Source organism: Sphingobacterium allocomposti, assembly GCF_008124885.1.
Classification (GTDB): domain Bacteria; phylum Bacteroidota; class Bacteroidia; order Sphingobacteriales; family Sphingobacteriaceae; genus Sphingobacterium; species Sphingobacterium allocomposti.
In genome coordinates this window covers 1-57,671 of the sequence record NZ_VNHX01000010.1, presented here as the reverse complement: position 1 = coordinate 57,671, position 57,671 = coordinate 1, and the positions used below count along the sequence as shown (strand labels likewise).

Genomic DNA, 57,671 nt, shown 5'->3' with positions numbered 1-57,671 from the left:
GTTGGCGACGTTTTCTAAGCAGATTCGGGCTGCTAAGCGAGCTTTATGACAGCGATATTCTGGAAGGGATTTTATACGATTATTTTGGCGACACCAGACTTAGCGAACTGATAAAACCGTGTATTATAACAGCGTACAATATCGAACTGCGAAAGAATCACCTTTTCCGCCAACAGAAGGCCATATCGCACGGCGAGTCCCGCGATTTTTATATACGTGATGTCTGCCGTGCCACCTCTGCCGCTCCCACTTATTTTTCCGTGGCAGAAATTTTCTCATTAGCGGGTACGCGCTACCCGCTCATAGACGGAGGCGTGTTTGCACATAATCCGTCGCTGTCCGCCTTGTTAGAGGTTATTAAAAGCTACAACACCTACAAGATAAACGACATCTGGATACTATCCCTTGGAACGGGGCTGTCGAAAATATCTTATAATTACGAGGATTTCAAAAAGAAAAGGGCCATTTCCATTGGTCCCGCATTGGTTGATATCATGAGTAGTAGCTCGGCAGAAAGCACCGACTACTTTTTGAAACAGCTGTTCCGATCGGTGAATCGGCCTGAAAACTATATTAGAATTGAGCCAGGCAACCTATCGTCGATTGATCCTGCAATGGATGCGGCCTCTACAGCGAACATTCAGAAGATAGTTTCTTTAGGAGACAAGCTGGTCAGTGAGAACGAGGAGCTCCTTAACCAAATCGTGTCTGAGGTAATCCAGGACAAGAAAGATAACAAAGAAAGGTCGGTATGGAATTTTTTGAAAAATTGAAGATAGAGAAAATGGTTTCACCGCATAAACCTTACTTTTACGACTCTAAATTTCGGATATGGCATTAAACTACGTTTGGATATCTTTTTTTATTATCGCTTTTCTGGTCGCGGTCGTGAAGCTTGTTGTTTTCGGAGATACGGAAATCTTTTCCCTGCTGATTAACGGTATCTTTGACAGCGCAAAAACGGGTGCAGAGCTGTCTCTGGGGCTTGTAGGGATCATGACGTTTTGGCTCGGCATTATGAAGGTGGGCGAGCAGGCTGGCATGATTTCTTTATTTGCGAAAGGCGTGCATCCATTCTTCAGCAAGCTATTTCCCGGCATTCCGAAAAAGCATCCGGCAAGCGGTTCTATTATCATGAATTTTTCCGCGAACATGCTGGGGTTGGATAACGCGGCGACCCCTGTTGGATTGAAAGCTATGCAGGAGCTACAAGAACTAAATCCGGACAAAGACACTGCTTCTAATGCCCAGATTATGTTCCTCGTACTGAATACGGCAGGGATTACGTTAATTCCTACTTCGGTTATAGCCCTGCGGTTAGCCAGCGGCGCAGCCAATCCGGCTGATATCTTTATACCAGCATTAATCGGTACTTTTATTTCCTTCGTATCGGGGATGGTTGCGGTTGCGCTTTATCAGAAGATCAATCTTTTCAAGCTCCCTGTCCTGATTTTTCTGGGATTTTTTATTGGCTTAATGTGTGTCCTTTATTTCGGCCTACATGGACTTCCTCCCGAGCAGATAGAGAAAATAACAGGTCTAATCGGCGGATTGCTGATATTTTCGATCATTATTCTTTTTATTGTTTTTGGAGCCATTAAACGGATTAATGTGTACGATGCTTTCATTGAAGGCGCCAAAGAAGGTTTCGGCACCGCCGTCATGATCATCCCCTTCCTGATTGCTATCCTGGTGGCCATCTCCGCGTTCAGAACCACCGGATGCATGGATTACATCGTTGATGGTATCGCATATCTGTTTTCCTACTTGGGAATGGATACTCGTTTTGTGCCGGCTCTGCCTGTAGGACTAATGAAGACACTGAGCGGCGGCGGCGCCCGTGGCCTTATGGTGGATGTAATGCAGACGTATGGCGTAGACTCCTTCCAGGGACGTTTGGCCAGCGTCATCCAGGGATCCTCTGAGACCACCTTTTATGTGCTGGCTGTATATTTTGGTTCTGTTGGCATTAAAAACACACGCTATGCGTTGACATGCGGATTGATAGCAGACTTTGTTGGCCTAGTCGCCGCCATAGTATTAACCTATATATTTTTTGGATAACGTTAATTAAAAGCTTATGAAGAAGACTATTGCATTAATTGCGCACGACGGAAAAAAAGCCGACATGGTGGCCTTTGTGAAGGACCATATCGAGTATTTCAGGAATGCAACGATAGTTGCTACAGGTACGACCGGTTCATATATACGGCAGACGGGACTGGATGTAGAACTTAAGTTAAGTGGCCCAATGGGGGGCGACGCACAGATCGCCGCGCTGGCAGCCGAAGGTAAAGTCGACGGCATTATCTTTTTTAGAGACCCTTTAGGAAAACATGCCCATGAGCCCGACATACAGATGCTTATGCGGATTTCCGATTTGTACAACGTGCCGCTGGCTACCAATCCCGCGACAGGCAGTTTAATTATTGAGGGCCTATTTGACTGATCTGCATGGCTAGAGATATCAGCGTCAAGATCGGCAAAGACCGTTACAAAACCGAAATACACGTGGACCAGCACGTGGTGCTATCCGACGAACCTGAAGACGTCGGGGGGACAGACCTCGGCCCCTCGCCTACGGAACTACTGATGTCGTCTTTAGGCACGTGCAAGGCTATTACAGTACGTATGTATGCCGACCGCAAACAATGGGCATTAGATGGCGTCGACATACATGTGTCTATCGGCGCGCAGGAAGGCGAATTGCAGAAAACTACTTTTATTAAATGCCACGTCCGGCTGTATGGCGACCTGGACGAAATGCAGAAGAAACGCCTTTTTCAAATCGCCGAAAAGTGTCCGGTTCATAAGATATTAAGCAATCCCATTGTCATAGAAAGCAACTTAATATAAAAAGTTCAGCGTATTTTTCGTCGAAGGTAGTATATTTGCCCACATTCAAAACCAAAGGGTATGTCGTCAAACACATATAGTGGAGTTCAAACGCCTTTTCAGCTCTTCGACAGAAACGAGTGGAAAGATTTAAATGGACATTTTTCGTATCATCTCACACACGACGATGTCGAAAAGTTACATGCGTTAAACGAACCGCTCACTATCTCAGAAATTGAGGAGATATACTTTCCGCTGGCCCACCTTCTTAATATTTTTATTCAGCGGACAAAAGATGCCCATAGTGTTGTCAATGGTTTTTTGAAGAAGAACACCCAGCAGCTGCCTTTCATTATCGGGATAGCAGGCTCCGTAGCTGTGGGTAAGAGCACAACGGCCCGCGTGCTACAAAAGGTACTGTCTATGCTTCCGGATAAGCCGAAAGTGGATTTGGTCACGACGGATGGCTTTTTGTATCCGAACAGCGTCTTAATAGAAAGGAATATACTGAACCGAAAAGGCTTCCCGGAAAGCTACGACACTAAGCTATTGCTTAAGTTCCTTGCCGCGATGAAGTCCGGAATCGAGGAATTTGAGGTTCCGATGTATTCGCATATGGAATACGATATTCTCAAAGATAGACGACAGTTGGTGAAAAAGCCGGATATACTTATTGTGGAAGGGATCAACGTGTTGCAGGTAAACTCGTCACGGGGTAACAACGTCTTCGTATCCGACTACTTTGACTACTCCATTTATGTAGACGCCGACGAAGCGGACATCATGGATTGGTATGTAGATCGATTTGAGTCGCTACGTGCGACGTCCTTTCAAAACAGTCATTCGTATTTCCACCGGTATGCCAACATGAATAAAGAAGAGAGCATTGCCATGGCTACCAATATCTGGAACGAAATAAACCGCCCCAATCTTCACGAGAACATTCTGCCAACCCGTTACCGCGCAGATTTAATACTGGAGAAAGGCTCCCATCACTTTGTCAAACAAGTTAAAGTACGCAAGATATAACTTTCTGCGCGCTAAATTTCCTTGGACGTACGTTCAAACTTCAGTACCTCCCGAAGCACCTCATTTTCGAGTTGCCGATGTAGCCTGCTGCTGCTACTGGTTGCATGCATCTCCATCTTATATTTCACGTAGTCCTTTCCTATTTCCACTACTTTCAGATGTAGGTCGTCTTCGCCCGTTAAATACGGGTGGTTGAGCAACGTCTTCTGGATAGTTTCTTCGAGCTTATCTATTTCGACCGCTGTATGCAACGGAAGCTCAAACTTTACCGAGAAGAGGCTGGAACGGTGTGCAGAAAAATTGACCATGGGCGAAGTGAACACCGTATTGTTCGGGACCATAACCATATCGTCCTCTTCGTCCTGGATAATCAGTGCAGAAAGTGTAATATCCACTATCCGTCCCCGGTACTCCCCCACTTTCACCCGGTCCCCAACCGATAGCTGGTCGGAAAACATGATAAATAGCCCTGAAATCATGTTAGTGATATACTCTCTAAATATAACGGCTATCGCCATGGCGACGATCGTTAGGCTTGTAATAAAGTTTAATGGATCTATCCCTAACGCGAGCATTATCGCGATAATTCCAACACTTGTATTTAATACTGCTGTCAACCTGTTGATTCCCAGTACGAAATTTCCACGGACATCACGGTTTTCATGACGCTTATTATACCACGTGATAACCACATACCGGGCAATTGAAAACAGTATACTCGATGTGAGGAATAGATTCAATCCGTTAGACAGGTTATTGATCACCCGACGGGACGAATACAGATCTTCGAAATAAAAGAAGGATGCATTCAAAATCATCCAAGCTACAAGCTTCAGCACAAATTGCCATGTGTTTCTGTGGTTTTTCCTTTCCGCCATGTAATCAAAAACCTAAGTATTATCTTTTAATTTTTCCTCCAAACCTAACTAAAATGCGCTGCATTAAGCAACGGAATCTAAAATTCGCCATGTGTGCGATCAAACTTAGACAAATTGCCTTTTAGTTGCAAAATAATCGCGTTTTATATAAAGCGATTTACCGATCTCCCGCTGTCGTCAAGAACTTGTTTACAGAAGGAAATATACAAAAATACATTAGACAATCTGTTTTTTCGTAAAGGGCCGGCAGATGTTGCGATGGTCATGTTGAGCCCGTGACTCCCGTTTTTCCTTTTTTCTCATTTTACAGCATACATTCGTTTTAGACTATTTTTTTGCGGACATCCTGCCAGAATAAACGCGTAACAATTTGATTTTAAACAATTTAACAAAGTAATATCCCCCATTCGTTTTGAAATAGCTAAAAATAAGTTAACTTAGCAGGCTGAATGTACTAGATACATAGATAGATTATGCAGACAACATTTGATTTTGAAAAGCCTATTGCAGATTTGCAGACCCAAATAGAAAAGGTGTTACAAGTTCAGGAAAAAACCAAAGTGGATATGAGCGCGACAATCAATGAACTGGAGACCAAACTTGAACAGACCAAAACCGATATTTATACGAATATGACAGGTTGGCAAAAGGTACAGATGTCCCGTCATCCAGACAGGCCGCAAACTTTTGATTATATCCAAATGATCTGTGAAGAATTTATTGAACTCCACGGAGACAGAACTGTTCGCGACGATAAAGCCATAGTAGGCGGATTGGCATCAATAGATGGGCAATCTGTCATGATTATCGGGCATCAGAAAGGGAAAAACACAAAAGAACGACAGTTCAGAAATTTCGGGATGGCCAACCCTGAGGGTTATCGCAAAGCGCTTCGTCTGATGAAGATGGCCGAGAAGTTTAATAAGCCGGTCATCACACTTATTGATACGATGGGCGCTTATCCGGGGCTGGAGGCAGAAGAGCGTGGGCAAGGAGAAGCTATCGCCCGGAACTTACTGGAGATGTCGGTATTAAAGGTGCCGGTTATTTGTATTGTCATTGGTGAAGGTGCCTCGGGAGGAGCGCTGGGTATAGGTGTAGGCGACCGCGTATACATGTTGCAAAACACTTGGTATTCTGTTATTTCGCCCGAGTCATGCTCGTCGATTTTATATAGAAGTTGGGATCAAAAAGAAAAGGCCGCAGATTCGTTGAAGCTCACCGCTGAAGATATGCTGAAAAACGGTTTAATCGATGGTATTATCGAGGAGCCTATCGGTGGTGCCCATCAGGACCCGACAACAACTGCAGAGAGCGTAAAAAGGCGGATTCTTGCCGACCTGACCGAACTAAAGCTCAAGGATGCCGAGACGTTAATTAGCGAGCGTATCGAAAAATTTAGCGGGATGGGCGTTGTTGTTGAACAATAGATCGATTTCCTGCGATAAAAAACATCTATATTGCGTGATATAGATGTTTTTTTATTAGTTAGTACCGGAAGGGGTAATTTCTCATAAACTCAAACGTATAGTTTGTGTTTCTTTGAATCGTATCAATCAGGGTGGACAGTAGCTGCTGTCCTTTTTTATTCCTGAACATATCGTCGTGCATCAATAACACAACGTTATTTGGTTCCATAGACGATTTGTTATCCATATAGTTCCTTATCCGGGTATATATTTCATCTACAGATTGTATAGGCTTCCCCGTCAGGCCGTGTATCTTCCATTCCACATCCCACCCGAAGATTCGATATCCATTTGTGTATAGCATATCTGCAGTACTCGCTCCGCTTTGCAGGTCGACGCGCCGCACGTCGTCGTATATCCATATGTTCCGGCCCGGTAACCGTATTATTTTATGCTTGAGTTTCAGCTCCACCTCATTCTTTTCAAAATCATCGTACGCGCTGATCGGATTGCTGTAGAATGTTGTGAACCTGTTGTTTGCATGCGTATAACTGTGATTGTAGCATTCTACAAGCGGATTATTATAATATAATTCAAAGTCGCGCTTTAGTGCTTTCGACATATAAGCGTGTTTACCGACCAAAAAAACATTGATTTTGACGTTCTTCGCCCGCGATATGGAATCGATGGCTGCACTTCCCAATAAAGGACCGTCGTCAAACGTGAAATAAATATGTTTGGGGAACTTATCCAATGCAAGGCGAACGGAATCCCGTATACGTCTCTTTTCGTTTTTTATCCATATCTCAAGCGAATCTTTACGCAATGGGGATAACGTATCGACGGGGATATAAATAGGCTCTTTAAGACGCTTCGCCAACATCCCCCTCCCCACGGTGTCTTTGTGGCCGATGGCCTCTTCCTTCTTAAGCCCATCTTCCCATCCCTCCACGAGCGCGGAGTCTGGTAATGCGTTCGCCGCTTTGGTGTTCATGCTTCCTTGGCAGGAAATTAACGAAGCCGACAGAAACGTCGCCATCCCTAAAGTCATTAGGACCTTCATCCCTTTTACCATGTTCTATCGTAGTTATCAGAATTTGACGCAAAATTAGAACAATAAAGCAGCAAACGCAAAAGGTTTACTCGAAAAAATCAAAAATAATTGTAAAAAGGAAATTCAGTTTCTATATGCCTTTTTTCACTTAATTCACGCCAGTACGTTCGGGGCTGCCTTCGGCGGGACGCTCCACAGTGATATTTCTCCGACACAAAACGCTATACGGCCCTTAGGAGCAATAAAAAAAGAGCTGTACAATTGAACAGCTCTTCTTTTATTAATCCCGTCCGCGGTGATGATACCGCTTAGACTTATTATCTCTTTTATGTTTTTTGTCGTGCTTTCTGTCGAACCGATCGCGGCGATACTCCCTATGATCTCTTAAGATTCTCTGAGAGCGGTGGCTGGCGTACCGGCTGTACTGCCTTCTAACGTTATGGTGGTTTCTCCAGGGCCGATCGTGATTTAGAACAACCTTGTATGTACGATATATGTCCACATGGCGATATCGACTTGGTAGGGAGGCTCTAGTCACCCAACGGTTGCCATGATAATACGTGTACCTGCGGCGTGGGACGTCGTAATATACATCAATTTCCGGTAGATAGTAATAGCGGACATAATCATGTCCCACGGGCCCCCACATTGGCTGCGCCCCTATGTTGATATTTACGCTAACCTGCGCCTCCGCCCGGTTTACCGTCGTTAGCAGTCCGATTAAAATTAGTGCAAAGAAAAATCGTTTCATAGTCCCCCCTTTTTTAATATCATTTGAACATCATTTTTAGTTAGGACAGTGTCAAACTTAAAAAGGATTAATGTTCCAACATGTTAAAAAATGTAAAAAGGGACCTTAGAACGCCATGCCGACTTTAAGGCCGGCTTCGATCAAATGAAGGTCGTCCTGGTAACGCCACGGCCGGCCCTCTCCTCCACTGTAGGAAAAATCGCCGAACTGCTCGTTTGTCGATTGCAATGTGCCTTGCCGATACTCCACATACGGTCCTCCCGAAATATTTATCCGGCGGCCAATCTTTACATCGACGCCCGCCTGCAGGTTGACCATAAATCCTGAGGATATAGATGCTGTTTCCTTATATTTAACACCGTTCCATTCCCAACTTCGGTTATTACTTCCTAGTCTGAAATTATATCCTGCTGATGCTACCAACAGTGGGGAAACACGCCTTTCTATAAAACGGAATCTCCCTTGTAAGTATAGCGGCACCGAGAAATAGTTCTGCGCGAAATCTGCGTCCCCAAAATCGTCGCTCCACAGATTATCAAGGCGGAAAAGATGTCTGATGCCTGTTCCGGCTCCTACAGCCACGCCCTGCGAAACATGAAATAGGCCGACATAGTCAAATTGCAGCCCCAGAAAGTCCATGTCGGTGTCGCCTCCTCCAATCAAGGGCTCCCTTAAAAAGCCGCTTGTATAGGACATTCCGAAATTAAAATTGTTGGAATACCTGACGCTAGGCGTCTGCCCATATACTGCAGTGACCACACCGCACAGGGCAACAAGAAAGGAAAAAATCTTCATATATAAGTCTAATATTAGTGCCAAAGGTACGTTATTTCAATAGAAATAGAAAGTAAAACATCTAACAGAACATAATGCGGTAAACATGCCAAGATTACAGTATTTTCCCTATCTTTGTCCGACAAAAAAATGAACTTTTCATGGCTTTACAATGTGGCATAGTAGGTTTACCGAACGTGGGTAAATCGACATTATTCAACTGTTTATCGAACGCAAAAGCACAAGCGGCTAACTTCCCCTTCTGCACTATTGAACCAAATGTTGGCGTCATCACTGTTCCGGACGAGAGGTTAAATAAGCTGGCTGAGCTCGTAAATCCTCAACGTGTCGTCCCCAACACTATTGAAATTGTCGATATAGCAGGATTGGTAAAAGGAGCGTCCCAGGGAGAAGGCTTAGGTAATCAGTTTCTAGGTAACATACGTACGACAAATGCTATCATTCACGTACTCCGTTGCTTTGACAATGATAACGTTATCCATGTTGACGGATCTGTCGACCCTATACGCGACAAAGAGATCATCGACACGGAATTGCAGCTGAAAGACCTGGAGACGGTCGTGAAGCGTATTCAAAAAGTAGAAAAGATGGCGAAAACCGGAGGCGACAAAGATGCGAAGAAAACCTATGAGATATTGTCTGTCGTGAAGGAACACCTCGAAGCAGGAAAATCTGCGAGGACAGCTGCGCTTACCGAGGAAGATTTTGAATACATCGCAGATTTGGCGCTATTGACCGTCAAACCTGTGTTATATGTGTGTAATGTAGACGAAGGGGCTGTCAACACGGGGAACGCCTATGTAGAGCGGGTTAAAGAAGCAGTTAAAGATGAGAACGCCGAGGTGCTGATTATTTCCGCACAAATCGAAGCGGAAATTGCGCAACTGGAATCTTACGAAGAACGGAAGATGTTTCTGGACGATTTGGGATTGAAAGAATCCGGCGTCCACAAGCTGATCCGGGCGGCATACTCCTTACTTAACCTGACGACATACTTCACTGCCGGTGTACAGGAAGTGCGAGCATGGACCATTGAAAAGGGATACACCGCTCCCCAGGCTGCAGGCGTTATTCATACGGATTTTGAAAAAGGTTTTATCCGCGCTGAAGTGATCAAATACGACGATTACATTCAATATGGATCCGAAGCCGCTGTCAAGGAGGCTGGAAAACTTAGCGTCGAAGGAAAAACATATATCGTTGAGGACGGGGATATCATGCACTTTAGATTCAACGTGTAAATCCATAGCTGCCTCAAATCTTCTTACACGGCGCAGTTGAATGACACCTGCGCCGTTTGCATACTACGACACTGTTAGACGCCCCGCTTCACTGTTTATCCGCCCCCCCTGTCAAAGTTTTTAACAGATGTACTTCCTATATAGGCTTTATAAAGCATTTTTTTTATATTCGAATGTAACGTATCTAATTAGAAACCGGGCTTAAAAGCTCAAGCAGTAACTATACAATATGAAATTTGGTAAAGTAGATAATGTGGACGAGATCGATTTCTCTATTCCTCAGACGCCCAAAGAGACAATAAACCTGCTAAAAGCGAACAAAAAGAATGCTCCTTTAGAGGTCTATGTTGGATGTGCCAAATGGAATAAAGCAGATTTAAAAGGCTTTTATCCGAGGGGCACAAAAGACGAACTTGTTTATTATTCAAGGCAGTTTAATTCTATTGAACTCAACGCCACATTTTATAATTCGCCGTCAAAGGAACAGGTCATGACCTGGAAGCAGAAAACTCCGGAAGCGTTTCGATTTTTTCCGAAGATACCGCAATCGATTAGTCATTTCGGCCGTTTACTAAACGCGAAAGAAAAGGTGGAAGCATTCGTTGATGCCACTGTGCTCTTTGAAGAGAAATTAGGCATGGCCTTTCTACAGCTGCACGACAACTATAAGCCTAAAGATTTCGATCGGTTGAAGACTTTTTTGCAGGAATTTCCCGCCGGCTATCCGTTAGCTGTGGAAGTAAGAAATGCGGAGTGGTTTTCGGATGAATCTATCAAGGAACAGCTTTTTAAATTATTGGAGGACACAAATAAAACAAATGTTATAGTCGATACAGCGGGCCGTCGCGATATGCTGCATATGCGGCTTACAACACCGTTTGCATTTGTCCGTTATGTCGGAGCGAATCATCCAAGCGATTACGACCGGCTCGACGCGTGGGTTGACATCATTAAAGAGTGGAAAGAAGCGGGATTACAAAAGCTATATTTCTTCATTCACCAGAACATTGAGGTCGAGTCGCCGCTTCTTGCTGCCCACTTTATTAAAAAGCTAAACGCCGAAATAGGGACTGACCTTAACATACCGAACGAAAGCCAGCCTGCCCTGTTTTAAGGTTGGCGGTTACTGCGGCATGTAATATACTGTCGGCAGCGAGCTGCCGACGGCCGTCGGTCATAATTGTGTGCTTAGTCTTCGTTTTCTATTTCTATATACAGCTTACGGTCTTCGGCAGCACCATCTTCGTCGCCCAGCTTCTCCTTAATATGGGCTCTGTAATTGTATAGATCGGAGTAATAAGGATTTAACGTGATTGCTTTCGAATAGTCGTTGAGCGCATCTTCCCAGCATTCCATTTGTTCCAACAGATCCGCCCGCAAGGTATACACATAAAAGTCGTCCGGCGACAACGTTACGAGGGTCGTGTAATCCTTCAACGCCTCTGCGTAAGCCTTTTTTCTACAAAAAAAGCTACCTCGTTCCTCATAACCTACACTAATTCCGGGCTCAGTAGCTATCGCATTATTAAAATCGGCTAGTGCATGCTCATCTTCCCGAATAGCTTCATATAGCTTTCCCCTTGATAAAAGAGCCTGAAAATGTGCTGGCGCATCGTCCAACACAACGTTAAAGTCGTCCAACGCCAAATCATAACGGAGCAGGTACATATACAGCACGCCTCTGTATACATAAATATCGGGGCGAACGGAAAATTCCCGGATTGCGTATGTATAAAGAGCTATGGCATACTTATAATCAAAGTCTTGAGTTGCTTCCAAAGCCGCCGTGAGCACCGCGTTTACATCAGTAAAGCCTTTAATTGTTTTATCGGGACGCCCCCCGCCCTCCTCTATCCACTCCAGAAACGTATGGAAATTAAAATCAAGCTTTTTGGCGACCTGGTAATCGTAAAAGGCACCCTCTGTATCTTCCAGCAGTTCGTTTACCAGCGAGCGGCAAGCATAGAAAAAGGGCTGTTCGGGGTAGCGTTTGATGCCTTCAGAATAATCCGCTAAAGCGGCGTGCAATGCGCCTTGCAGATAATGGTTATAGGCCGCTTCCGCCAGCACAAGCGCTCCGTCGTCTATCGATATGGGGCACGGTAAAGTTTCATAGGTTGGAAAAAGCTGGGACGAGGCCAGGGCAAAATACCTGTTATCATCAAACATAGGTGGGATTTTTTTAAGATAAGATTAAAAATAGCGTTTTACGATCCGTAGCTTGTGGGTATACTTATTCCACGTCCTATGCAGGATGCCTTCGGAATCCACGTTATCGATCCGCACCTGGGCGGATGCGTGTAGGATGGTATCCATATCGAGCATAATCCCTACATGCGTAATACGTCCGTCGGCGTTGTCAAAGAATGCAAGATCTCCCGGACGTATTTCGGACAAGAAATCAACCACTGTTCCCTGCTCTGCCTGCTGGCACGCATCCCGCTGAAGCGAGATTCCGAAGTGGGAAAAGATAGCCTGACTAAGTCCAGAGCAATCTATGCCGTAACGGGTGCGTCCCCCCCACAGATACGGACCGTTTTTATAGTAGTCTACCAGCTTGGGAAACTCGGTATCAAAATCAGCTAATGTTGGACGACGGAGGTCAGCCTGTATGGTGTACGGGAACTCCGTCTGATTACCGGCAATCATCCACTTAGCGATTTTTACGCCAGGCAGTAGGTCTACAGCGTCCTGCCCACAAAGCGCCTGTCCTCCGGTAATATCCACAATCAATGATTCTTCCTTCGTTGGGAGACAATTTCCGTCTGTAATCTCTATGAATTGCCCATGCTGTATCCAACCTTCATACGGAACGTCCATAAGACGGATAAGATGCCAGTCCTTTTCGTGTTGTACAATTTCAAACGACTCTCCGAATAGGACCTGACTAACTATCTCGCTACGATGACTTGCAGATGCACGTAGCGGTACCACAGACAAATTACAAATACCTACCGCCATATTTTGTGTATTTTTATAAAACAAACAGTTGCATAACAATGTTGTTTGTTTATACGAAGATAACTTTTTATACCCCAAAAACATGAGTAACCATAGATTTAATCGAATATTACTAGCTGTCGACGACACGCCGTGCACGGAAAAGGCCATAGCTTACGCTAAGGACCTCGTGCGTGAATTCGGTTCGTCGTTAGCGGTTGTCACCGTCATTCCTCCAACCTCGCCAGCGAGTTACGGCGCAGATCCACTTCTCGGCCAGCAGCCCATAATTGTAGCGGAGGTGTCTGAAATTCAGCAGGAGGCGGCGCAACGCTATCTCGAAGAGATAGGATCGGAGTTTGCGGGGGCCCAAGAGGTATTTCTTTTCAATAAGGTAGGCAACGTACGGGATGAAATCCTGAATACCGCCGCCGAGTGGACAGCAGATCTCATCATCATGGGCTCGAACGGCCGCACGGGATTCGAACATTTTATCTCCGGCAGTGTTTCCGAATCGGTTATACGAAAGGCCAGCTGCCCCGTTTTGGTCGTGCCTGGTAAATGTGACTAGCTTCTACGGACGTTACACCTTTTTCCGTAGCCGGGCAGCAAACATGCTGTCCGCTTTATATTCGTATCCGGTAAAAAGGTTAGTCTGTTCTACCTGCAGTCCATGTTCCTTTTCAAGAAAAGAGAGCATCCCCTCATTTTCCTCTGAAAATACAGAGCATGTGATGTATATCAGTTGCCCATTCGGTTTGAGGTATGGCAACACGTTCGATGCTATCTTGCGCTGAAGCTGTGCATATTCCCGTATTTTGCCTACCTGAAATTGTTGAATCATTTCGGGGGTTCTGCCCCAGGTGCCCGAGCCGGAGCATGGGGCATCTAACACGATACCGTCAAATTGTCGCCCCGCCATGAGATGGCTAACGTCCTGAGATAGATCCAATACCTTTTTTTGGTAAGGGATTTTCACCTTCGACTTTTCAAAACGTTCGTCCAGATTCCGCAATATGCTCAATCTGATATCTGACACAAGCAAACGGATATCGGGGCGCCTGTCAATCAGTAGAAGCGATTTCCCTCCCGATGCTGCGCAAGCGTCCCACCACTCCTCCCCTCCGTTCACGATAGCAACGTCTAGGCTTTGCTGTGACGAGAGGTCCTGAACCTCGTATAACCCATGTATACTCCTTACTTCCTGCAGCTTACTTCCATTGGACAAGCGTAGGCTACCGTTACCAAGATCCTCGTAGACGATTCCCGCCCGGTCCAACTCTTGCGAAACAACACTTCTTCCGGTACTGTTTACACGTATAAAGAGGTCAGGCTGTATCAGGTGACTTGTAGAAAATCTAAGGGAATCGATTCCCTGAGACAGATGGGACGAAAAAGGAAAAATGTCTGTATCGACCTTCACATTCTCGCTTGCTAGAAAGTCGAGCTTTTCACTTAAGGATGCAACCATCAGACGGGCCCACTCCGGCTTATAGAGCCGGACAAGGTCGCTGTCCGTTTCGCAGAGAAATTCTGCAATGAGCAGGCGTTCGCTTTCTGTAGCGCCCGGCAGAGCCTTTCCAAGTCTAAAGTAATTGTAGCAAAAGCGGGTGGTCATTCGCCGGTCAGACGCTCCCATCTGACGGTTTTCCTTAAAGAAAGCGGTCAAAAAACGAGCTAGAGGCTCTTTGGCAGCGTAGGCGTGGAGCGCCTTCTGGAAGTTTCTGATCTGCTGTTCGACTCTGCGCGGACTAACTTCCTTCATTAATTTAGTTGAAAAGATGAACCCCTGTAAGTTTTGAAACTTAGAGCACTGTTCACGAATCCGGAAGCCTGATTGTAAGAGAATTCATACGCGCTAAACAGCCCATTAAAGCGCTCCTTGGTAAGATGATCACGATAGTTCTCTCCGTATTTTGCTAAAAGAGTTCCGAAATACCGCGCTGCATCATACCCTTTATAGGAATGATCAGAAGGATGTACTCCATACAGTGTGTAATAGGAGTCTCTGAACTTCTTTACCTCTCCTGTCCAGCTTTTAAGGTGGCTTTCCGTGGTGATTACAGGATTGAAGCTGGCAAAATCTTCATAACTGCTGAAATCTATGCGGTCCCAGAGTGGATGTCCGTATAGGTTAAATAAGTAGAAGCTTTCGGTAGCCTTCTTGCCTAAGTTGTTCAACAATGTGCGCAGTTGGAATTTATCGGTCGTACCAGCCACGATCATATTTGTGCCTGTCGTCGTAAGGACTTCATTAAGCTGGTTAACCGACGAAACAGATGTTACCTGTATGTTTGGCTTGGCCCGTTTTAATTCTGACACAAAACCACTTAAAAACTGCCGTCCATCGTTGTCGGCCGTGTTGTAAATAACGACCACGTCACCGGTGCTATAATCGTGGGCTACCTTGCCCGCCATAACTTTTGTGTGAATGTCTATGGATGGGGTTAAAGAAACAAGGTTGGGCAAATTGAATTCGCTGGCCTTGGATGCTGCCAAAGGATTGATCTGTAACACACCTTTTTGCGACACACTTGCACCAAACGCCCGTATCTCTTTTGGATACACCGGTCCGACAACCAATGCTGCGTTAGCCACGTCTTCCGACTTCGCTATTGCGACGTTCGCCATTTCGTTGTCTCTTGAATCCAATACATTTAACGAGAACGAACTGCCATTTTTGGCCAATTCGTCGAGTCCGAGCTGAAAGCCTTGATAAAAATCGAGAGCTATGGCCGATCTCTTAACGTCCTCCGTCGAAAGTGCGTTGGGCGTTAACCTGTCTAACTGGAACGGCAACACGAGCGCAATGCTATTCTCAAGCACCCGTTTCCCCTTTAAGCCTGCTTCAGCCTTATCGTTGGTCTCCTGTCCGCCTGGCGACTTATCGTCTTTTGGCGAAGTCGTTCCCCCGAGGTTGCCGCCTTTGTGATCAGGCGAACGTAACACACCGACACGGGGCGTACAAGCGCCTAATGACAGTGCCAGCCCTATAGCTAACAAAAGCTTATTCCCACTCAATAGTTGCCGGCGGTTTAGAACTGATATCATAAACGACTCTGTTGATCCCTTTAACATGATTGATGATTTCGTTTGAAATTTTTGCTAACAAATCATAAGGCAAGTGAATCCAATCAGCCGTCATACCGTCTAGCGAGCCCACTGCGCGCAGGGCCACGACATGTTCATATGTACGTTCGTCTCCCATTACGCCAACAGACTGAACGGGAAGGAAAATCGTTCCAGCTTGCCATACTTTATCATACCATCCCGCTTCCTTTAGGTTACGGATATAGATGTCATCTGCTTCCTGCAAAATCCGTACCTTTTCTTCCGTAATATCGCCGAGGACGCGAATCGCTAAACCAGGTCCCGGAAATGGGTGGCGTCCCAAGATATTTGGATCCACCTGAAGGGTCTTACCTACGCGACGGACTTCGTCCTTGAAAAGTGTCTTTAACGGCTCGACCACGCGAAGCTTCATAAAGTCCGGCAGCCCGCCGACATTGTGATGCGATTTTATCGTAGCCGATGGACCTTTAACGGAAATAGACTCTATAACATCCGGATAGATTGTTCCCTGTCCCAACCATTTTGCTTCTGCTCCCTCAGGAAGTTCCTGCTGGATATCTTTCGCAGCTTGGTCAAAAACATCGATAAATGCTGCACCGATTATTTTTCTTTTTTGTTCTGGTTCCGAAACGCCTTTCAGCCGGCCATAAAATAATTCCTTTGCGTTTACGCCTTTGATATTGAGGCCCATGTTTTTATAGGAATCCAACACCTGCTCATACTCGTTTTTGCGCAACAGTCCATGATCTACAAAGATACAGTGGAGGTTTTGTCCGATTGCCTGGTGTAATAAGACAGCCGCGACCGTCGAGTCCACACCGCCAGACAGCGCCATGATTACATGGTCATCGCCCAGCTGCTGCTTTAGTTCTGCCACGGTGGTGTCCACAAATGCATCCGCTGTCCAATCCTGTGTGCACCCGCAGATATCGACAACAAAGTTTTTGAGCAGAACCTGGCCGTCTGTGCTGTGCGTTACCTCCGGATGAAACTGTATACCGTAAGTACGTGTTCCTTCCACCTGATATGCTGCAACCCGGACTTTATCTGTACTGGCAATAATTCTAAAGTCAGACGGAACATCCTTGATCGTGTCGCCGTGGGACATCCACACCTGTGATTGCACGGGCACACCTTTTAATAAGTCGTTTTCCTGATCAACAAATTGAAGGTTAGCGCGCCCATACTCCCTAATTTCGGAAGGTAACACGTCGCCTCCCGACTTCTGCGCTAAGTATTGAGCGCCGTAACACACGCCCAGCAACGGAAAACGTGTCTGAATCGTGCTGTAGTCTATTTGGGGGGCGTCTGCCTGTCTCACGGAGTACGGACTTCCTGAAAAGATAACGCCTTTCACGGAGTCGTCAAAATCGGGCAGGTTATTGAAAGGATGGATTTCGCAATACACATTAAGCTCACGAACACGGCGGGCTATCAACTGTGTATACTGTGAACCAAAATCAAGGATGATAATTTTTTCCGACATGGCGCAAAGTTACGTATTCGTGTCGTAATTTTTAAGGAAATTTTACTTCCGACGTGCCGGCTATTCGGAAGCCGTTCTACATGATTGCTATATCCTGTCGGACAGCGATACGCTGCAAGCGCCACCACGGAGATAGATCCCACAGCGACAATCAGTCAATAAAGAGGATCTTACCTCCGGCAAATCGCCGTTGTTTCCTTTCTGAGGGATTGCCATATACTTTTATCGCGCCGCCGGCTCTCGTCTGTGCGTCCACGGATACAGAACTCCGCATCTCGCACAGGCCGCCGCCATTGACCCTGGCTATGCTCCTTTTAGCTTGAAGCCCTTCTCCATAATAATTTCCGCCAAAAGTCAGATTAACGCTTTGCGTTTCGCTGGTGCCGCGGAGCGCTACAATGCCTCCGGTGGTACTGTTGACATCCACATGCCCGGCTTCTATTTCTACGTCGATTTTCCCACCCTCGTTTACCCAGATAGTGAGCGAGTCGGCTTGCACCTTATGTCCCTCCGTCTGCACGATCGCCCCTTTTTGAACGGTGAAACGCTTGATGTGGGGTGCATATATGCTGATAAAGGTGTTTGCCCCTTTCAGCGGGTAGCCGCCGGCCATCTTGATACGCAGCTTGTCGGATTTTTGAATTACTTCTACTTTGTCCGCCAGCTCCCCCTCGATAGCAACATAATTATCCTCGCTAGGTATAAAGGTTACATTCAGCTTGTCTGTAACATCAAGTTCGGTAAACGGGCCAATCTGTACGGTGGTTTGTGCCCGAAGGTTGACGGCTATAAAGATGAGCAAGAAAAAGATACTAGATACTGCATTCATACGTTTATGATAACGTACAAAGATAGCTAAAGATTGTATCTACCGTCGGAGAAGTGCTAGTTCCTGTTGGGAATACATATTTGCGCCCTTCAGATACGTATACAAAAGATCTTTTGTGTTCTTATCGTTTAACTTGTAGAGATTATTCACCAAAAAATCTTTATCTTCTTCTATATTAGATTTGTACCCCAGGTACGAAGGAATGTAATATTGGATACACAAGCGTATATAACGTAATTCAACATTTTCTGGATTTTCGGCGATTTCTTTTTCCAGCATCTTTTTCCCGCTTTTGAAATACGTCATTTTCTTCAGCGGGTTGCCGGTGTGCTTAGCCATAAACATGTGATAAGCTGCCTCATACCCCCGTTCCACTGGAGAGTCTGCATGCTTTTCCAACGCTTCGAGGTGTTTTTTACATACCACTTCGTCTTTATGCCCCACTTTAAAATCCTTTCGGATATCTTTCAGGGACAGTGTTTGGGCGAACAATACGACAGTCGTGGCCAGCAGTTGCAGCAGTGTGATATAAAGACTTTTTTCAATCATAATTTTATCCGTTGGTTAATAGGGGAAGTTACAAAAAATAAGCCAATCTATTGGATAAAATTACGGTATAAGAAGTTAATAATACGCGTGGTAATTAACGGGTAGTCATTTTTATAGGTCGGGATACACCCGTTTGTAACAAGTACAAATCCGTAGCGTTCTTTTGGATGGAAGAACATGGCGCTATGTAAGCCATACGCGGATCCCGTGTGTCCGACCAGGTCGATACCGTCCAGAATCTGATCTGTTTTTTCCAACGCGAGACCGTAGTTCCGCCCCTCCGCCACGGGCGTCTGCATGGTTGCCGAGCTCTGCGGTTTTATCAGACGTACCCCCTTGTACTCGCCACCGTTCATATGCATGATCATATAGGCGGCTAAATCAACAGCAGATATCTTCATGCCTCCTGTAGGCGAAAATACCGGGGTGGATTCCCCCAGTTTATACGTCTGCAGCTCGGCTCTTCGGGGATGGTAGGCTGTGGGCTGGGGGATGAATCGTGAAGAAACGGTGTCATAGTCGTATAACGTGACGAAAGACGAGTGGTCTAGCGAATCAACGCAATAGCCTCCATATAGCTTTAAAGGATCCAGAATACGTCTTTTAATATAGCTATCGAAGCGTTCGCCTGTTTGCCGTTCAAGAACAGCACCGACCATATTGAAGTTTAAATTGCAGTATTGATACCCTTTTCCGGGTTCGTAATCATTGTAGGCGTCTCGCCAGTTTGGATTTTTTTCGGGATTAATGACATCAAGGTTAAAATATCCATTTTTATCACTGATACTGGAGGTATGCGACAGCACCATCCGGAGCGTGATCGGTGTATTGGGGAATTTGGGATTGCGCACGGGGAAGCCAATAAGTTCTCCGAAGTCAGCATCGAGGCTCAGGCGCCCATGCTCCACCAATTGCATAATGGCAGTAGCGGAAAACGATTTCGATATGGAGGCTATGCGGAAAATGTCCGTTACGGCGAGCGGCTCGCCGGTTTCCAGGTTCTTAGAGCCTACTGCGGTTTGAAAAACAGGCGCACCGTCTTTTACGACAACAACACTTATTCCCACTGCTTTAAATTCGTCTCCAATCGCTTTTAAACTGTCGCTTATCGCCTGTTGCCCAAAGCAAGCCTGTAAAAAGGACAAAAAAAATAATGTCGTTGTGACGCTAATTAGGTTCTTCATCTTTCGGTAGTTTGCTGTGAATTTACGGGTAAAAAGACAAAGTTTGCAAATGTTTTTAATGTTCATGCGTCGGTGCTATATTGTCAGCCCAAAGGATCCGTTCCGGATCCGGTATGGCTAGCTGGGTGTTAGTAGACTGGACGTTGATACTTTAGGCAACATACCTCAGCCCCCATCGAAGGGCGTATCCGATGGCGATTCCAACTACAAAGCTCGCCAGTGTACCCACAAGAATATACTCGGTAAATTTGGTGTCCTTCGCGTTGGTTAGGTCGCCAAACCGGAAGATCGATTTTGCTCCTAGGAGAAATCCTATTCCTGACAGAAAATTGAGCTGTATAAAAAGTACGATAAGGAGGCGCTCCATAATACCTATCAGCAAGCCGGCATCCGCCAAAGAATTTTGATGTTTATGCAAAAAGTCCAGATCCTTTGTCCATTTGCTAAAGAAGACGCGAAGCATGACCGGACTTGCGGCTGTAACCAGAACGAATGCTATGGCGTATAGCATTGCTTTCGGCGATAATAACAGCTGTTGCCATTCGGACGGAATTCCGTATTCGTATAATAGAACTGCCAGCAACGCGGCAATATGTAGCGCTTGATCGGCAATAAACAGCAGGAATGGTTTAAACGGCCAGCGTTTCTCCCCATATATCTTAAGGCTGTCAATCACTAAATGGGTACAGGCAATAAAAATAACCGTCTGCCAGCGCTCGGCAATCTCTGGCAATAAGAATAGAAATAGTAGCCCGCCATGAACAGCTACATGCAGCAGAAGATAAGATACCCGTTCCTTTCTCCTTTGTACCCAGCTTGTAGGCTGCAGGACAAAGTCGCCAAGTAAATGGGCTAAAAGCAGTTTCAGGAACAGGATCATCATAAGGTCAATAGGGCTTCTGTGCAGTACGCGATAGCGCGTTGTATTTTAATAAAGGAAGCTTTTTGCAGTTCGGTACTGATCTGACTTTGATATTTTTTGCCCAGCACGGCGGCGAGATCAATCTGGTTCATCCCCTCATTCCGTAAAGCAGCCTTTACTGTTTCAGCCATATTGGGAGTCCAGTGCCCACATAGCTCGGCCGCCAGTGTTAAAATAACATTGCACAGATCGTCCACCTTTTTATTAGGAGAACGTAAACATATTGTTTCTTTTTTTAGTTCGTCGAATGCCTCTCCGGAATATGTGAGGGCCGATCCAAAAGAGGTCTTGATAGCACCATCATCGTGGTCCTTTATTCCGATTCCTATACCTATCCGGACGTCTAATTTTAGCGCTATCATAGCAGCTTTGATGTAGAACGTTGCTTTCAGGGCTTCTTCCAGAGACAGTTCCGCCTGGAAGCTGTCGCCCCGAAAAATGTCGAAATTGTCCGTATAAGAAGAAATGGCCTCCTTTAATACGGAAAGCCATATATCCGGATTTTGCGTCCGGGAACGAATAACGTCTCCAGTTAAGATAGCGATTAGCTGTTGCATTTAGTCAAACTTAGAGAAATTTGAGATGATATGCAATTATCTCAAGGGGAATATATGTAAGGGCCGGCTCACAATAGGTTGAAAACAGATCCGCCTATATCATTAAAAGTACTGATATAGGCGGATATTATCTAAATTAATGATATTCTAAGTTATCAATCCAAACAGTGATACTTTCTGTATTTATTTAGACGACTATATTAATAATCTTCCCTTTTACGAATATGATCTTCTTCACCGCCTTTCCATCCAGAAAGCGCTGTACGTCATTATTTTCCAAAACAATGGCTTCCACCGCTTTTGCGTCTAAATCGAGCGCTAACGGAAGATTCATTTTCATTTTTCCATTCACCGAAACCGGATAAGCAAATTCCGACTCGACCAGGTGCGCCGGATTAAAGGCTGGATAGCTGGCGTAAGAAATGGTGCCCGCAGGATTTCCCAATAGTGACCACAGCTCCTCCGTAATATGCGGAGCGTACGGGTGCAGTGTAATGATCAGTTCTTGTAATATCTTTCTCTTATTACATTTTAATTCACTGAGCTCGTTGACGCAGATCATAAAAGCAGAGACCGAAGTGTTGAAAGAAAACCGCTCGATATCCTCTTCTACCTTCTTGATAATTTTATGTAATGCTTTATACTCCGCTTTTGTGGGCTCCTCGTCGGAAACAATAAAGTTGCCTGACGCATCGTGAAACAGACGCCACAACTTACGTAAAAATTTATATACGCCTTCTATACCATTGGTGTTCCACGGTTTAGCTTGCTCCAAAGGTCCTAAAAACATCTCGTAAAGACGCAACGTATCTGCTCCATAGGTAGCAATAATATCGTCCGGGTTCACGACATTAAATTTTGACTTCGACATCTTTTCGACCTCCGTCCCGCAAACATATCTGCCATTTTCCAACACAAATTCCGCATTCGCAAAGTCGGGTCGGAACGCTTTGAACTTTTCGGTATCTAAGATGTCGTTATGGACTATATTTACGTCTACATGCAAAGGAATTGTTTTATACTGATCCTTCAACCCAAGCGAGACAAACGTATTTGTTCCTTTTCCTTCCTCGTCGAGGACGCGATAAACAAAATTTGAACGTCCCTGGATCATTCCCTGATTGATCAATTTCTTAAAGGGTTCCTCTTCGTTATGATAACCGAGATCTTTAAGAACTTTATTCCAAAACCGCGAATACAACAGGTGTCCGGTGGCATGTTCGGATCCTCCGATGTATAAATCCACTGCTTTCCAGTAGTCTACCGCTTCTTTAGAAGCGAAAGCCTCGGTATTTTTAGGATCCATATAACGGAACCAGTACCACGACGATCCTGCCCATCCAGGCATTGTGCTGAGCTCATATTCATATTGCCCCTGATACTTCCAGTCACCAGCCCGCCCTAAAGGCGGCTCTCCTGTCTCCGTCGGAAGATATTTGTCGATCTCCGGCAACATCAAAGGAAGCTCATCTTCCTCGATTAAATACGGCAAGCCATTTTTGAAATATACCGGTACAGGCTCGCCCCAGTAGCGCTGCCGTCCAAATATGGCATCCCTCATGCGGAAATTCACTTTGGCTTTCCCCAGCTTCATCTCTTCCAGGCGTTTAATCACCGCCGCAACGGCCTCGTCATAGGTCAGCCCATTGATAAATCCGGAGTTGATGTACCTCCCGTCTTTATTGGGGTCTGCAGCTTCTTCAATCTGTTGTGTGTCCGAAATCCGAATGATCGGCAGTCCAAAGTGCTTTGCAAAAAGGTAATCCCGTTGATCTCCGGAAGGAACGGCCATTACCGCACCTGTTCCGTATCCGGCAAGTACATAGTCAGCTATCCAGATCTGCACGTCTTCGCCGGTCAGCGGATGTTTGGCGTATGCTCCCGTAAACACGCCTGACACCGTTTTTGCGTCGGCCATTCGGTCCAGCTCAGATTTTTTAGCCGTTTTTTCCCGGTAGGCGTCGACTTCCGCACGCTGTGCGTCGGTGGTCAACAGGTCTACCCACTCGTGTTCCGGCGCCAGCACTATAAAAGACACACCGAAAATCGTGTCCACGCGCGTTGTAAACACCTCTATCTCTTTATCTATCTGAGGCACGGGAAACTTCACGGAGGCCCCAACCGATTTACCAATCCAGTTCCGCTGCATCTCCACCAGGGGCTCTGGCCAATCGATCGTCTCTAAACCGCGGAGCAGGCGGTCTGCATAAGCGGTAATACGCATCGACCATTGCATCATTTTCTTCTGCTCCACCGGGTATCCGCCCCGCTCGGATACGCCGTTGATAACCTCATCGTTTGCCAAGACCGTTCCCAATGCCGCACACCAATTGACCGTGCTTTCCCGCAAATAAGCGAGTCTATATTTCAGTAGCTCCCGCTGCTTATCTTCTTCGGTAAATGCTTTCCACTCGTCAGCCGAAAATGTCAGAATATCCTCATCCGACACGGCCTCAACGCCCTGTGTACCAAAATTATTGAAATGATCAATTAATGTATTTATAGATTCAGCTTTATCCGTCCGATTGTTATACCAGGCATTGAACAGCTGCATGAAAATCCACTGCGTCCATTTGTAATATTGCGGCTCCGACGTTCTCACTTCCCTTGACCAATCGTACGAAAAGCCGATATTATCCAGCTGTTCACGATACCGCTTAATGTTCACCTCTGTTGTTACCGCGGGATGTTGTCCCGTCTGAATAGCATATTGTTCTGCAGGAAGACCGAAGGAGTCGTAACCCATCGGATGTAGTACATTATAGCCTTTTAACCGTTTGTATCTTGAGAAAATATCAGAGGCTATATATCCCAAGGGATGACCAACATGCAATCCTGCCCCAGATGGATAAGGAAACATATCCAGCACATAATATTTTGGTTTATCTGTTGTTTTTTCGGGCATAAATGTGCCGTTGTCCGCCCAAAACTTTTGCCACTTTTTTTCTAAAGATTGATGATTGTATTCCATTTTTTCCCTGTTTCTACTGATCAAGAAGAATGGCGAAATTAGCTATTTTACCTTAAAATAGACACAAAAGTTTCATAATAAACAATAAAATGTGGATATTAGATGTTAAATAATCTGGAGGGCTCCCGAAATTTTGATCGCATATTATTGCAGGAAATATTTCGTAAATGAGCATTATTATTTACTTTCGCATCAAAATACGTTATTAAACACTATATGTCGGTTTACGAAGAAGGTTCACGAAGAAAGAAAACGAAGTCTGTTTATGTATCGACGGTAATCAGTATAGCACTGGTTCTCTTAATGACAGGACTATTGGGATTGATCCTTGTACACGCTAAAAACCTATCAAAATACGTTAAGGAAAACATTGTGTTAAATATTATCGTTAACGACAATGTAAACGAAGGCGACGTATTGGCTATGCAAAAGGATATCGAGAAAGATCCATACGTATTACGTACCGAGTATATCAGTAAGGAACTTGCGGCCAAAAACCTCAAAGAGGACCTGGGCGAAGACTTCGTCGAATATTTAGGGCACAACCCCTTGCTTCCTTCTATAGATGTTTACCTAAAGGAGCAATACGCAAATACCGACAGCATCCAGACGTTTATCCAGAAGGCCTCAAAGAACAGCCGTGTCAAAGAGGTTGTTTATCAGGAATCACTCATTGATATGGTCAATAAAAACATCCGCATTATCGGTATTGTTATCTTGGCCTTTACCGTGGTTCTGCTCATTATCGCTGTAGCGTTGATCAATAATACAATCCGGTTGGCCATCTATTCGCAGCGTTTTCTAATTAAGAGTATGCAACTTATCGGGGCGACTAAGAACTTTATTCGCAAACCCTACCTCTTATACGGCATCTTCCACGGCCTCCTTGGCGCCTTGATCGCTATCCTTCTACTGATTTTCACCTTACAGTTTGCTCAAAAGCAAATTCCGGATCTCGTGTTTTTGCGTAACTGGTACGAGTTCGGTGCGATATTTCTTATCGTCGTCCTTTTAGGCGTCCTCATATCCGGCTTCAGCACCTATTTCGCCGTAACCAAGTACCTTAGAGCAAAGTCACATAGTTTATATCGCTAATCATCTCCATATGTCAGAAAAAAAGCAAAAAAGTATAACAACAAGCAACACGAAAATCGGGTTCGCTTTTGAACGGATTAATTACCAACTTTTTATCGCCAGTGTAATCGTGGTTTTCCTGGGCTTCCTATTAATGACAGGGAAGGAAGACATATATAGCTTTACAAAAATTACCCTTGCTCCTCTCGTAGTTGTCATTGGCTTCGCGCTTGGATTTGTTGCGATTTTATATAAACCCAGAAAGAAAAACACAGAACAGTAATGACCTATTTTCAGGCGATTGTTTTAGCAATCATCGAAGGACTGACAGAATTTTTACCTGTATCATCCACAGGTCATATGATAATCGGAACAGCATTGATGGGAATGGAGCCCTCTCCGTTCGTGAAACTCTTCACTATCGTTATACAGCTCGGTACGATCCTATCCGTTTTGTTTCTATATTTTAAACGTTTTTTTAGGTCGTTGGACTTTTATTATAAACTGGCTGTTGCGGCAATCCCCGCTTCTATATTAGGCTTGCTTCTGAACGACTTTATAGATTCTTTATTGGAAAGCCCGTTAACGGTGGCCGTCATGCTGGTCGTCGGCGGAGTGATCCTGCTTTTCGTCGATAAATGGTTTAACAGACCTCAGCTGGATAATTCAGACGACATCTCGTACAAGCAGTCCTTTATCATAGGGCTGTATCAGTGTTTAGCGTTGATCCCGGGTACCTCCCGCTCGGCCAGTACCATCGTGGGAGCCATGACGCAGGGCTTAACACGTAAGGCAGCAGCAGAATTTTCATTCTTTCTGGCGATCCCCATGATGTTGGGTGCCTCCGTTGTAAAATTGTATAAATTCTTTAAAGAAGGCCACACCTTTACGGGCGAAGAAATCAATCTACTGATCGTCGGCAATGTGGTCGGCTTCGTCGTGGCCATCATCGCCATTAAGACGTTTATCAATGTGCTGACCAGATACGGCTTTAAGGCGTTCGGCTGGTATAGGATTATCGTTGGACTGGTAATTATTGGATTATTACTCGGCGGACACAGTCTGCAAATTATATAGATGACAAATATAGAAGACATCCCTTCTTCTCCTTTTCGATTTGCTGAAGGCGAAGTTTTACTAATAGACAAGCCCTTAGAATGGACCAGTTTTGACGTGATAGGAAAGCTCCGTAACGCGATGAAACCGGAGAAAATAAAGGTCGGCCATGCGGGCACCCTCGATCCGCTGGCGACAGGACTGTTGATTGTCTGTACCGGAAAGTTCACGAAGACGATTGACACCTATCAGGCAGAAGACAAAGAGTATACTGGTATCATCACGTTGGGGGCAACCACACCTTCATACGACCTAGAAACAGAAGTTGATTCCACTTTCGACTATTCCCATATTAGCCACCATGATATATATCAGGTGGCCGCAAGCTTCGTGGGTATACAGGAACAATATCCCCCTGCGCATTCTGCGATAAAAATTAAGGGTGAACGCGTGTATGAAAAGGCTCGAAGAGGCGAAGATGTTGAGCTGAAACCGCGCCAAATCACAATCCATTCCTTTGATATAGAGCGCATTGCGCTTCCCGATGTATACTTCCGGATTAGCTGTACGAAAGGGACATATATCCGTTCTATAGCACACGATTTCGGGAAGGCGCTGCGAAATGGCGCCCATCTGAGCCAGCTTAGGCGAACAAAAAGTGGCAACTTTCATGTGGATAACGCTTGGAATCTCCAAGCACTAATTGATCAGATTAGATCACAGAAAGCAAAAGCACTAAATCAATAACATTAATCCTAATGTGGGAATGAAAATATACAGAAGCTTAGATGAATTTAAATCGTTGTCCCATGCTGTCGTTACCATCGGTACATTCGACGGTGTACATATAGGACATCAGAAGATATTATCTAAATTAAAAGAGTGCAGCCAGGAGATGGGTGGAGAGACAGTGTTGCTGACGTTCTTTCCACATCCCCGCTTAATCATCAATCCGAATGATGACAACCTACGTCTAATCAACGATATTGAAGAAAAAACCCACCGGCTGGCACTTTCGGGTATAGACCATCTTATCATCACGCCTTTTACACGCGACTTCTCCAACCAAACGCCGGAAGAATATATCAGTAATGTGCTTGTTGGGCGTCTGGGAACAAAACAGATCGTTATCGGATATGACCACCATTTCGGTAAGGACCGCCAAGGCTCCATCAAAGACCTAAAACACTTTGCAGAAATTTATGACTACGCCGTGGAGCAGATTCCTGAGCAGGATATAGAGGATGTTGCTGTGTCGTCTACCCGGATACGGGAATCCTTGATTAAGGGTGATATTGAAACGGCCAACAAGTATCTAGGTTATCCGTTTGAGCTGACGGGCACGGTGGTCCGCGGTGATCAAATCGGCCGGGAGATCGGTTTTCCGACCGCGAATCTAAACGTTCATGAGGCCCACAAACTGATACCTGCTTACGGGATCTATGCTGTAGAAGCCGAAATATATCCTACTGTACCATTTATACAGACCGGCGACTACATACATCCTGAGCCGGAACGGATTGCGAGAGGCATGGCCTATATCGGCACACGCCCTACCGTCGACGGCATGAATCGCAAAATAGAAATCAACCTCTTAGATTTTAGAGACGATATCTACACGAAAACACTGCGGATTAAATTTCTGAAGTTTATACGCCATGATCAGCGCTTCGAATCGTTAGACGCCATGAAAGAACAGATCAAAGCTGACGAAATAGCCATTCGGGCATATTTTCAAACGCGATGACTATCTAAAAAAGGTGAGGAGTTTCATTCCACGACCTCACCTTTTTGCTCATCTTTACGTTTTTTATATTCTTCCAATACGATCTGAAGCTGTTCTTCCTGCGTGAGATCTGAATTGTCCAGCACGAATGCATCTGCCGCCTGTCGCAGTGGACTTTCCTCGCGGGTACTATCAATATGGTCGCGGTGCGCCAGATTTTCGACGACCTCTTCCATCGTGATGGTCTCGCCCTTGGCCATGAGTTCAGCATACCGGCGTTCCGCCCTTACGCTTGGACTCGCCGTCATGAAAATCTTTAGGTCAGCGTCCGGGAAAACGGTCGTCCCGATGTCTCTGCCATCCATTACAATATTCCGTCTTTTTCCCAGCCGTTGCTGCTGCGCAACCATTGCCCTGCGTACTTCCTTAATCGCGCTTACTTCGCTTACCATGTCAGAGACGTACATGGTACGTATTTCGTCGGAAACATCCTCATCGTTCAAGAACACCTGGGTCTTGTCCGTGTTGGGAACAAAATCAATATGGATCTCGTCAAGCGCCCTGTTCACTGCCTCGACGTCTTTTAGGTCAATATCATTCCTCAAAAAATAAAGGGTCACCGCCCTGTACATTGCGCCGCTGTCGATAAACACAAAGTGGAGTTTCTTGGCCAGCGACTTGGCCACAGTACTTTTACCGCAAGAGGAGAAGCCGTCGATGGCTATGATAAAGTTCTGACGCGACATTATTTACTTCCTCCAATGACAATACCGGGCTTATTCACCAACGGAACTTTAATGAGATTTTCGTCCACAATACTTTCGGGTAAAAATATATATTTCTTATCGTAAATGGTATTGTCAATATAATAACTTAACCAATATTCGTTTGTTAGGCCAAAAACCTCCGAGTCAATGGCTTCTATTTTAGTGGCTGTAGCACCCCCTATCTCCCCGAGAAAGTGCCTCAAGGTGGTGGTCTTCACTTCTCGCCCATCCTTCTGTCCATAGCCTTTTGACGAAACGAGAACGTTAACCAGCGGTTCTTCTTTTTCATTCACTAAATAGACATTCCAAACCTTATCCGAAGGTGTCTCGCTTTCCAGAACCACGGCTATCGAAATGTCTTCAACAATATTTTCGGGTAGGTCTTTTTTCATAACTACTTCTTACTTTTGGCTTTTCCAGCCGTTGCCTTCGTTGTCTTTGCAGCTTTAGTACCCGTTTTCTTTGATGCGCCGGTTTTCGCCTTGGGATCAGCTGCAGCCCACTTTAACACATCGTCGTAGCTTATTTTATCGACATCTGTACCCTTCGGAATTTTTATATTTTGCTTTCCGAACCGGACAAACGGCCCCCAACGGCCGTTCTCAATCTGCGCCTCCGGATTCTCCTCGAAAACGCGGATAACCTTTTCAATATCTTTTTGACGTTTATCTTTAATAATTTGAATAGCGTCATTTTCGTTGACGTCCATTGGATCCATTCCCTTAGGCAACGAATAGAAGGCGCTTGCGTGCCGGATATAAGGGCCAAACCGACCTACCGCGACAGTCATCTCCTTCCCTTCAAATTCGCCCACTTTCTTCGGCAGCTTGAATAGATCCATAGCCTCCTCAAAGGTTATCGTCTCTATCATCTGTCCTTTACGCAGCGATGCAAAGCGCGGTTTCTCCTCATCATCCGCCGAGCCTATCTGAACCAACGGACCAAAGCGGCCCACGCGCACGGTTACGGGCTTCCCTGATACGGGATCTGTACCCAGCTCGCGCTCATGCGTCGCCCGATCGGCGTTCTCCAGCGTGTCCTGTATGCCTTCATGAAAAGGGCCGTAAAAGTCCTTCAACATGACGGTCCATTCCTTATCACCCTGCGCGATCTCGTCGAACTCTTTCTCGACCTTTGCCGTAAAGTGGTAATCTATGATATCGTTAAAGTGCTCCACGAGAAAATCGTTGACGAGCACACCTATATCGGTAGGGAACATTTTCGCACGCTCGGCGCCCGTGATTTCGCTCTTTATTTCTTCTACTACCTGTCCCTGTCCTAGAGATAACACGGTATATTTACGTTCACGTCCATCACGATCTTCTTTTACAACATACCCTCTGTTCTGTATGGTTGAAATTGTCGGCGCATATGTTGATGGCCGACCAATTCCCAGCTCCTCAAGCTTCTTAACCAGCGACGCTTCCGTATACCGTGCTGGAGGACGGGAGAACCGTTCAGTGGCTGTCATTGATCTGAGTTCCAGACGCTGCGCCTTTTCTAGCGGCGGAAGAAGCGTGTTGTCGCCATCATCATCGTTTGTGTCGTCGTCCGTAGACTCCATATACACTTTCAAAAAGCCGTCAAACTTCATGACTTCGCCTGTTGCCACCAGTTCTTCTTTTCTGGTAGATACCGCGATTTTAGCCGTCGTTTTCTCGAATTCCGCTTCGCTCATCTGCGAGGCGATAGCTCTTTTCCATATAAGCTCGTAAAGCCGACGTTCTGCATTATCTCCATCTATACTGTGAGCGGAGAAATACGTTGGGCGGATAGCTTCGTGCGCTTCTTGAGCACCGGCAGATTTGGTCTTATAACGCCGTAGCTTATGGTACTTCTCTCCATACGCTTTAACGATTTCCTCCTGCGCGGCCTGAATAGCCGTATCACTTAGATTGACGGAATCTGTACGCATATAGGTGATCCGTCCGGCTTCATAAAGCCGTTGCGCAACCTGCATGGTACGGGCTACAGAAAAACCGAGCTTCCGGCTGGCTTCCTGCTGCAACGTCGACGTCGTAAAGGGGGCTGATGGCGTCCGTTTAGCAGGCTTTTTTTCTAAGGAGCTGACCTCAAATGCCGCCGTGATACAGTCGTGTAGAAACTGTTGAGCGTCTTCTTTCTTTTCGAACCGATGCGGCAGCTCGGCCTTAAACTGTTCGCGGCCTTTTCCTGTCGTAAAATGCGCGACAATCTTGAACGAAGCTTCCGCTTCAAATCGGTTGATTTCCCGCTCCCTTTCAACAATGAGCCTCACCGCCACAGATTGCACCCGACCTGCTGACAGCGATGGCTTCACCTTTCGCCATAGCACCGGCGACAGCTCAAATCCCACGAGCCTATCCAATACACGCCGCGCCTGCTGCGCGTTGACGAGATTAAAATCGATCTTACGAGGCTGTTCAATAGCCCGCAGAATGGCGGGCTTGGTAATTTCATGAAAAACGATGCGTTTGGTTTTGTCTTCTTTTAAAGCTAACGTTTCGTATAGGTGCCAGGATATGGCCTCTCCTTCGCGGTCCTCATCGGAAGCCAACCAGACCGTCTCGGCGTCCTTAGCTAGTTTCTTTAACTCGCTGACCACGGCCTTTTTGTCTGACGGCACCTCATATTTCTGTTTAAAATTGTTTTCTATATCAATTGCGTCATCCGTCTTCACTAAATCCCGAATGTGCCCGTAACTGGACTTCACAAGAAAGTCTTTCCCTAAATATCCTTCTATCGTTTTGGCCTTAGCCGGTGACTCTACAATCAGTAAATTTTTTGCCATTTAAATGAATGATTTCTGCAAATAAAGGTATTTCGAAATGGAATGACAATAATTTTTGTCACTTCACCTCAAAAAAAGCGCAATTTATAGTCTAACCAAGAAACACGATATCCATAATATAGAAAACAGCGAAAATAACGGAGGCGACGCCGTTAGTCGTCATAAACGCCCGATCGACCCTACTTAAGTCATTGGGGCTTACGATACGGTGCTGGTAGACCAGAAGCACGCCATAAAATATAACGCCTAGGTAGTAAAACCAGCCAACAGGCATATAGTGGGCTGGAAGCAAAACAAATATAAAGGAGATTACATGGAGCATTTCCGATATCCGCAAAGCTCCCCTTGCGCCAAAATACGCGGGAATGGACTTCAGTCCGTTTGCTCTGTCGAACTCCTCATCCTGTAAGGCATAAATTATATCAAAACCTCCCGACCAGCACATCACCGCTATGCCATAAAAAACCGGTATAACATGGAATTGGCTGGTTACAACAAGATAAGCCCCGACAGGTGCTAAGCCCAGCCCCACTCCTAATACCAAATGACACAATGGTGTAAACCGCTTTGTATAACTATAAAACAAGACAACGAACAAGGCAACCGGCGAAAGTAAAAAACATAACGTATTGATGAAGTATGTTGCTGCGACAAACAGCAGACAATTGACTATTGTAAATGTTAACGCGTTTTGGGGAGACACCCTCCCTGCCGGTATGTCACGCATGGCTGTACGTGGGTTTTTGGCATCAATGTCTCTATCGAGAAACCTATTGAAAGCCATGGCGGCGCTACGGGCCGTAACCATACACACCAACATCAGAATAAGCTTCTTCCAGTCGAACGTATGCGATGTCGTCTGCAAGGCTAAAAAGAATCCGATCAACGCAAATGGAAGAGCAAAGACGCTATGTGCAAATAGCACTAAAGACATGTATTTCTTCATTCTGTTATTCTACCGTGGGGGGGTGAAATTGTTGGTTTATTCCGTCTATGATCGACAGGATTTCTGCCGTTCCAAGCTTGGTTTCGGCCGACGTCAAAAAATGTGCGGGCACTTCCTCGAACCACTGTAAAAGAGCGGCTCTGAACTTGGCTATATTTTGGTCTGACTTGATTTTTGACTGTTTATCGGCTTTGGTAAACACAATCATAAACGGAATTCCTTGCTCGCCCAACCAATAACAGAAATCTAAATCTATCTTTTGCGGTTCATGCCGACTATCTACCAACACAAAGACGCACTGTAAATTCGCCCTGAGCACCAGATAACGCCGAATAAATTTCTCCCATTCTGCCCTGTTCTTTTTAGAAGCCTGTGCGAACCCGTATCCCGGAAGATCCACCAGATACCAGTCGTCGTTTATCAAAAAATGATTTATTAGCTGGGTCTTACCAGGCTTCTGGGATGTCTTTGCCAGTCCCTTTTTGCCCGTCAAACTGTTAATTAAAGACGATTTGCCGACATTGGAACGTCCAATAAAGGCATATTCGGGGAGCGTCGGGCCAGGAAGCTTTTCTATTTTTGTATTGCTACAAACAAATTCAGCCGATTTTATATGCATATCACAAAGGTAAATAATTCCGCTAGCTTAAAGCAACTCAATTTTTTCTACGACAGGCGCAACGGTCGACGACCCGTCCGACTGCCGCGCATGTCCGGCTGCGCTCTCAAGGACGCATCAGATCGCATAATGATCAGGAGCCTCGGTCGGCCTCCCATGCTGGCGACGCTTTGCACAAGGACCCTTAAGCCGAAAAACCTCTTATAGCGCACGCTCTACCACGAAAGTTTTTCCGAATGTTATTAACTTTCCTTATTTTTCGCTTACTTTAACTAAATTTATATAACCAATGCTTGAAATAGAAAATATAGTAAAACAGTATAGTAATCACCGTGCGCTAGACGATGTATCGCTTTCTGTTCCAAAGGGAAGTATTTTTGGCCTGCTTGGCCCCAATGGGGCCGGAAAAACCTCGCTAATACGGATAATTAATCAGATAACCGCTCCGGACAGCGGCGAGATATATTTTGACGGAGAAAAACTACAGCCCAAACATATCGAACGAATAGGCTACCTCCCAGAGGAACGAGGCCTATACAAGAAAATGCGGATCGGTGAACAGCTGCTATACCTCTCCCAGCTAAAGGGGCTTTCCAGAAGCACGGCTGTGCAAAAAATAAGGTACTGGTTTGAGAAGCTGCAAATAGAAAGCTGGTGGGACAAGAAAGTTGAGGACCTCAGCAAAGGGATGCAGCAAAAGGTGCAGTTTGTGGCCACCGTCGTTCATGAACCGGATCTTATCATTCTCGATGAACCGTTCTCGGGCTTTGATCCGCTTAATACACAGATAATCCAACAGGAGATCATCGAGTTGAACAGGAAGGGTGCTACCATTATTTATTCTACACACCGTATGGAGTCTGTGGAAGAGATGTGCGACAGTATCGCGTTAATCAACAAGTCAAAGAAAATCCTGGATGGTCCTGTCCGCGACATAAAAAAGGCCTACCAAAACCAAACGTATCGCATCCTTTTCGAGCGGAGCGGCGAAGCTGATGTGTTTAATCAATCGACAGCGCTATTTACCGTGGTGGAGCAACAGGACAGGTATGAGGTACAGGACATAACCATAAAGATAGCACCGCACACCTCTTTAAACGAGGTGCTTTTATATCTTCTTCCGCACATTACCGTACACCAGGTTCTGGAGATCATCCCTTCTATGCACGACATATTTATAGACAACGTGACCAAGCTAACCAATTAACTGACTAAAGACCATGAATAAAATTGCTTTAATTATATTACGGGAGTACACGAGTAGAGTAAAAAAGAAATCTTTTCTTCTCACAACCTTTCTCGTGCCCCTCTTTTTTATCGCCATGTATGTCGGTGTGTTTTTCCTGACAAAAAAGAGTTTCGAGGAGTCACATGCTCTCGTACATGTCGTCGATCAACAAGGAGATATACAAAACAAACTCAAGAGCAACAAAAATATAACCTATATTGTTTCCAATGTTGCTCTTCAAGAAGAGATAGAAAGCCTGAAGGATAAAGAAAAAAATACAAATTTATTGATCATTCCCGACGACTTTCTCGAAAGCCGACGTGTCGAACTGTTATCGGCGGGCAAGCCAAATATAACCACGCAGGCAGAAATCAGAGAGCAGCTGAAGGAAATAATCCGGACAGCGGAATATACCAAGCTGGGCATCGATGTGGCAAGCATCCAGCGTGTCAACGACCGGGTGACCATCTCCACAAAAGAAATAACCGATGAAGGCGATGCGAAGGAGAGCCATACTGAAATAGCTATGGGCGTTGCCATGGCGCTGTCAGTTTTGATCTATTTATCGCTTTTTCTGTACGGTGCGCAGGTTATGCGTGGAATTATCGAAGAAAAGTCCAACCGGATTATCGAGGTCATCATTTCGTCGGTCAAACCTTTTCAGCTAATGATTGGAAAGATAGTAGGCATCGGCCTTGTTGGCCTGACTCAATTCCTATTGTGGGTCCTCCTCACGCTGGCACTCAGCAGCGCTGCCACAACCATGCTATATGATCAAAATAGCACGACCGAACTGGCTGGCTCTATAGAAGAAGGTGGCCTTGGAAAGCCTCAATCGCTGGAAATCATGGACGCCCTCCAGTCTATACATCTCGGGGAGCTGTTAATTTGCTTTTTCTTATTCTTCCTTGGAGGCTATTTTCTTTATAGCGCGCTTTTCGCCGCTGTGGGATCTGCTGTCGACAGCGAAACAGAGGCCTCCCAGTTCACCATGCCTATCACCATGCCGTTGCTCTTAACTTACGTGCTATCATTCGGCGTCCTGGTAAACGATCCTCACGGCAGTATTGCTACGTGGCTTAGCTTTATTCCTTTCACCTCTCCGATTGCTATGCTGGTGCGTATACCGTTCGGCGTTCCCCTTTGGCAGATCGCAACATCCTTGGCATGTTTGATTGTAGGTTTCCTTATTACCACGTGGGCAGCGTCACGCATTTATAGAGTTGGTATACTTATGTATGGAAAAAAAGCTAGTTTTAAGGAACTTATCAAGTGGTTCAGTTATAAACGATAACGTATAAACGCGAAAAACATGAATACATCAGAAAATGTCGGAACGAAAAAATCAGGGAAGCTCGGAAAAATTCTCAGTTGGATAGTAGTTATTCTCCTCATCGGAGTTTCGGGGTACGTCTATTACAAATATTACTTTGTCTTTGGGGAAGGCGTAAAATCAGGATACCTTAATTATGCCGTAAAAAAAGGGAATCTTTTTAAAACGTACGAAGGGAAACTGATTCAGGAAGGGTTCGGCAACAGTAAAAAAGGACCGGGCATTTCCAGTAATGAGTTTGAGTTTTCCGTCGAGAACGATTCCATATTCCGCCTGTTGGAGCTTAACAGCGGAAAGTACTTCGACCTCCATTATAAAGAGTACCACGGCGTGCTGCCGTGGCGCGGAAATACCCGATATATTGTCGACCAGGTTATTCATATGCAATAACTGCCATACATTTTTCCGGAATAGGCCGATAAAATAAGCGGCCCATTCCGGAAAATATAAACCTAGCGCTTGGGCTTGTTACTCATTGTAAATGTCAGCGTCCCCCCACCGACGATATCGGCATGTTTAATTTTATATCCATTTAGCGGTCTGCCGTTTAACTTAACCTCCTTCACGTAAACATTCTTCTCGCCCTGATTAGTAACCTTCACTGAAAATGTATTTCCATTTTCAAGTCTGATAGTGGCCGATTTAACCAACGGACTGCCAATCCAGTACTCGTCCGAGGCTGGACTCACGGGGTAAAACCCTAGAGAACTAAACAAATACCAAGCGCTCATCTGTCCGCAGTCATCGTTTCCGCCCAGTCCGTCATACCCAGTATGATATTGATTCCGCAGGATCATACGTATACGCTCCTGCCCTTTTGACGGTATTCCCGCGAGGTTGTGTAAATATACGACATGGTGAGCAGGCTCGTTTCCATGCACATAGTTCCCGATAATCCCTTCTCTTGTAATATCTTCTGTATTCGCAAAAAACTTATCGGGAAGATGCATGGTAAACAGCGAATCTAAATATGTCGCCAGACGCTGCTGCCCTCCCATGATCCCCATGAGACCTTCCGGATCGTGCGGAACATACAGGCTATAGTTCCATGTATTACCCTCTATGAAGCCTTGCCCGTGGGTCTCCAGCCGGTCAAACTTCGCGCGGAATACCCCTTGTGCGTTCTTTGGACGCATAAAACCGATTCGTGCATCGAAAAGATTGCGCCAATACCCAGAACGTTTTATAAAGGTGTTATAAATCTCCTCCTTACCAAGAAATTTTGCTAGCTGTGCGATACACCAATCGTCATAGGCATATTCGAGTGTATTCGACACGGAAGTTCCCGACACTTCGTCCGGCACAAACCCTAAATCAATATAGTAGCCTATACCTTCATATTTCCTGGCATTAGCCGTCTGTACACAGGCATCAAGCGCGCGGACGGCATCCCCCTTATACACGCCCTTAATAATTGCATCGGCAATCACGGAAACCGAGTGATATCCACTCATACACCAGTTGTCGTTGGCATAGTGCGACCATATCGGTAACATATGAAGTACACTCTGATCGTAATGGGCAATCATAGATTCTACCATATCCGCGTTCCGCTTGGGATTGACTAAGTTTAGGTACGGGTGAAAAGCTCTGAAGGTGTCCCAAAGCGAGAACGAGGTATAGTTTACAAATCCGTCAGCTTTATGCACCTCCTGGTCAAGGCCTTTGTATTCCCCGTTGACATCCATATACACTGTAGGCATAAGTGCCGCGTGGTACATCGCGGTATAAAAGTTGACATAATCGTCGTGCGACAACATATCTACCTGTATTTTCCGTAGTTCATCTTCCCAAAGAGCTTGCCCCTCCTGCTTTACCCGTTCAAAATCCCAATGCGGAACTTCGGCCTCCATATTTTCCAATGCATTACGCATACTTACAGGGCTGATCGCTACTTTAAGCTGCAATTGTTCCTGATCTCTGGTATCGAAGTCGAAATGCATCCGTACGTTACGTCCCGCCAAATCAGCAAAGTTGTCGGTCTGGTCAAATTTACGCCAGAACCCCTTGTATACCTGCTCTTTTTCACCGTATCGGGCGCCGTAGTTTTTAAATGGCTTCGAAAAACGGATAGCAAAATATACCGTACGCGTCCGTGCCCATCCGTTGCTTTGCATAAACCCCGTAACCAACGTATCATTGAGCACCCGCACCACGGTCCACACGTTCTTTTCATCGTAGTTGTAGATGCCGGACTTCACATCGAATATGAGATGTGCATTTTCCGACTCGGGAAAGGTATATCGATGAAAGCCGACCCGGGTCGAGGTCGTCATTTCGGCGGTTACCTTAGGATCTTCCAGAAAAACTTTATAATAATTTGCCTCCGCACGTTCTTTATCATGACTGAAACGAGATCGATATCCGCTTTTGGGATGTTCTGCCGTACCGGGGTTCATCTGCAGCGCTCCAACAGTCGGCATAATCAGCAGGTCGCCTAGATCGGAGTGGCCGGTACCACTAAAGTGCGTATGGCTAAAACCGACTATCGTTGGATCATCATACTGATAGCCGGCACAATAACGATATACCTCACCATTGTAGCGGCCGTTTACAGCATAAGGAATGGTATCCGTGTCGGGGCTCAACTGAACCGCTCCGAAGGGCACCGTTGCCCCGGGAAATGTATGTCCCATTTTTCCTGTCCCGATTATCGGCGAAACATACTTCACCAGCTGCGTTTCCTGCGCCGCAAGGTGAAGAGGCAACAATAACAATAAGATGCTTTTTAGATTTTTCATTAATTTACTTCTTTTAATGATTGGTGAATGCTTCCTATAAATAGATGTGCAGTACGCACCATTTATATCTTCGTCCCATAGTAAATGAACAACAAGGACTAAACCGACGTATTCCCGGTTTAGTCCTGCTCTCACGCTAACTTAGCGATTTTCTTTTAAATAGCGGGATTGGATTTATACATCTCCCACAATTCTTCCAACCCGTGCCCGGTCTGTTTGGACCAGAAAGCCTCATTATACTGTTTTGTTCTCATGGCCTTATCCAGCTTGGCAATCGTCCCTTTTTTTACCTTCTCCTCAATCCAGAAAAAGAATCTTGCAGTGATACGGTATGCGTTCTCGTAATGGTGGTCCGGCTTTAGATCGGGCAGCTTCCAGTTTGCCCCTTCGTTGTCCACGCCATAGACATACCGCACGTAGTCTGCAATTCCTTCGGTAACCCAGCCCGGCCCAGATCCCCCAGGATACGCCTGAACTAAATGCATCCCTTCGTGCGTCACGATATCGATGTCACCGGGATTTTTCTTAAACCATTCCGGGTTAAAGCGGATGACTCCGCCGCCGGCAGCAGCGATACCGGTATAATCGGGATCCATCACAAAGACCACCTGCTTAATGGCATCCTTATTATACAATTTCGCCAGTTTTGGATAAGTAACAAAAAAGGTTTCAATCAACTTTGCCTTTACGCCTTTATCGAAGTCTGGCTGTTTGTCGATAAATATCAGGCTGTACTTTCCCTGTTTTAACGTATCGACTGATACGGCAACCTCCAGGTCTTTGTCTAGCCGGCTCCATTGCCCCTGCCCTTTACCAACCAGCACTCCTAAGAGTATCCCAAAAGACAATACGATCTTCTTCATAATCTTTCTTTATTATTTTAAAATTTATTTGTGTCCAGTGTAAATGAGTAAGGTGCTGCATGCTGCCCTACACCGCGATTTTTATTAGGGATATCAGACATCTGAAATTTCAGTTCCCCTCCCCCCATAATAGCACTATGGCTGAGCCAATTTTGGTCGAACGATTTTCCATTGAGCTTTGCCGACTGTATATAGCGGTTATCTGCCTGATTATTTGCTGCCGATATGGTGAATGTCTTACCATTTTCAAGCTTAATAACGGCCTTTTTAAACAGCGGCGCCCCGACGACATATTGATCCATTGCGGGGCAGACCGGATAAAAACCTAACGCTGAAAAGACGTACCATGCCGAAGTCTGTCCGTTATCCTCGTCGCCACAGTATCCGTCAGGAGTGGGCTTATACATCCTATCAAGCACTTCACGCACCCAATATTGAGCCTTCCAAGGCTGTCCTGCGTAGTTGTATAGATAGATCATATGCTGTATCGGTTGATTACCATGCGCATATTGACCCATATTGGCAATCTGCATTTCGCGTATTTCATGTATAACGCCGCCGTAGTAACTTTCGTCAAAATGGGGCGGCTGGTTAAATACGGAATCCAACATTCCCACAAACACGTCGGCCCCTCCCATAAGATCAATTAGACCCTGAACGTCGTGGAATACGGACCAGGAATAATGCCAGCTATTTCCCTCCGTAAATGCGTCGCCCCACTTCAGCGGGTTAAATGGTGCCTGAAACTGGCCGTCTTTATTTTTGCCCCGCATGAGGTTTGTTGATGGATCGAATAACTTCTTATAGTTCTGAGAGCGGTCGGCATATAGCTTGATTTCGGCCTGCGGCCTGTTTAACGCTTTTGCCAGCCGATATATCGCAAAATCATCGTAAGCATATTCCAAAGTACGCGCGGCATTTTCGTTGATTCCAACGTCATATGGTACATAGCCGAGCTCGTTGTAGTAGGCGACCCCCTTTCTGCCCACGGCGGTCATTGGTCCTTCGTTATTCGCTCCATGTATAAGCGCCTCATAGAGCGTCTCTATGTCATACCCTCTTAGCCCCTTCAGATAAGCTTCGGCAACCACGGAAGCAGAGTTATTGCCCACCATGATGTCAGCAAACCCAGGACTGCTCCATTCTGGGAGGAAGCCCCCCTCCTTGTAACAGTTGAGTAATCCTTCTTGCATCTCTTTGTTTATAGAAGGGTAAAGCAGATTTAACAGGGGGTACAAGGCTCTAAATGTATCCCAAAAGCCGGTTCCGGCAAACATATACCCCGGCAGGACCTTTCCGTTGTACGGACTGTAATGCATGATCTCTCCGCTTTCGTTGATCTCGTATAGTTTATTCGGAAAAAACACGGTCCTATACATTGTACTATAAAAAGTGCGGTATTGTTCGTCTGTTGCTCCTTCGATAGTAATCCTTCCCAGCACATCATTCCATCGTTCGCGTCCTTGGGAAACAATGTCATCAAATGTATGCTCCTTAAGCTCTTTGAGGTTAGTCAATGCCTGAGCAGGGCTTATAAAGGACGACGCTACCCTGGCCTGCACGCCGGTGCCCTTCCCTACATTCTTAAAACTGACGATGGCCCCGCTATGATTTCCGTTAACCTTCTTCTGGCCTTGCCGTTTGCTTTCGTCTTCCCACACGGCGTAGGTCTCGAACGGCTTGTCAAATACAATGACGAAGTAATTTTTAAAATTCTGTAGTTTCCCCCTACTGTATCGCGTCGAATAGCCAATAATCATGTTTTTCTCCGGAATAATCTCGACCTCCGATCCCCTGTCGAATGCATCTAAAACAACAAAGCTACTGTCAGACTGTCCAAACGTAAACCGGAACATTGCCGCCCGTTCTGTGGGCGTAACCTCGGCCGTCACATCGTGGTCGGCAAGGTACACGCCGTAATAGTAAGGTTTGGCGACTTCCGATTTGTGGGAGAACCAGCTGGCCCGCTTCTCCTGGTTAAACTCGCCCCGGCCGCTGACGGGCATCAACGAAAACTGGCCATAGTCGTTCATCCACGGCGATGGCTGATGCGTCTGTTTGATTCCCCGAATTTTATCTGCGCCGTATGTATACTGCCAGCCGTCTCCATTTTTACCCGTTTGGGGCGTCCACATGTTCATCCCCCAGGGCAGACCAATAGCTGGGTAGGTATTGCCGTTGGAAAGCGACACTTTGGAATCCGTGCCCATCAGCGGATTGACATAATCCACAGGGCCCGTTACGTTCGATACAGCTCCTTTAATGGCGCTCCCGTTGTTCTTCCTTGTCCCATCTTCCGGCGACTTAGAAAATACCGGGCCGGAGTACGCAACTCCAAGCCCGACAAACACTATAAACCAAGTTTTTAAACAATTTTTTTTCATCTATTTATTCTTTTTATTATCCCCGGGGACGTACTACGCGGCGTCATGAGTGCGCATCCGTTAAATCCGAAAGACGGCCGCTTGTGTTGTATCGCTTATATGGCAAGTATCTTCGTCCGCGACCGTTTTAATTCATACATATCATTTAGGAAAATGGTTAAAAACGGTAATCGTAACTTTGACAGCATGAAGATAGGTATAAGTATCCATTTATGCTGTTAATGAGTTCCTAATAGATTGTTAACAGAATGTTAATGGAAAAATTGTAACTAAAATATGCTTCAAAGTCACCGATATTTGCGAAGAAGAATTAATAGCCCGGTGTAAAGACTCCTGTTTTAGCCTGTTTATGAAATATGAAAAAAAAACACATCCCTATATCTATTGTTAGCTTCGGCGTGCTTTTGGTCGTACAGTATCTATTGATATATAACACTTTCGCGCTACGGAATAACCAGTACCAGGTCTTAGAACGCAAAAGTCTCGACAGCGCATATAGAGCGCTCCTGCTAAACGACAAAGTCTTTCCGGGAGGACAGCGGATTATCGACTCGCTGATACGGCCGCAATACGACCGTTTCAGACAGCTACAGGATCAGGGACACGCGCAGCAGACAGCCGTTCTCGCCGAACGCCTCACCGATACCATTCTTCGTGCTTTACGGACCCACAGTAATATGGACACCATTTTCAGCAGACTGATTCTGGAAAACGATCTCGACGCCAACCTTTCCTACCGCCTGTTGTTAACGGGCCTCGAGATGACTTTGGACGGTAAGCAGTACCTCAACTTGCTACAGGGCCGGTATCGCATTACGGCCGATCAGCCTTATTTAGTTGTCGACGGAACGTTGCAGGATATAAACAAGCAAAACCTCATTACGAGCTTAACAGTAAGTAGTCCGCAAGCTAACTCTTATAAAATAGGCTTCGCCTTACATGCCGACGACCCAGATTCCCGCTATACGAAGATACTGCGGCAAATGACGCCAACGCTATTATTAGCATTCATCGCTATTTTTCTCGTCGTGGCAATCTACTACCTCACTTATCGAAACTGGATCCGGCAGAAAAAAATGGCGGAAATGACCTCCGACTTTCTAAACAGTATCACACACGAATTCCATACCCCGATCACAACAATTACGGTGGCCAGCAAAAGCATTGGGAACATGGCGCTTATGCAACGGGACGAAAAGATCTCGGAGTTGTCATCGATCATCACGAGGCAATCAACAAGGTTACAAAATTTAGTTAAACAAGCACTTAACATAACAGAGCTAAATACCTATAACATACAGAAAGAAAGTTATCCAATCTACGATCTCATGACCGAGTCCATCGACGACTACCGGTTAGCCGTCGAGCATAACGTGCAAATAAGCATGCGGTCCGAACTGGGACGGCCGGCACTGGAAATCAGCCTCAACAAGTTCTTGTTTACAACCGCCGTTTTTAATATTTTCGACAACGCGATCAAATACAACCGGTCGGCCAACAAAGTGATAGCTGTGTCTATAACAGAAACGAACGGCGAAATCGGTATACATATAGCCGACAACGGCATCGGGCTGGATGAAAAACAATATCAGGCTGTTTTCCAAAAATTCTATCGGGGAAAAGAGTCGGGATACATGCCGGGACTTGGGTTAGGGTTATTTTATGTACAAAAAGTCGCCGAGGCCCACGGGTGGAGAGTGGAAGTCCGTAGCAGTGCAGAGCAAGGAACCACCTTTACAATTTGGATAGCCTCCGAGACAAACTAAGCAATTAACAATGGAAATAGATAAGCACCTCCTCTATGTCGAAGACGAAAACGACTTGGGAAACGTTGTTACACAATATCTCGAAATGGTCGGATTTCAAGTAAGCTGGCGCCGAACGGCGACCGACGCGCTGGACTGCTTCTCGAAGACCGGAGCATTCGATCTGATTTTGATCGATGTGCAGTTGCCCGATTTCAATGGTTTTGAGTTGGCCAGGCGGATCAAGGAACAGCATGCGGATCAGCCCTTTCTTTTCTTAACGGCCAGAGGAGAGAAAAACGACCGGATAGAAGGCCTCCACATCGGCGCTGACGATTACATCACAAAGCCATTTGACATTGACGAACTCGTATTACGTATTAGAAACATCCTGCGCAGGCGCGTCTCTCACCGGGCCGCTGTCGCAGATAAAGCAATAAGTATCGCAAGGATAGGTGATATAGAGCTCGACGCGGAATTACACAAATTGTACATTTCAGGCCGCTCGTTCGATCTCACCTCCCGGGAGACGCAGCTAATACTTTATTTGGCTAAGAATGAAGGAAAGCTGTTGCGGCGGGAAGAAATACTGTTAACCATATGGGGAGAAAACGACTATTTTATGGGGAGAAGTCTGGATGTCTTTATTTCGAGGATAAGGAAGTTGCTAAAACATTCGTCCAAGCTTTCCATAGAGACCGTCTACGGAGCTGGCTTTATTTTTAGAAGCGCTTAGTGGCTGATACCATCTCGCCGGGGATATGCTCTCTCCTTTTCCGTGTCCTTGGCGTATCTTAATCTTCGTACACGGAAACATAAGGTAATAACGAGGAAGTATGACAGGCCGAAATCCGATCAACGTCGTAACCTTGCATCGTGGTATGCTTCACCGTTGTAGCTCCTACTTCAATGACGATTTTAAGCCTGGACCGCAGAGCGGCCCAGGCAGATATTACAAAGAGTCGCTATATATATAACGTATTTCATTACGCAGGTTATACCGCGAGGCCATAACCTCTCCGTACGCACCTGCGGTACGAACCGCAATTAGGTCGCCCCTCGCTGATTCGGGAAGAGGCACCTCTTTGCCGAAACAGTCGGAGCTCTCGCAAATCGGACCAACAACATCGTAGTTAATGATTTTATTATCACTTTGCGTTACACGTTCGATTTTATGGTAGGCTTGATACAACGCGGGACGCATCAGCTCTGTCATCCCCGCATCTAAAATAAGAAAATGCTTCTTTACGCCGCTTTTGGTGTACAGCACTTTACTGATCAGCGATCCCGACTGCGCGACAAGTGCACGCCCAAGTTCAAAATGCACTTCCTGTTGCGGCCCTCGCTCTAAAAACCGGTCAAAAATGTCAAAATACGCCTCAAAGTCCGGAATAGCATGTTCATCCGGATGGAGGTAATCGACGCCCAGTCCTCCACCGACGTTAAGCACCCGGATAAGTGTACCCCTTTCCTCAAACCAACTTTTCCATTCGTTTACCTTTACGCAAAGGCTCTTAAACACGTTCAAATCTGTAATCTGCGAGCCCACGTGAAAGTGGAGCCCGATTAGATCGACGTTCTTCGAATCGCGTATCACAGATGCTGCGCGCTCCAACTCCGACGTTGGCACGCCAAACTTATTTTCATCGAGTCCTGTGGTAATATAATGGTGCGTGTTCGCATCAACGTTAGGATTAATCCGTAGCGACACATTGGCCCTCACGCCCAGTTCACCTGCAAGTTCATCAATGACCTCCATCTCCTGAATCGATTCCACATTGAAGGCAAAAATACCATGGCGAAGCGCTGTCTTTATTTCAACGTCAGACTTGCCAACGCCGGCAAATGTAATCTTGTCTGCCGGAAACCCAGTGTCTACGGCCTTCTGAACTTCGTTGCCGCTCACGCAGTCGGCTCCAAATCCTTTGGCCTGGATACGTTCCAGTAGCCGATCGTTAAAATTTGCCTTCAGCGCGTAATGGACATGAAATCCTCTTTTATCAGCTGCAGATTTAGCTGATTCGAGCGTTGCATCTAATAAATTCAGATCATAGTAATAAAACGGTGTTTGTACCCCTCTCAGTTTATCTTGTTGATCCTTGTTAAACAGCATATATTCCTGGCTTTAAAATAATCGATTATGTAATGAGCGAAGGGCCTCCGTTTTATGCGCCGTATCCAACAATATTGAAACGTTATAGTCGGAACCGCCGTACGATACCATCCGCAACGGCAAATGTTTCACAGCGTCCAATACGCGTGCTGCATATCCGTGCGTATTCGCACTAAAGTCGCCGACAACACAAACGATGGTCTGCTCGTGGTCCACTTTCACTGAGCCAAAATCCTGAACCTCCTTGATGATGTCTGCTAAGTTTTTGGTATCGTCTACGGTTAGCGACACGGCTACTTCTGACGTGGTTATCATATCAATCGGTGTTTTGTAACGTTCGAACACCTCAAAAATCTTGCGTAAGAAGCCGTACGCCAGCAACATACGGGAAGACTGTATATGGATAGCGGTGATGCCGTCCTTCGCAGCGATAGCCCTTATTTGGCCCGTCTTTCCTCCCTCTTTGCTAATCAATGTGCCCGTCGCTTCGGGGTCCATCGTATTCAGCAAGCGCACAGGGACATTGTACTTCTGGGCCGGGAAGACGCTCTGTGGATGTAGGATCTTCGCTCCAAAATAAGCTAATTCCGCCGCTTCGTCGAAACTTAAGTGCGCAATCGGACTAGTGTTCTTCACAACGCGGGGGTCGTTATTGTGCATGCCGTCAATATCCGTCCAGATCTGCACCTCGTCAGCCCGCAATGCCGCGCCAATCAACGACGCTGTATAGTCGGATCCACCACGTCGTAAGTTATCAATCTCGCCAAACGAGTTTCTGCAAATGTATCCTTGTGTAATAAACAACGTGTTATCAGGGTATAAGCTTAGAAGGTTGGACAGCTTCTCACCGATATAGTCCACAATAGGTTCGTTGTCGTCGTCAATCTTCATGAAATCAAGCGCGGGCAGTAAAATGGAGGGAACACCGATTTCCTCGAGGTGAAAATGAAATAACGTCGTTGATAGCAATTCCCCCTGCGCCAGCACGATCTTCTCTTCCACGGGCGTAAACATCTCGTTACCTAGAGACGCTATATAATTAAAGTGGTAGTCGATCAGATTTTTTCCCTTGGCCAGTCCCTGTTCAGAAGTAAACAGTTCCCGGATCAAGAGTTCATACTTATCCTTATGACGCTTAATGAGCTCGACCGCCTCTTCTTTCTTTCCTGTTAAAAAAGCTTGACCGATTTCCACTAATGCGTTCGTCGTACCGGACACAGCCGAGAGAACTACGATCTGACGCGTAGAAGGATCGACGATATCCAACAACCCTTTAATGCGTTCGGCACTGCCAACAGAAGTACCGCCAAATTTTAAAATTTTCATAATTCTAAGTATACTATTCTAAAAAACGTGTAAAAGTAATTATTTAGAGCATATTATTAAACAAAACTTTCACGATTCCAACGAATCGCGATCCACTAAGGCCTTTCCTCTTTAAAAACGGACCCTTTTCAAAAAAAAAGCGGCACAAACGCTTAATGCCTTCGTGCCGCATAAAAAGTCATGCGGAAGGGCTACTTCTTCAATGCATCAATAAGCAATAAAGCCAGTTCTACCCCGATCCGTCCCTGCGCCTCGTCTGTAGCCGCACCTATATGCGGAGTCAACGATATTTTGGGATGTTTTAATATTTCTTCCCGTGGTGTGGGCTCGTTGTCAAACACGTCCAGTGCAGCAAAAGAAACTTTCCCGCTGTCGAGCGCTGCGATAAGCTCCTGCTCGTCGATAACACCGCCGCGGGAAGCGTTGACCAGTCCCACACCGTCTTTGAGAAGTGCAAACTCTTCTTTGCCGATCACAGGCTTGTCTAGGAAAGGCACGTGTAAGCTTAAAAAATCTGCTTGTTTTAATACCTCTTCAAAAGACACCTGCTTCACCGGCAGGTCGACTTCGATGCCGCCCGAAAAGATCAACGGCAACGTCGTAGGTCCCTCAAACAAGTCGGTGTAAATCACATCCATCCCCATTCCCAGTGCTACCTTTGCCGTTTCCCGTCCGATACGCCCAAACCCGATAACGCCCAATGTTTTTCCTTTCAGCTCAACGCCCTTTGCATAAGCTTTTTTTAAACCAGCAAAGTTCGTATTCCCTTCTACCGGCATCTTTCTGTTGGAGTCGTATAAAAAGCGTACGCCGCTAAGCAGATGCGCAAATACCAACTCAGCTACCGACAACGAAGATGCAGCAGGTGTGTTGATAACCGCAATCCCTTTTGATCGTGCGTATTCTACATCAATGTTATCCATGCCTACCCCACCTCTGCCGATCGCTTTAATATTCGGGCATGCATCAATCAGGGCTTGACGCACTTTCGTGGCACTACGCACGGTAATGGCATCGTAGTTCTGTAGCTTTTCTGCAAGTTGATCTTGCGGAATATGTGTCGTATCTACTTCAAATCCAGCATCCTCCAAGAGTTTTTTCCCCATAAGGTCGATGCCATCGTTTGCTAAAATTCTCATTACTTGTCTTTATTTTACAGTGTTTTCTTCAAATTCACGCATTGCGTCTACCAGCGCATTAATAGAGCTTATCGTTAATGCATTATAGACAGATGCCCGAAAGCCGCCGACAGAGCGGTGCCCTTTTATTCCTACCAATCCTCTTTCTTTAGCCAGCTCCAGAAAAGCAGCCTCTTGCTCAGGATTTTCCATAACAAATGTTATATTCATCCGTGAGCGGTCGTCCTTATCTGCCGTACCTTTGAAAAGCGTATTGCGGTCGATCTCCTCATATAATGTACGTGCCTTTACAATATTCTCCTGTTCGATGACACTAACGCCGCCTTTAGCTTTTAACCAGCGTAGGTTTAACATCGAGACATAAATAGAATATACGGGCGGCGTATTATACATCGAACCGGCTTTTGCGTGCGCCTGATAGTCGAAAATAGCCGGAATAGTACGTCCGGATTTCCCCAGCAGTTCGTTTTTGATGATAACCAAAGTCACGCCGGCTGGCCCCATATTTTTTTGTGCTCCGGCATAGATCAGATCGTATTCTGACACGTCTATCACCCTGCTGAAGATGTCGGAAGACATGTCCGAAACGACAGGGATGCCCACATTCGGCCGCTCAAAAACCTCGGTCCCGTAGATGGTGTTATTCGACGTAAAATGAAAATAAGCCGCGTCGGACGGGACGGAATAATCTTTCGGTATATATGTATAGTTCTTATCCGAAGAGGAGGCTACGATCTCAACATGACCAAGTTTCGACGCTTCTTTAGCCGCTTTAGTGGCCCACACGCCGGTGTCCAGATAAGCAGCCTTTCCCCCCTCGGGCAATAAGTTCATGGGAACCATCGCAAATTGCTGACTCGCTCCGCCCTGTAAAAACAAAACAGAATAGTCTGCAGGTACGTTTAATAACTCCCGCACTAACGCTTCGGCTTCGACCACTACTTGTTCAAACTCTTTGGAACGGTGCGATATTTCAAGAATAGAAAGCCCTGTGTTATTGAATTCAATCACTGCCTGCGAAGCTTCTTGAAATACTTCCTTTGGAAGGATGCATGGTCCTGCCCCAAAATTATGTTTCATTGTCAAGATATTATAGTAAATAATTTAAACATGATCATTTAGCCTCCTCTTGACTAAATGAAAAGCAAAAATAGCATATTTTTTAAATTTATCACGCATTTTCTGTTTTTATTAACAAATAAACAAACAAACCCGTTTTTTGATAGTATTTTCACAGCGACAAACCCCTTTCTCCCTTGCTTTCAACACATTGCGGTCGCGCTTTCGACAACAGTTATTTTTCTACTCACCTGCGCGACTCAACCAGCAACCCTTACGTTTATTTTAGCTTAACAATGAAGGCGGGAAAAATTAAAAAAAGTCGTAACTTCGCATGCGATGTGTGCAAAAAAAAATGTACACATCAAGTTTGATCGAAACCACATAAATATGGCTGAAGAAACAGAAAACGAAAACAATCTAGTGCCTGCCAACGACAGGATTATTCCAATTAATATCGAAGACCAAATGAAATCTGCCTACATAGATTACTCTATGTCGGTGATTGTTTCCCGCGCCCTGCCAGACGCAAGAGACGGTATGAAGCCTGTTCATAGACGCGTGTTGTATGGGATGCTCGATTTAGGTGTTACCAGCAACAAACCCTATAAGAAATCGGCGCGTATTGTTGGTGATGTTCTTGGTAAATATCACCCTCACGGCGACTCCTCGGTGTATGATGCTATGGTACGCCTGGCACAGGACTGGAGCATGCGCTATCCTTTGGTAGATGGGCAGGGTAACTACGGCTCTGTCGATGGAGACCCTCCTGCGGCAATGCGTTATACAGAAGCCAGACTGAAAAAGATCGCGGAGGAGATGCTTTCAGACATTAATAAGGATACGGTCGACTTCCAGCTGAACTTCGACGACTCTTTGCAGGAACCCTCCGTTCTCCCTACCCGAATCCCAAACCTACTGGTTAATGGTGCTTCAGGTATCGCTGTAGGGATGGCGACCAACATGGCGCCACACAATCTTTCCGAGGTGGTTGACGGTACAATAGCTTATATAGACAATCGGGATATAGAGATTCCGGAACTCATGCAGTATATTAAAGGTCCCGACTTTCCGACCGGCGGGATTATTTATGGCTACAACGGCGTAAAGGACGCCTTTGAAACCGGCCGTGGGCGGATTGTCATGCGTGGAAAAGCAGAAATCGAAACGCTAAAGAACGGGCGGGAATGCATCATCGTTACGGAAATTCCTTATCAGGTTAACAAGGCTAATATGATCGAACGTACAGCAGAGCTTGTTAACGAAAAGAAAATTGAAGGAATTTCTACTATACGCGACGAGTCCGACCGCGAAGGTTTCCGGATCGTGTACGAGATTAAACGGGAAGCGAACGCAAACGTAGTTCTTAACAATCTCTACAAATACACAGCTTTACAAACCTCTTTTTCAGTAAATAACATCGCGCTCGTTAAAGGACGTCCTATGCTCCTGAATCTGAAAGATATGATTCACGAGTTTGTGGAACACAGGCATGAAGTCGTTATCCGCCGAACAAAATTCGAGCTTTCGGAAGCAGAAAAAAGGGCTCATATTCTCGAAGGATATCTCATCGCGCTGGATCATCTGGACGAGGTCATCCGCCTGATCCGAAACTCAGCCACGCCTGAAGATGCGCGAACAGGGCTGATGGAGAAATTTGGGCTGACAGATATTCAGGCACGTGCGATCCTTGATATGACGCTTCGTCGGTTAACGGGACTAGAGCGGGATAAGATTAAAGAGGAATACGCGGAACTGATGAAAACAATTGAGTACTTGAAAGAAGTCCTCGCAGACGAAGGACTGCGTATGAAGATCATCAAGGACGAACTCATAGAGGTAAAAGAAAAATATGGAGACGAAAGACGTTCGTTAATTGTCCATTCTGCCGAAGATATGCGTATGGAAGATTTCATCGACGACGAAGAAATCGTTATCACCATATCACACAACTCTTATGTAAAGCGTACGCCGCTAACCGAATACCGCAGACAGGGACGCGGAGGAAAGGGAGCGATCGGATCGTCAACCAGGGACGAGGACTTTACAGAGCATATAATTACGGCCTCTGCGCACAATTATCTGCTGCTCTTTACGGATCAAGGTCATTGCTTCTGGCTGCGTGCCTTTGAGATTCCGGAAGGAAGCCGCACATCGCGGGGGCGCGCGCTGCAGAACATTATCAACGTTCCGAAAGAAGAAAAAATCAAGGCTTTTATAAAGGTTGCCAACTTAAAGGATCAAGATTATCTCGAAAACAACTTTATTATCATGTGTACCAAAAAAGGTACAATAAAGAAAACCTCGCTAGAGGCTTATTCCCGCCCACGCGCAAACGGAATAAATGCCATCAACATTAACGATGGAGACGAGTTACTTGAGGCTTGCCTGACTACGGGAACCAGCGAAATCGTCATGGCATTGCGCTCCGGCCGTGCTATACGCTTTAACGAATCAACGGTCCGGCCAATGGGAAGAACAGCAACAGGCGTCCGCGGAATAAGCCTTGCCAGCGACAGCGATGAGGTTGTTGGCATGATTGCTGTAGATAGTCCGGAGACGACCGTACTGGTCGTATCGGAACGTGGCTATGGTAAGCGCACCGATATAGAAGACTATCGAGTGACAAACCGTGGCGGTAAGGGTGTAAAAACCATCAACGTAACCGAGAAAACTGGCGAGTTGGTCGCTATCAAGGGTGTCACTGATAACGACGACCTGATGATCATCAACAAGTCCGGGATTGTAATCCGTATAGGTGTTGATACGCTTCGTGTTATGGGGCGCGCAACCCAGGGAGTTCGTCTCATAACGCTAAACGACAACGACGAAATTGCGTCTATAACAAAGGTTGAACGAGAAGAAGAAGAAGCAGAGGAAGCAGCGTCGAATATTGATATTGATGGTGAAAATGAAGTTTCCAACAATGCATCAGAAGCAAAAGATGATGAAGAATAGTAAAGGCAACTGTCTACGTATATTCTTTTCGGGAGTGTTCTTACTTGGAGCACTCCAGATTTTCGCGCAGTCCAACTACAAGGAGAGTAGCAACAGCTTTGCTTTATACACGCAGACCGGCGAATTGAAAAATCTGGAAAGTGCCAAAAAGTTTATTGACGCAGCCTATCAGTCCCGACGGGATTCCAGTAATACCAGAGTCAATGTGCTGCGTGCGATGATTTACAGTTCGATGGCTTACGCCGACTCGACAAGATCTATCAAGAATGCAAAAGATCCGATCGATATCGCGTACGACGCGGTCAACAGAATCAAGCCCGCGCAGCTGCCGCAGTATAGCTCGGAGATGAAATATGTAAAGCAGAATTTGGCAGCAGCGCATATCTACAATGCCAACAAGGCATTGGGTAAAAAGGATTACGCGGCCGCTTTTAATAACTATCTTAAGGTTAAGGAACTAAATATTGCCAATTACGACGTAACTTACAATCTAGCAGTCTTGGCTGTGCAGACTGAACAGTTTCCAGCTGCTATAACATATTATACACAGCTATTAAAAGAGGGCAACCCGTCACCGGAGCACTACCTGGAACTGACGGATGTGTACCGTAAGACCGGCGATAAACAGGCTGTTCTAAACACACTGCAAACCGCCCGGGCCAAGTTTCCGGAAAACAAAGCTGTACTGATGAATCTCATACAGGAGTTTGCGCTAAACAATGAATATAAAGCCATTGTTCCCATTATTGATGAAGCGATTAAATATGAGCCGGAAAACGTGGAGTTAAACTATTTGGCAGGCTATGCCAACGAAAGTGTAGGAAACAAAGAAATTGCTAAACGGTACTACCAGCAGGTTCTTCAGCTCAACGGGAATAACTATGAAGCAAACCTTGCGCTAGGACTCATTTATTTGAACGACTTCCTACAGGACGAGAACAATACAGAGGCCCAATATTATGCGCAAAATTTGTTGCTGAAAGCAAACGAAATCCGTCCTTATGACGTTAATGCTTTAAAGTCTCTTTCCTTGTATTACGAGAAATCGGGAGATTTAATGCAATTGGATCGTGTTAAATTATTATTAAATCAACTATCAAATAATTAGATATGAATGTAAAGAAAGCAATAGTTTTTTCTTTGCTGGTGGCCGCCGGGACAACAGCGTTTGCCCAAACCAGCAACGTAAGAAAGGCAAAGAGTAGTTTGCAGAAGTATGAAGAACTAAAATCTGCAGGTTCGGCCGAGCTCGGAAAAAGCAATCTGGACGCCGCCAAAGAAGCGATCGATCAGGCTATCGCCCACGACAAAACAAAGGAAGATGCAGAAGCATGGACAGTGTATGCTCTTGTAAATGCAAACCTCGCGGCTTTGAATAACACGGAGGAGGCCGCTGCCGCTGCCGCCGAAGGAATAAAAAAGGCGACAGAGCTGGACAAGGAAAACAAAAACGCAGAGAATATTAAGGTTGCAGGTCAGGTACTGGGGCAGTTTAACTTCAACCAGGGGGTTGCCGCCTGGGAAAAACAAGACTTCAAAACAGCTTACGCTTCTTTTGATAACGCGTTAAACTTCCTGCCCGGCGATACTACATTAACGTACTACTCCGGATTGGCAGCGATACAGAATCAAGACTATACCAACGCCATTGAGAAGTACAAACAGCTGATACCGGCGAAAGATTTCTCGTCGCACAAATCAGTAATGGTAGACTTGCCTAAATTGTATCTTTCAGCCAAAGATACGGCAAGCGCGTTGGAATATGCTGCACAGGCAGCACAGGCGTATCCAAACGACAACGATGCAGCTGTTCAGAATATAGAGCTGAATCTTATTGTCGGGAATGAAACAAAGGTGATCTCAGACATCGAAAACCAAATCGCGAAAGACCCGAATAACAAAGCACTTTACTACTATTTAGGTATAGCCCATTCTTCGGCGAATAACAGCGAAAAAGCCATCGAAGCCTATAAAAAAGCCGTAGCTATCGATCCTTCGTATTCCGACGCGAATAGAAACGCGGCGGCGACGATCATCAATAGTGTGCGAGATGAACTTAACACATTAAACGAAGACAAGGGTCTTTCTAACACCGACTACAACACCAAACTCAACGCACTGAAAGAGAAAATTAAAGAAGCTCTTCCCTACCTGGAAAAGGTGGTTGAGCTGAACCCACAGGATGTTGATGCGCTAAGAAGTCTGAAAGGTTATTACGATTTCCAACAAGACGAGGCGAAGTCGACTGAAATTCAGGCTAAAATCGATGCCGCTCAACAGTAAGCATTGAATATATAAAAAAAGAAGGCCTAGGCCTTCTTTTTTTTGCAGTTACCTCTTCTCGTATCTGCTACTTTAATGCCGTATATTCGCCCAGAACGCTTTCCTCAAAAAAATCATCGATGGAACGGTCAATACGCTGCCACGTCATATAGGAATTCACATAGGCGCCATCCGACAGGATCGGCTCGGTCGACTTCAAATATAAAATATCACCTTCAAAATCTATCTTCCGACGCTGTATCTGGTTTTTCCAATTGGGAAACAGTGAACTTTTAATAATATAGCTTACAACCGCATTGTTGTTATCCACCTTATATCTACCGCAAAAGGCAATGTATCCTTGTAACGACGACACCATCTCTTCCTGAGTTGCCATCATCTTATCATTGCTTTTATAAAGTAACCGTTCTTCTTTAGAGATTTGTACCGACATAAATCCATCTGGCGAATACATGAGGATACCGTAGGGTGCCTTCCCCATAGGAAAAAGCGAATCATCTCCACCGATTGGAACTTCTATATAGGATAGTAATTTCCAGGTTCCAACCAGTTCGTTTTTTAGTGATGTCATAAAATGTGTTCGCGTTAAGTTTTATAATGATAACGTATTTTTGATACGCTTAGTTTCGGGAAAAACTACTATGATGTTATTTTGACAGAAATATTTTTGTTACATTTAGCGCATCAAAGCCAGACTATGATCTTATCAGAAATCGATGTAGTAGAAGACATTGACAAAGACGTGTTTTTAAAAAAATACTTTAAACCGCAAAAACCTGTGTTAATTAAGGGGCTAGCAAAAAAGTGGGAAGCTTATAGCAAATGGTCTCTCGATTACATCGCCGCGCAGGCAGGCGAACAGGTCGTGGGGCTGTACGACAATAAGCCGGCAGATCCCAATAAACCGACCGATGAACCGGTCACGTATATGAAAATGCGGGAGTACATTAAACTTATCAAAGAAAAGCCTTCAGACTTACGCATATTCTTCTACATCATTACCGATAAACTCCCTGAATTGCTAAAAAACTTTTCATATCCTGAGTTAGGATTTAAATACTTCAAACGTATTCCGACACTATTCTTTGGTGGTAGCGAGGCGCGTGTGCTTATGCATTACGACGTAGATCTCGGCGACTTGCTGCATTTTCAGTTCGAAGGAAAAAAAAGAGTGCTGCTGTTTCCTCCCGACCAAGCCTCCTTCTTATATAAGGTGCCACTCTCTGTTCATACGGTCTACAATATCGATTACGAACGGCCCGACTTCGAACGCTTTCCTGCACTCCGCTTTGCGACCGGGTACGAAGTACATATGGAGCATGGCGACGCGCTGTTCATGCCAAGCGGCTATTGGCATTTCAACAGGTATCTCGAAGCCGGTTTTTCCATCACCTTACGCTCTTTCCCAGGATCGCCGCGCCGGCTTATGAAGATGCTTAACGAAGTCTTTGTGGTTCGCTACACCGACAAGTTGATGCGCCGCGTTCTTAAACACAGATGGGTAACCTTTAAGCAAAAGCTTGCCTTCAGGAAAAGTCAGCGGGCGCTTAACCGTTATCTTTCGACGATCAAACAGTCTGACGCCGGGTAGGTGTTTCGAGGACCTGCTCATTTAGATGAGCTTGTCATCCTATAAAATTTTACCGCATATTGCGAGTAATCAAAAATTATTCTTATTTTTGCAACTCCGTTTGGAATACGGAGTTTAATTTAATTAACAAATTTTAAAAAAATGCAACAGTACGAATCTGTCATCATTCTTACCCCGTTGCTTTCTGAGGATGCCGCAAAAGAAGTAATTGCGAAATTCAAAAACATCCTTACAGAAGGCGGAGCCGAAATTGTCGCAGAAGACAATTGGGGTTTGAAAAAATTAGCGTATCCAATCCAGAAAAAAACAACTGGATTTTATCACTTAACTGAATTCAAGGCTCCGGGTGAATTAATTCAAAAGTTAGAACTTGAGTACAAACGTGATGAGCGCGTTATGCGTTTCTTAACTATTGCGTTAGATAGACACGCGATAGCTTACAACGAGAAAAAGCGCAGCGGTGCATTCAACAAAAAAGCTGAAACTAAAACTGAGGAGGTAGCAAACTAATGGCAAACGACAATATCCAATACGTAACTGCTCCTAAAGTAGAGGACAACCGTAAAAAATACTGCCGCTTCAAAAAGAATGGCATCAAGTACATCGATTACAAAGACGCGAACTTCCTATTGAAATTTGTGAATGAGCAAGGTAAGATTTTACCTCGCCGTCTTACAGGTACATCGTTAAAATTCCAACGTAAAGTTGCACAAGCTGTTAAGCGCGCGCGTATCGTTGGATTATTACCTTACGTAACTGATTCATTAAAATAAGGAGGATACGACATGGAAGTTATATTAAAACAAGATATCAAACACCTTGGCGAAAAGGACGATATAGTGGTTGTAAAGCCAGGTTATGGTCGTAACTACTTAATTCCACAGGGATTTGCGATTTTAGCTACTGCATCAGCGAAAAAAGTACTAGCTGAAAACATTAAGCAGGCACAATTCAAGCAAGAGAAGATTAAAAAAGATGCTACGGAATTAGCAGCTAAACTAGAAAATGTTAAGCTTTCTATCGGCGCTAAAGCGGGCGAGACAGGCAAAATTTTTGGAAAAGTAAATAGTATTCAGGTTGCTGAAGCACTAAAAGCCCAAGGTTTTGACGTAGACCGTCGCCGCATTACTTTCGAAGTTGAACCTAAAACAGTAGGCGAATACCTTGCAAACTTAAACTTACACAAGGAAGTGAAAGTTCAGGTTCCATTCGAAGTCGTAGCTGAATAGTTTCTAAAATTTTTAAGCGAATAAAGAAGGCGTCTAAAAAGGGCGCCTTCTTTGTTTTATTATGGGCTTGTGGTCTGTAATGGTTTTAGGAGATTAGCCTAGGCCGCCAGCGGTTGATATGGGCAATTTATCCATGACTGGTCATAAAATAAGCGGATTATTGTATTTAGGTTCGTCGTTTGGTCCGGAGAAAGTTGTTTCAGGAGTTTTTTCGACCAT

At 45.4% G+C, this 57,671-nt stretch carries 54 protein-coding genes (1 of these 54 running past the window's edge); 26 read left to right on the top strand and 28 right to left on the bottom strand.

Features of this window, described 5'->3' with window-relative positions; all coding sequences use genetic code 11:
- The 5 genes in view from BC792_RS08875 to coaA are tightly spaced (at most 60 nt apart) and all read left to right on the top strand, a layout consistent with a single transcriptional unit that may run on beyond the window.
- Positions 1–773, top strand: partial view of a patatin-like phospholipase family protein gene (locus BC792_RS08875; protein WP_148908647.1) — the 3' portion only. It extends 277 nt beyond the left edge of the window; only the last 773 of its 1,050 coding nucleotides appear in the window; its start codon lies beyond the left edge, outside the window; the stop codon is at positions 771–773.
- A 58-nt stretch (positions 774–831) separates the two neighbouring features.
- Positions 832–2,064 carry a nucleoside recognition domain-containing protein gene (locus BC792_RS08870; RefSeq protein ID WP_148908646.1) on the top strand — a complete coding sequence of 411 codons (1,233 nt, stop codon included), beginning with the start codon at positions 832–834 and terminating at the stop codon, positions 2,062–2,064.
- Positions 2,065–2,080: 16 nt separating this feature from the next.
- Positions 2,081–2,449, top strand: a complete 369-nt coding sequence (locus BC792_RS08865; RefSeq protein ID WP_148908645.1) for a methylglyoxal synthase — start codon at positions 2,081–2,083, stop codon at positions 2,447–2,449.
- A 5-nt stretch (positions 2,450–2,454) separates the two neighbouring features.
- Complete coding sequence (locus BC792_RS08860) at positions 2,455–2,856, top strand: OsmC family protein (RefSeq protein WP_148908644.1); 402 nt, start codon at positions 2,455–2,457, stop codon at positions 2,854–2,856.
- A 60-nt stretch (positions 2,857–2,916) separates the two neighbouring features.
- Positions 2,917–3,864: a type I pantothenate kinase gene (gene coaA / locus BC792_RS08855; protein ID WP_148908643.1), complete on the top strand. Its 948-nt coding sequence runs from the start codon at positions 2,917–2,919 to the stop codon at positions 3,862–3,864.
- 11 nt (positions 3,865–3,875) lie between these two features.
- On the opposite strand, the gene BC792_RS08850 is transcribed toward coaA, so the two are convergent.
- Entirely contained in the window at positions 3,876–4,742 is an 867-nt protein-coding gene (locus tag BC792_RS08850) for a mechanosensitive ion channel family protein (RefSeq protein WP_148908642.1), read from the bottom strand.
- Between the two features lie 473 nt (positions 4,743–5,215).
- Here BC792_RS08850 and BC792_RS08845 point away from each other — a divergent pair, with 473 nt between their 5' ends.
- Positions 5,216–6,172, top strand: coding sequence for an acetyl-CoA carboxylase carboxyltransferase subunit alpha (locus BC792_RS08845; RefSeq protein ID WP_148908641.1), 957 nt, complete (start codon positions 5,216–5,218; stop codon positions 6,170–6,172).
- Positions 6,173–6,230: 58 nt separating this feature from the next.
- On the opposite strand, the gene BC792_RS08840 is transcribed toward BC792_RS08845, so the two are convergent.
- The 3 genes from BC792_RS08840 to BC792_RS08830 all read right to left on the bottom strand — a co-directional run bounded on the left by BC792_RS08840 (position 6,231) and on the right by BC792_RS08830 (position 8,751).
- Positions 6,231–7,214, bottom strand: a complete 984-nt coding sequence (locus BC792_RS08840; protein ID WP_246154937.1) for a polysaccharide deacetylase family protein — start codon at positions 7,212–7,214, stop codon at positions 6,231–6,233.
- A 271-nt stretch (positions 7,215–7,485) separates the two neighbouring features.
- Positions 7,486–7,956 carry a hypothetical protein gene (locus tag BC792_RS08835; RefSeq protein WP_148908640.1) on the bottom strand — a complete coding sequence of 157 codons (471 nt, stop codon included), beginning with the start codon at positions 7,954–7,956 and terminating at the stop codon, positions 7,486–7,488.
- A 105-nt stretch (positions 7,957–8,061) separates the two neighbouring features.
- The gene (locus BC792_RS08830; RefSeq protein ID WP_148908639.1) at positions 8,062–8,751 is read right to left on the bottom strand and encodes a hypothetical protein; all 690 of its coding nucleotides are present in this window, start codon (positions 8,749–8,751) and stop codon (positions 8,062–8,064) included.
- Between the two features lie 140 nt (positions 8,752–8,891).
- Here BC792_RS08830 and ychF point away from each other — a divergent pair, with 140 nt between their 5' ends.
- Together ychF and BC792_RS08820 are read left to right on the top strand one after the other, a co-directional pair.
- Entirely contained in the window at positions 8,892–9,992 is a 1,101-nt protein-coding gene (gene ychF, locus BC792_RS08825; protein ID WP_148908638.1) for a redox-regulated ATPase YchF, read from the top strand.
- 229 nt (positions 9,993–10,221) lie between these two features.
- The gene (locus tag BC792_RS08820; RefSeq protein ID WP_148908637.1) at positions 10,222–11,106 is read left to right on the top strand and encodes a DUF72 domain-containing protein; all 885 of its coding nucleotides are present in this window, start codon (positions 10,222–10,224) and stop codon (positions 11,104–11,106) included.
- 74 nt (positions 11,107–11,180) lie between these two features.
- Here BC792_RS08820 and BC792_RS08815 read toward each other — a convergent pair whose 3' ends face one another.
- Positions 11,181–12,161, bottom strand: coding sequence for a tetratricopeptide repeat protein (locus BC792_RS08815; protein WP_148908636.1), 981 nt, complete (start codon positions 12,159–12,161; stop codon positions 11,181–11,183).
- 24 nt (positions 12,162–12,185) lie between these two features.
- A complete protein-coding gene (locus BC792_RS08810; protein WP_148908635.1) occupies positions 12,186–12,953 on the bottom strand; it encodes a C40 family peptidase in 768 nt (255 codons plus the stop codon).
- An 82-nt stretch (positions 12,954–13,035) separates the two neighbouring features.
- Here BC792_RS08810 and BC792_RS08805 point away from each other — a divergent pair, with 82 nt between their 5' ends.
- Positions 13,036–13,503: a universal stress protein gene (locus tag BC792_RS08805; protein WP_148908634.1), complete on the top strand. Its 468-nt coding sequence runs from the start codon at positions 13,036–13,038 to the stop codon at positions 13,501–13,503.
- A 12-nt stretch (positions 13,504–13,515) separates the two neighbouring features.
- Here BC792_RS08805 and BC792_RS08800 read toward each other — a convergent pair whose 3' ends face one another.
- From BC792_RS08800 to leuS, 9 genes are all read right to left on the bottom strand, one after another.
- Entirely contained in the window at positions 13,516–14,697 is a 1,182-nt protein-coding gene (locus BC792_RS08800; protein ID WP_148908633.1) for an RsmB/NOP family class I SAM-dependent RNA methyltransferase, read from the bottom strand.
- Positions 14,697–15,983 carry an ABC transporter substrate-binding protein gene (locus BC792_RS08795; protein WP_246154935.1) on the bottom strand — a complete coding sequence of 429 codons (1,287 nt, stop codon included), beginning with the start codon at positions 15,981–15,983 and terminating at the stop codon, positions 14,697–14,699. The genes BC792_RS08800 and BC792_RS08795 overlap by 1 nt, the downstream gene beginning before the upstream one ends.
- Positions 15,940–17,490 carry a glutamine-hydrolyzing GMP synthase gene (gene guaA, locus BC792_RS08790; protein WP_148908632.1) on the bottom strand — a complete coding sequence of 517 codons (1,551 nt, stop codon included), beginning with the start codon at positions 17,488–17,490 and terminating at the stop codon, positions 15,940–15,942. The genes BC792_RS08795 and guaA overlap by 44 nt, the downstream gene beginning before the upstream one ends.
- Positions 17,491–17,641: 151 nt before the next feature.
- The gene (locus tag BC792_RS08785; RefSeq protein ID WP_148908631.1) at positions 17,642–18,319 is read right to left on the bottom strand and encodes a head GIN domain-containing protein; all 678 of its coding nucleotides are present in this window, start codon (positions 18,317–18,319) and stop codon (positions 17,642–17,644) included.
- A 39-nt stretch (positions 18,320–18,358) separates the two neighbouring features.
- Positions 18,359–18,868, bottom strand: a complete 510-nt coding sequence (locus BC792_RS08780) for a hypothetical protein (protein ID WP_148908630.1) — start codon at positions 18,866–18,868, stop codon at positions 18,359–18,361.
- 47 nt (positions 18,869–18,915) lie between these two features.
- Entirely contained in the window at positions 18,916–20,052 is a 1,137-nt protein-coding gene (locus tag BC792_RS08775; protein WP_148908629.1) for a serine hydrolase domain-containing protein, read from the bottom strand.
- A gap of 151 nt (positions 20,053–20,203) precedes the next feature.
- Positions 20,204–20,935: a DUF3307 domain-containing protein gene (locus BC792_RS08770; protein ID WP_148908628.1), complete on the bottom strand. Its 732-nt coding sequence runs from the start codon at positions 20,933–20,935 to the stop codon at positions 20,204–20,206.
- The gene (locus BC792_RS08765) at positions 20,932–21,531 is read right to left on the bottom strand and encodes a hypothetical protein (protein ID WP_148908627.1); all 600 of its coding nucleotides are present in this window, start codon (positions 21,529–21,531) and stop codon (positions 20,932–20,934) included. The genes BC792_RS08770 and BC792_RS08765 overlap by 4 nt, the downstream gene beginning before the upstream one ends.
- Before the next feature lie 187 nt (positions 21,532–21,718).
- A complete protein-coding gene (leuS, locus tag BC792_RS08760; protein ID WP_148908626.1) occupies positions 21,719–24,502 on the bottom strand; it encodes a leucine--tRNA ligase in 2,784 nt (927 codons plus the stop codon).
- 216 nt (positions 24,503–24,718) lie between these two features.
- Here leuS and BC792_RS08755 point away from each other — a divergent pair, with 216 nt between their 5' ends.
- From BC792_RS08755 to BC792_RS08735, 5 genes are read left to right on the top strand one after another with little or no spacing between them, the layout of a single operon-like run.
- Complete coding sequence (locus BC792_RS08755; RefSeq protein ID WP_148908625.1) at positions 24,719–25,597, top strand: cell division protein FtsX; 879 nt, start codon at positions 24,719–24,721, stop codon at positions 25,595–25,597.
- A gap of 10 nt (positions 25,598–25,607) precedes the next feature.
- Positions 25,608–25,859 (top strand): DUF3098 domain-containing protein, encoded by a 252-nt coding sequence (locus BC792_RS08750; RefSeq protein WP_148908624.1) that lies wholly within the window; start codon positions 25,608–25,610, stop codon positions 25,857–25,859.
- Positions 25,859–26,653 carry an undecaprenyl-diphosphate phosphatase gene (locus BC792_RS08745; RefSeq protein ID WP_148908623.1) on the top strand — a complete coding sequence of 265 codons (795 nt, stop codon included), beginning with the start codon at positions 25,859–25,861 and terminating at the stop codon, positions 26,651–26,653. The genes BC792_RS08750 and BC792_RS08745 overlap by 1 nt, the downstream gene beginning before the upstream one ends.
- On the top strand, positions 26,654–27,379 hold the full coding sequence (truB, locus tag BC792_RS08740) for a tRNA pseudouridine(55) synthase TruB (protein ID WP_148908622.1): 726 nt from the start codon (positions 26,654–26,656) through the stop codon (positions 27,377–27,379).
- A gap of 19 nt (positions 27,380–27,398) precedes the next feature.
- A complete protein-coding gene (locus tag BC792_RS08735; RefSeq protein ID WP_148908621.1) occupies positions 27,399–28,379 on the top strand; it encodes a bifunctional riboflavin kinase/FAD synthetase in 981 nt (326 codons plus the stop codon).
- A 23-nt stretch (positions 28,380–28,402) separates the two neighbouring features.
- Here BC792_RS08735 and cmk read toward each other — a convergent pair whose 3' ends face one another.
- The 5 genes from cmk to yihA form a co-directional block, all read right to left on the bottom strand.
- Positions 28,403–29,104, bottom strand: a complete 702-nt coding sequence (gene cmk, locus BC792_RS08730) for a (d)CMP kinase (RefSeq protein ID WP_211357505.1) — start codon at positions 29,102–29,104, stop codon at positions 28,403–28,405.
- Entirely contained in the window at positions 29,104–29,517 is a 414-nt protein-coding gene (locus BC792_RS08725) for a hypothetical protein (protein ID WP_148908619.1), read from the bottom strand. Before BC792_RS08725 ends, cmk begins: the two co-directional genes overlap by 1 nt.
- A gap of 2 nt (positions 29,518–29,519) precedes the next feature.
- Positions 29,520–31,895 carry a type I DNA topoisomerase gene (gene topA / locus BC792_RS08720; RefSeq protein ID WP_148908618.1) on the bottom strand — a complete coding sequence of 792 codons (2,376 nt, stop codon included), beginning with the start codon at positions 31,893–31,895 and terminating at the stop codon, positions 29,520–29,522.
- Positions 31,896–31,986: 91 nt separating this feature from the next.
- Positions 31,987–32,841: a 4-hydroxybenzoate octaprenyltransferase gene (locus tag BC792_RS08715; protein ID WP_148908617.1), complete on the bottom strand. Its 855-nt coding sequence runs from the start codon at positions 32,839–32,841 to the stop codon at positions 31,987–31,989.
- A 4-nt stretch (positions 32,842–32,845) separates the two neighbouring features.
- Positions 32,846–33,460 (bottom strand): ribosome biogenesis GTP-binding protein YihA/YsxC, encoded by a 615-nt coding sequence (gene yihA, locus BC792_RS08710; protein WP_148908616.1) that lies wholly within the window; start codon positions 33,458–33,460, stop codon positions 32,846–32,848.
- Between the two features lie 289 nt (positions 33,461–33,749).
- Between yihA and BC792_RS08705 the strand changes: the two genes are divergently transcribed.
- Genes BC792_RS08705 through BC792_RS08695 form a run of 3 tightly spaced genes read left to right on the top strand, consistent with a single transcriptional unit; the run spans position 33,750 to position 36,411 of the window.
- The gene (locus tag BC792_RS08705; RefSeq protein ID WP_148908615.1) at positions 33,750–34,667 is read left to right on the top strand and encodes an ABC transporter ATP-binding protein; all 918 of its coding nucleotides are present in this window, start codon (positions 33,750–33,752) and stop codon (positions 34,665–34,667) included.
- Positions 34,668–34,680: 13 nt separating this feature from the next.
- On the top strand, positions 34,681–35,982 hold the full coding sequence (locus BC792_RS08700) for an ABC transporter permease (protein WP_148908614.1): 1,302 nt from the start codon (positions 34,681–34,683) through the stop codon (positions 35,980–35,982).
- Positions 35,983–36,000: 18 nt separating this feature from the next.
- Entirely contained in the window at positions 36,001–36,411 is a 411-nt protein-coding gene (locus tag BC792_RS08695; protein WP_148908613.1) for a hypothetical protein, read from the top strand.
- Positions 36,412–36,473: 62 nt separating this feature from the next.
- On the opposite strand, the gene BC792_RS08690 is transcribed toward BC792_RS08695, so the two are convergent.
- The 3 genes from BC792_RS08690 to BC792_RS08680 form a co-directional block, all read right to left on the bottom strand.
- Positions 36,474–38,762, bottom strand: a complete 2,289-nt coding sequence (locus tag BC792_RS08690; protein ID WP_148908612.1) for a GH92 family glycosyl hydrolase — start codon at positions 38,760–38,762, stop codon at positions 36,474–36,476.
- A 155-nt stretch (positions 38,763–38,917) separates the two neighbouring features.
- Positions 38,918–39,625 carry a basic secretory protein-like protein gene (locus BC792_RS08685; protein ID WP_148908611.1) on the bottom strand — a complete coding sequence of 236 codons (708 nt, stop codon included), beginning with the start codon at positions 39,623–39,625 and terminating at the stop codon, positions 38,918–38,920.
- A 17-nt stretch (positions 39,626–39,642) separates the two neighbouring features.
- Complete coding sequence (locus tag BC792_RS08680; RefSeq protein WP_148908610.1) at positions 39,643–42,009, bottom strand: GH92 family glycosyl hydrolase; 2,367 nt, start codon at positions 42,007–42,009, stop codon at positions 39,643–39,645.
- A 356-nt stretch (positions 42,010–42,365) separates the two neighbouring features.
- On the opposite strand from BC792_RS08680, the gene BC792_RS08675 reads away from it, so the two are divergent.
- Both BC792_RS08675 and BC792_RS08670 read left to right on the top strand, forming a co-directional pair.
- On the top strand, positions 42,366–43,775 hold the full coding sequence (locus BC792_RS08675; protein ID WP_148908609.1) for a sensor histidine kinase: 1,410 nt from the start codon (positions 42,366–42,368) through the stop codon (positions 43,773–43,775).
- A gap of 10 nt (positions 43,776–43,785) precedes the next feature.
- Positions 43,786–44,490 (top strand): response regulator transcription factor, encoded by a 705-nt coding sequence (locus BC792_RS08670; RefSeq protein ID WP_211357504.1) that lies wholly within the window; start codon positions 43,786–43,788, stop codon positions 44,488–44,490.
- Positions 44,491–44,706: 216 nt separating this feature from the next.
- On the opposite strand, the gene lysA is transcribed toward BC792_RS08670, so the two are convergent.
- The 4 genes from lysA to serC all read right to left on the bottom strand — a co-directional run bounded on the left by lysA (position 44,707) and on the right by serC (position 49,412).
- On the bottom strand, positions 44,707–45,864 hold the full coding sequence (lysA, locus tag BC792_RS08665) for a diaminopimelate decarboxylase (RefSeq protein WP_425262451.1): 1,158 nt from the start codon (positions 45,862–45,864) through the stop codon (positions 44,707–44,709).
- A 15-nt stretch (positions 45,865–45,879) separates the two neighbouring features.
- Positions 45,880–47,193 carry an aspartate kinase gene (locus BC792_RS08660; protein WP_148908607.1) on the bottom strand — a complete coding sequence of 438 codons (1,314 nt, stop codon included), beginning with the start codon at positions 47,191–47,193 and terminating at the stop codon, positions 45,880–45,882.
- Between the two features lie 191 nt (positions 47,194–47,384).
- Positions 47,385–48,332 carry a D-2-hydroxyacid dehydrogenase gene (locus BC792_RS08655; RefSeq protein WP_148908606.1) on the bottom strand — a complete coding sequence of 316 codons (948 nt, stop codon included), beginning with the start codon at positions 48,330–48,332 and terminating at the stop codon, positions 47,385–47,387.
- 9 nt (positions 48,333–48,341) lie between these two features.
- Positions 48,342–49,412, bottom strand: coding sequence for a 3-phosphoserine/phosphohydroxythreonine transaminase (gene serC, locus BC792_RS08650; RefSeq protein WP_148908605.1), 1,071 nt, complete (start codon positions 49,410–49,412; stop codon positions 48,342–48,344).
- A gap of 369 nt (positions 49,413–49,781) precedes the next feature.
- Between serC and gyrA the strand changes: the two genes are divergently transcribed.
- From gyrA to BC792_RS08635, 3 genes are read left to right on the top strand one after another with little or no spacing between them, the layout of a single operon-like run.
- Positions 49,782–52,349, top strand: a complete 2,568-nt coding sequence (gene gyrA, locus BC792_RS08645) for a DNA gyrase subunit A (RefSeq protein WP_148908604.1) — start codon at positions 49,782–49,784, stop codon at positions 52,347–52,349.
- Positions 52,336–53,457, top strand: a complete 1,122-nt coding sequence (locus BC792_RS08640) for a tetratricopeptide repeat protein (protein WP_246154932.1) — start codon at positions 52,336–52,338, stop codon at positions 53,455–53,457. The genes gyrA and BC792_RS08640 overlap by 14 nt, the downstream gene beginning before the upstream one ends.
- A gap of 2 nt (positions 53,458–53,459) precedes the next feature.
- The gene (locus BC792_RS08635; protein ID WP_148908603.1) at positions 53,460–54,632 is read left to right on the top strand and encodes a tetratricopeptide repeat protein; all 1,173 of its coding nucleotides are present in this window, start codon (positions 53,460–53,462) and stop codon (positions 54,630–54,632) included.
- Between the two features lie 67 nt (positions 54,633–54,699).
- Here the strand turns inward: BC792_RS08635 and BC792_RS08630 are convergent, their stop codons facing one another.
- Positions 54,700–55,203: a lipocalin-like domain-containing protein gene (locus BC792_RS08630; RefSeq protein ID WP_148908602.1), complete on the bottom strand. Its 504-nt coding sequence runs from the start codon at positions 55,201–55,203 to the stop codon at positions 54,700–54,702.
- A gap of 126 nt (positions 55,204–55,329) precedes the next feature.
- On the opposite strand from BC792_RS08630, the gene BC792_RS08625 reads away from it, so the two are divergent.
- From BC792_RS08625 to rplI, 4 genes are all read left to right on the top strand, one after another.
- On the top strand, positions 55,330–56,223 hold the full coding sequence (locus BC792_RS08625; protein WP_148908601.1) for a cupin-like domain-containing protein: 894 nt from the start codon (positions 55,330–55,332) through the stop codon (positions 56,221–56,223).
- Between the two features lie 141 nt (positions 56,224–56,364).
- Positions 56,365–56,733, top strand: coding sequence for a 30S ribosomal protein S6 (rpsF, locus tag BC792_RS08620; RefSeq protein WP_148908600.1), 369 nt, complete (start codon positions 56,365–56,367; stop codon positions 56,731–56,733).
- Positions 56,733–56,996 (top strand): 30S ribosomal protein S18, encoded by a 264-nt coding sequence (rpsR, locus tag BC792_RS08615; RefSeq protein ID WP_148908599.1) that lies wholly within the window; start codon positions 56,733–56,735, stop codon positions 56,994–56,996. Before rpsF ends, rpsR begins: the two co-directional genes overlap by 1 nt.
- A 12-nt stretch (positions 56,997–57,008) precedes the next feature.
- A complete protein-coding gene (gene rplI, locus BC792_RS08610) occupies positions 57,009–57,452 on the top strand; it encodes a 50S ribosomal protein L9 (RefSeq protein ID WP_148908598.1) in 444 nt (147 codons plus the stop codon).
- The last annotated feature ends 219 nt before the right edge of the window (positions 57,453–57,671 follow it).

Excerpts from the sequence above, each read along its gene's own strand:
- BC792_RS08870 (WP_148908646.1), top strand. The coding sequence starts at position 832 with ATGGCATTAAACTACGTTTGGATATCTTTTTTTATTATCGCTTTTCTG.
- BC792_RS08865 (WP_148908645.1), top strand. The coding sequence starts at position 2,081 with ATGAAGAAGACTATTGCATTAATTGCGCACGACGGAAAAAAAGCCGAC.
- BC792_RS08860 (WP_148908644.1), top strand. The coding sequence starts at position 2,455 with ATGGCTAGAGATATCAGCGTCAAGATCGGCAAAGACCGTTACAAAACC.
- coaA (WP_148908643.1), top strand. The coding sequence starts at position 2,917 with ATGTCGTCAAACACATATAGTGGAGTTCAAACGCCTTTTCAGCTCTTC.
- BC792_RS08850 (WP_148908642.1), bottom strand. The coding sequence starts at position 4,742 with ATGGCGGAAAGGAAAAACCACAGAAACACATGGCAATTTGTGCTGAAG.
- BC792_RS08845 (WP_148908641.1), top strand. The coding sequence starts at position 5,216 with ATGCAGACAACATTTGATTTTGAAAAGCCTATTGCAGATTTGCAGACC.
- BC792_RS08840 (WP_246154937.1), bottom strand. The coding sequence starts at position 7,214 with ATGAAGGTCCTAATGACTTTAGGGATGGCGACGTTTCTGTCGGCTTCG.
- BC792_RS08835 (WP_148908640.1), bottom strand. The coding sequence starts at position 7,956 with ATGAAACGATTTTTCTTTGCACTAATTTTAATCGGACTGCTAACGACG.
- BC792_RS08830 (WP_148908639.1), bottom strand. The coding sequence starts at position 8,751 with ATGAAGATTTTTTCCTTTCTTGTTGCCCTGTGCGGTGTGGTCACTGCA.
- ychF (WP_148908638.1), top strand. The coding sequence starts at position 8,892 with ATGGCTTTACAATGTGGCATAGTAGGTTTACCGAACGTGGGTAAATCG.
- BC792_RS08820 (WP_148908637.1), top strand. The coding sequence starts at position 10,222 with ATGAAATTTGGTAAAGTAGATAATGTGGACGAGATCGATTTCTCTATT.
- BC792_RS08815 (WP_148908636.1), bottom strand. The coding sequence starts at position 12,161 with ATGTTTGATGATAACAGGTATTTTGCCCTGGCCTCGTCCCAGCTTTTT.
- BC792_RS08810 (WP_148908635.1), bottom strand. The coding sequence starts at position 12,953 with ATGGCGGTAGGTATTTGTAATTTGTCTGTGGTACCGCTACGTGCATCT.
- BC792_RS08805 (WP_148908634.1), top strand. The coding sequence starts at position 13,036 with ATGAGTAACCATAGATTTAATCGAATATTACTAGCTGTCGACGACACG.
- BC792_RS08800 (WP_148908633.1), bottom strand. The coding sequence starts at position 14,697 with ATGAAGGAAGTTAGTCCGCGCAGAGTCGAACAGCAGATCAGAAACTTC.
- BC792_RS08795 (WP_246154935.1), bottom strand. The coding sequence starts at position 15,983 with ATGATATCAGTTCTAAACCGCCGGCAACTATTGAGTGGGAATAAGCTT.
- guaA (WP_148908632.1), bottom strand. The coding sequence starts at position 17,490 with ATGTCGGAAAAAATTATCATCCTTGATTTTGGTTCACAGTATACACAG.
- BC792_RS08785 (WP_148908631.1), bottom strand. The coding sequence starts at position 18,319 with ATGAATGCAGTATCTAGTATCTTTTTCTTGCTCATCTTTATAGCCGTC.
- BC792_RS08780 (WP_148908630.1), bottom strand. The coding sequence starts at position 18,868 with ATGATTGAAAAAAGTCTTTATATCACACTGCTGCAACTGCTGGCCACG.
- BC792_RS08775 (WP_148908629.1), bottom strand. The coding sequence starts at position 20,052 with ATGAAGAACCTAATTAGCGTCACAACGACATTATTTTTTTTGTCCTTT.
- BC792_RS08770 (WP_148908628.1), bottom strand. The coding sequence starts at position 20,935 with ATGATGATCCTGTTCCTGAAACTGCTTTTAGCCCATTTACTTGGCGAC.
- BC792_RS08765 (WP_148908627.1), bottom strand. The coding sequence starts at position 21,531 with ATGCAACAGCTAATCGCTATCTTAACTGGAGACGTTATTCGTTCCCGG.
- leuS (WP_148908626.1), bottom strand. The coding sequence starts at position 24,502 with ATGGAATACAATCATCAATCTTTAGAAAAAAAGTGGCAAAAGTTTTGG.
- BC792_RS08755 (WP_148908625.1), top strand. The coding sequence starts at position 24,719 with ATGTCGGTTTACGAAGAAGGTTCACGAAGAAAGAAAACGAAGTCTGTT.
- BC792_RS08750 (WP_148908624.1), top strand. The coding sequence starts at position 25,608 with ATGTCAGAAAAAAAGCAAAAAAGTATAACAACAAGCAACACGAAAATC.
- BC792_RS08745 (WP_148908623.1), top strand. The coding sequence starts at position 25,859 with ATGACCTATTTTCAGGCGATTGTTTTAGCAATCATCGAAGGACTGACA.
- truB (WP_148908622.1), top strand. The coding sequence starts at position 26,654 with ATGACAAATATAGAAGACATCCCTTCTTCTCCTTTTCGATTTGCTGAA.
- BC792_RS08735 (WP_148908621.1), top strand. The coding sequence starts at position 27,399 with ATGAAAATATACAGAAGCTTAGATGAATTTAAATCGTTGTCCCATGCT.
- cmk (WP_211357505.1), bottom strand. The coding sequence starts at position 29,104 with ATGTCGCGTCAGAACTTTATCATAGCCATCGACGGCTTCTCCTCTTGC.
- BC792_RS08725 (WP_148908619.1), bottom strand. The coding sequence starts at position 29,517 with ATGAAAAAAGACCTACCCGAAAATATTGTTGAAGACATTTCGATAGCC.
- topA (WP_148908618.1), bottom strand. The coding sequence starts at position 31,895 with ATGGCAAAAAATTTACTGATTGTAGAGTCACCGGCTAAGGCCAAAACG.
- BC792_RS08715 (WP_148908617.1), bottom strand. The coding sequence starts at position 32,841 with ATGAAGAAATACATGTCTTTAGTGCTATTTGCACATAGCGTCTTTGCT.
- yihA (WP_148908616.1), bottom strand. The coding sequence starts at position 33,460 with ATGCATATAAAATCGGCTGAATTTGTTTGTAGCAATACAAAAATAGAA.
- BC792_RS08705 (WP_148908615.1), top strand. The coding sequence starts at position 33,750 with ATGCTTGAAATAGAAAATATAGTAAAACAGTATAGTAATCACCGTGCG.
- BC792_RS08700 (WP_148908614.1), top strand. The coding sequence starts at position 34,681 with ATGAATAAAATTGCTTTAATTATATTACGGGAGTACACGAGTAGAGTA.
- BC792_RS08695 (WP_148908613.1), top strand. The coding sequence starts at position 36,001 with ATGAATACATCAGAAAATGTCGGAACGAAAAAATCAGGGAAGCTCGGA.
- BC792_RS08690 (WP_148908612.1), bottom strand. The coding sequence starts at position 38,762 with ATGAAAAATCTAAAAAGCATCTTATTGTTATTGTTGCCTCTTCACCTT.
- BC792_RS08685 (WP_148908611.1), bottom strand. The coding sequence starts at position 39,625 with ATGAAGAAGATCGTATTGTCTTTTGGGATACTCTTAGGAGTGCTGGTT.
- BC792_RS08680 (WP_148908610.1), bottom strand. The coding sequence starts at position 42,009 with ATGAAAAAAAATTGTTTAAAAACTTGGTTTATAGTGTTTGTCGGGCTT.
- BC792_RS08675 (WP_148908609.1), top strand. The coding sequence starts at position 42,366 with ATGAAAAAAAAACACATCCCTATATCTATTGTTAGCTTCGGCGTGCTT.
- BC792_RS08670 (WP_211357504.1), top strand. The coding sequence starts at position 43,786 with ATGGAAATAGATAAGCACCTCCTCTATGTCGAAGACGAAAACGACTTG.
- BC792_RS08660 (WP_148908607.1), bottom strand. The coding sequence starts at position 47,193 with ATGAAAATTTTAAAATTTGGCGGTACTTCTGTTGGCAGTGCCGAACGC.
- BC792_RS08655 (WP_148908606.1), bottom strand. The coding sequence starts at position 48,332 with ATGAGAATTTTAGCAAACGATGGCATCGACCTTATGGGGAAAAAACTC.
- serC (WP_148908605.1), bottom strand. The coding sequence starts at position 49,412 with ATGAAACATAATTTTGGGGCAGGACCATGCATCCTTCCAAAGGAAGTA.
- gyrA (WP_148908604.1), top strand. The coding sequence starts at position 49,782 with ATGGCTGAAGAAACAGAAAACGAAAACAATCTAGTGCCTGCCAACGAC.
- BC792_RS08640 (WP_246154932.1), top strand. The coding sequence starts at position 52,336 with ATGATGAAGAATAGTAAAGGCAACTGTCTACGTATATTCTTTTCGGGA.
- BC792_RS08635 (WP_148908603.1), top strand. The coding sequence starts at position 53,460 with ATGAATGTAAAGAAAGCAATAGTTTTTTCTTTGCTGGTGGCCGCCGGG.
- BC792_RS08630 (WP_148908602.1), bottom strand. The coding sequence starts at position 55,203 with ATGACATCACTAAAAAACGAACTGGTTGGAACCTGGAAATTACTATCC.
- BC792_RS08625 (WP_148908601.1), top strand. The coding sequence starts at position 55,330 with ATGATCTTATCAGAAATCGATGTAGTAGAAGACATTGACAAAGACGTG.
- rpsF (WP_148908600.1), top strand. The coding sequence starts at position 56,365 with ATGCAACAGTACGAATCTGTCATCATTCTTACCCCGTTGCTTTCTGAG.
- rpsR (WP_148908599.1), top strand. The coding sequence starts at position 56,733 with ATGGCAAACGACAATATCCAATACGTAACTGCTCCTAAAGTAGAGGAC.
- rplI (WP_148908598.1), top strand. The coding sequence starts at position 57,009 with ATGGAAGTTATATTAAAACAAGATATCAAACACCTTGGCGAAAAGGAC.